Source organism: Enterobacter cloacae complex sp. P16RS2 (assembly GCF_014982155.1).
GTDB lineage: Bacteria > Pseudomonadota > Gammaproteobacteria > Enterobacterales > Enterobacteriaceae > Enterobacter > Enterobacter cloacae_M.
This window is the reverse complement of record NZ_JADCKW010000009.1, coordinates 113,316-168,457: the sequence shown is the minus strand read 5'-3', so window position 1 is coordinate 168,457 and position 55,142 is coordinate 113,316. Positions and strand designations below refer to the sequence as shown.

The 55,142-nt window shown below is 57.1% G+C and carries 61 protein-coding genes and 1 other annotated feature (2 of these 62 cut by a window edge); of the genes, 26 read left to right on the top strand and 35 right to left on the bottom strand.

What is annotated here, in order from left to right:
- Both INF68_RS05835 and INF68_RS05830 read left to right on the top strand, forming a co-directional pair.
- Positions 1 to 687, top strand: the 3' portion of a protein-coding gene (locus tag INF68_RS05835; protein WP_126786169.1) for an iron ABC transporter permease. It extends 306 nt beyond the left edge of the window; the window shows 687 of its 993 coding nt (coding positions 307-993); its start codon lies beyond the left edge, outside the window; its stop codon occupies positions 685 to 687.
- A complete protein-coding gene (locus tag INF68_RS05830; RefSeq protein WP_126786170.1) occupies positions 680 to 1,459 on the top strand; it encodes a heme ABC transporter ATP-binding protein in 780 nt (259 codons plus the stop codon). Before INF68_RS05835 ends, INF68_RS05830 begins: the two co-directional genes overlap by 8 nt.
- Here the strand turns inward: INF68_RS05830 and INF68_RS05825 are convergent.
- Positions 1,426 to 2,349: a LysR family transcriptional regulator gene (locus tag INF68_RS05825; protein WP_045353748.1), complete on the bottom strand. Its 924-nt coding sequence runs from the start codon at positions 2,347 to 2,349 to the stop codon at positions 1,426 to 1,428. The two genes, INF68_RS05830 and INF68_RS05825, sit on opposite strands and share 34 nt — an antisense overlap.
- Before the next feature lie 140 nt (positions 2,350 to 2,489).
- Here INF68_RS05825 and INF68_RS05820 point away from each other — a divergent pair, with 140 nt between their 5' ends.
- Genes INF68_RS05820 through INF68_RS05800 form a run of 5 tightly spaced genes read left to right on the top strand, consistent with a single transcriptional unit; the run spans position 2,490 to position 7,264 of the window.
- Positions 2,490 to 3,197 (top strand): CoA transferase subunit A, encoded by a 708-nt coding sequence (locus INF68_RS05820; RefSeq protein WP_059445202.1) that lies wholly within the window; start codon positions 2,490 to 2,492, stop codon positions 3,195 to 3,197.
- 2 nt (positions 3,198 to 3,199) lie between these two features.
- Positions 3,200 to 3,856: a CoA transferase subunit B gene (locus INF68_RS05815; protein WP_045353744.1), complete on the top strand. Its 657-nt coding sequence runs from the start codon at positions 3,200 to 3,202 to the stop codon at positions 3,854 to 3,856.
- Positions 3,857 to 3,865: 9 nt separating this feature from the next.
- Entirely contained in the window at positions 3,866 to 5,047 is a 1,182-nt protein-coding gene (locus INF68_RS05810; protein ID WP_126786172.1) for an acetyl-CoA C-acetyltransferase, read from the top strand.
- Positions 5,048 to 5,091: 44 nt separating this feature from the next.
- On the top strand, positions 5,092 to 6,483 hold the full coding sequence (locus INF68_RS05805) for a GntP family permease (protein ID WP_126786173.1): 1,392 nt from the start codon (positions 5,092 to 5,094) through the stop codon (positions 6,481 to 6,483).
- Between the two features lie 10 nt (positions 6,484 to 6,493).
- On the top strand, positions 6,494 to 7,264 hold the full coding sequence (locus INF68_RS05800; RefSeq protein WP_126786174.1) for a 3-hydroxybutyrate dehydrogenase: 771 nt from the start codon (positions 6,494 to 6,496) through the stop codon (positions 7,262 to 7,264).
- Positions 7,265 to 7,304: 40 nt separating this feature from the next.
- Here the strand turns inward: INF68_RS05800 and selO are convergent, their stop codons facing one another.
- The 14 genes from selO to thrS all read right to left on the bottom strand — a co-directional run bounded on the left by selO (position 7,305) and on the right by thrS (position 19,956).
- Entirely contained in the window at positions 7,305 to 8,747 is a 1,443-nt protein-coding gene (gene selO, locus INF68_RS05795) for a protein adenylyltransferase SelO (protein ID WP_126786175.1), read from the bottom strand.
- A gap of 61 nt (positions 8,748 to 8,808) precedes the next feature.
- Positions 8,809 to 9,525 (bottom strand): EAL domain-containing protein, encoded by a 717-nt coding sequence (locus INF68_RS05790; RefSeq protein WP_032657851.1) that lies wholly within the window; start codon positions 9,523 to 9,525, stop codon positions 8,809 to 8,811.
- A 294-nt stretch (positions 9,526 to 9,819) separates the two neighbouring features.
- Entirely contained in the window at positions 9,820 to 10,284 is a 465-nt protein-coding gene (locus INF68_RS05785; RefSeq protein WP_008500650.1) for an NlpC/P60 family protein, read from the bottom strand.
- Between the two features lie 74 nt (positions 10,285 to 10,358).
- Positions 10,359 to 11,114 (bottom strand): vitamin B12 ABC transporter ATP-binding protein BtuD, encoded by a 756-nt coding sequence (btuD, locus tag INF68_RS05780; RefSeq protein WP_121931307.1) that lies wholly within the window; start codon positions 11,112 to 11,114, stop codon positions 10,359 to 10,361.
- Positions 11,114 to 11,665, bottom strand: coding sequence for a glutathione peroxidase (locus INF68_RS05775; RefSeq protein WP_023311298.1), 552 nt, complete (start codon positions 11,663 to 11,665; stop codon positions 11,114 to 11,116). The genes btuD and INF68_RS05775 overlap by 1 nt, the downstream gene beginning before the upstream one ends.
- A 34-nt stretch (positions 11,666 to 11,699) precedes the next feature.
- The gene (gene btuC / locus INF68_RS05770) at positions 11,700 to 12,680 is read right to left on the bottom strand and encodes a vitamin B12 ABC transporter permease BtuC (protein ID WP_126786176.1); all 981 of its coding nucleotides are present in this window, start codon (positions 12,678 to 12,680) and stop codon (positions 11,700 to 11,702) included.
- 103 nt (positions 12,681 to 12,783) lie between these two features.
- Positions 12,784 to 13,083: an integration host factor subunit alpha gene (gene ihfA / locus INF68_RS05765; RefSeq protein WP_003857805.1), complete on the bottom strand. Its 300-nt coding sequence runs from the start codon at positions 13,081 to 13,083 to the stop codon at positions 12,784 to 12,786.
- Positions 13,084 to 13,087: 4 nt separating this feature from the next.
- On the bottom strand, positions 13,088 to 15,475 hold the full coding sequence (gene pheT, locus INF68_RS05760; protein ID WP_193525278.1) for a phenylalanine--tRNA ligase subunit beta: 2,388 nt from the start codon (positions 15,473 to 15,475) through the stop codon (positions 13,088 to 13,090).
- Between the two features lie 15 nt (positions 15,476 to 15,490).
- The gene (pheS, locus tag INF68_RS05755; RefSeq protein WP_033145275.1) at positions 15,491 to 16,474 is read right to left on the bottom strand and encodes a phenylalanine--tRNA ligase subunit alpha; all 984 of its coding nucleotides are present in this window, start codon (positions 16,472 to 16,474) and stop codon (positions 15,491 to 15,493) included.
- A gap of 62 nt (positions 16,475 to 16,536) precedes the next feature.
- Positions 16,537 to 16,661: a sequence feature (Phe leader region), on the bottom strand.
- Positions 16,612 to 16,656 carry a pheST operon leader peptide PheM gene (gene pheM, locus INF68_RS05750; protein ID WP_001386830.1) on the bottom strand — a complete coding sequence of 15 codons (45 nt, stop codon included), beginning with the start codon at positions 16,654 to 16,656 and terminating at the stop codon, positions 16,612 to 16,614. Its footprint overlaps the feature before it by 45 nt.
- Before the next feature lie 117 nt (positions 16,662 to 16,778).
- Positions 16,779 to 17,135 carry a 50S ribosomal protein L20 gene (gene rplT, locus INF68_RS05745; RefSeq protein ID WP_000124850.1) on the bottom strand — a complete coding sequence of 119 codons (357 nt, stop codon included), beginning with the start codon at positions 17,133 to 17,135 and terminating at the stop codon, positions 16,779 to 16,781.
- Between the two features lie 51 nt (positions 17,136 to 17,186).
- The gene (gene rpmI / locus INF68_RS05740) at positions 17,187 to 17,384 is read right to left on the bottom strand and encodes a 50S ribosomal protein L35 (RefSeq protein WP_003030583.1); all 198 of its coding nucleotides are present in this window, start codon (positions 17,382 to 17,384) and stop codon (positions 17,187 to 17,189) included.
- Between the two features lie 97 nt (positions 17,385 to 17,481).
- On the bottom strand, positions 17,482 to 18,024 hold the full coding sequence (infC, locus tag INF68_RS05735) for a translation initiation factor IF-3 (protein ID WP_014069901.1): 543 nt from the start codon (positions 18,022 to 18,024) through the stop codon (positions 17,482 to 17,484).
- A gap of 3 nt (positions 18,025 to 18,027) precedes the next feature.
- Complete coding sequence (thrS, locus tag INF68_RS05730) at positions 18,028 to 19,956, bottom strand: threonine--tRNA ligase (RefSeq protein WP_008500657.1); 1,929 nt, start codon at positions 19,954 to 19,956, stop codon at positions 18,028 to 18,030.
- A 142-nt stretch (positions 19,957 to 20,098) separates the two neighbouring features.
- Between thrS and yncL the strand changes: the two genes are divergently transcribed.
- Both yncL and yniD read left to right on the top strand, forming a co-directional pair.
- Entirely contained in the window at positions 20,099 to 20,371 is a 273-nt protein-coding gene (gene yncL / locus INF68_RS23475) for a stress response membrane protein YncL (RefSeq protein ID WP_080298627.1), read from the top strand.
- A gap of 98 nt (positions 20,372 to 20,469) precedes the next feature.
- Complete coding sequence (gene yniD, locus INF68_RS05720; RefSeq protein ID WP_008500658.1) at positions 20,470 to 20,577, top strand: small membrane protein YniD; 108 nt, start codon at positions 20,470 to 20,472, stop codon at positions 20,575 to 20,577.
- A 79-nt stretch (positions 20,578 to 20,656) separates the two neighbouring features.
- Here yniD and INF68_RS05715 read toward each other — a convergent pair whose 3' ends face one another.
- Positions 20,657 to 21,415 (bottom strand): YdiY family protein, encoded by a 759-nt coding sequence (locus INF68_RS05715; RefSeq protein ID WP_029740435.1) that lies wholly within the window; start codon positions 21,413 to 21,415, stop codon positions 20,657 to 20,659.
- 295 nt (positions 21,416 to 21,710) lie between these two features.
- On the opposite strand from INF68_RS05715, the gene pfkB reads away from it, so the two are divergent.
- From pfkB to INF68_RS05700, 3 genes are all read left to right on the top strand, one after another.
- Positions 21,711 to 22,643 (top strand): 6-phosphofructokinase II, encoded by a 933-nt coding sequence (gene pfkB / locus INF68_RS05710; protein WP_126786231.1) that lies wholly within the window; start codon positions 21,711 to 21,713, stop codon positions 22,641 to 22,643.
- Between the two features lie 106 nt (positions 22,644 to 22,749).
- The gene (gene ghoS / locus INF68_RS05705; protein ID WP_126786177.1) at positions 22,750 to 23,040 is read left to right on the top strand and encodes a type V toxin-antitoxin system endoribonuclease antitoxin GhoS; all 291 of its coding nucleotides are present in this window, start codon (positions 22,750 to 22,752) and stop codon (positions 23,038 to 23,040) included.
- Between the two features lie 105 nt (positions 23,041 to 23,145).
- Positions 23,146 to 24,006 (top strand): fructosamine kinase family protein, encoded by an 861-nt coding sequence (locus INF68_RS05700; protein ID WP_029740438.1) that lies wholly within the window; start codon positions 23,146 to 23,148, stop codon positions 24,004 to 24,006.
- Between the two features lie 36 nt (positions 24,007 to 24,042).
- Here INF68_RS05700 and INF68_RS05695 read toward each other — a convergent pair whose 3' ends face one another.
- Positions 24,043 to 24,579, bottom strand: a complete 537-nt coding sequence (locus INF68_RS05695) for a YniB family protein (RefSeq protein ID WP_023311291.1) — start codon at positions 24,577 to 24,579, stop codon at positions 24,043 to 24,045.
- Positions 24,580 to 24,727: 148 nt separating this feature from the next.
- On the opposite strand from INF68_RS05695, the gene hxpB reads away from it, so the two are divergent.
- The 3 genes from hxpB to INF68_RS05680 all read left to right on the top strand — a co-directional run bounded on the left by hxpB (position 24,728) and on the right by INF68_RS05680 (position 27,610).
- On the top strand, positions 24,728 to 25,399 hold the full coding sequence (hxpB, locus tag INF68_RS05690; protein WP_126786179.1) for a hexitol phosphatase HxpB: 672 nt from the start codon (positions 24,728 to 24,730) through the stop codon (positions 25,397 to 25,399).
- Between the two features lie 101 nt (positions 25,400 to 25,500).
- Complete coding sequence (locus tag INF68_RS05685) at positions 25,501 to 26,091, top strand: metal-dependent hydrolase (protein WP_014883483.1); 591 nt, start codon at positions 25,501 to 25,503, stop codon at positions 26,089 to 26,091.
- 127 nt (positions 26,092 to 26,218) lie between these two features.
- Positions 26,219 to 27,610: an L-cystine transporter gene (locus tag INF68_RS05680; protein WP_045336125.1), complete on the top strand. Its 1,392-nt coding sequence runs from the start codon at positions 26,219 to 26,221 to the stop codon at positions 27,608 to 27,610.
- A gap of 48 nt (positions 27,611 to 27,658) precedes the next feature.
- Here INF68_RS05680 and cedA read toward each other — a convergent pair whose 3' ends face one another.
- A complete protein-coding gene (cedA, locus tag INF68_RS05675) occupies positions 27,659 to 27,913 on the bottom strand; it encodes a cell division activator CedA (RefSeq protein ID WP_071786526.1) in 255 nt (84 codons plus the stop codon).
- 188 nt (positions 27,914 to 28,101) lie between these two features.
- On the opposite strand from cedA, the gene katE reads away from it, so the two are divergent.
- The gene (gene katE / locus INF68_RS05670; protein WP_126786180.1) at positions 28,102 to 30,351 is read left to right on the top strand and encodes a catalase HPII; all 2,250 of its coding nucleotides are present in this window, start codon (positions 28,102 to 28,104) and stop codon (positions 30,349 to 30,351) included.
- A 102-nt stretch (positions 30,352 to 30,453) separates the two neighbouring features.
- On the opposite strand, the gene chbG is transcribed toward katE, so the two are convergent.
- The 7 genes from chbG to osmE all read right to left on the bottom strand — a co-directional run bounded on the left by chbG (position 30,454) and on the right by osmE (position 36,304).
- Entirely contained in the window at positions 30,454 to 31,203 is a 750-nt protein-coding gene (chbG, locus tag INF68_RS05665; protein ID WP_126786181.1) for a chitin disaccharide deacetylase, read from the bottom strand.
- An 11-nt stretch (positions 31,204 to 31,214) separates the two neighbouring features.
- A complete protein-coding gene (locus tag INF68_RS05660; RefSeq protein WP_047174052.1) occupies positions 31,215 to 32,570 on the bottom strand; it encodes a 6-phospho-beta-glucosidase in 1,356 nt (451 codons plus the stop codon).
- Between the two features lie 109 nt (positions 32,571 to 32,679).
- Complete coding sequence (gene chbR / locus INF68_RS05655) at positions 32,680 to 33,522, bottom strand: transcriptional regulator ChbR (protein WP_071789366.1); 843 nt, start codon at positions 33,520 to 33,522, stop codon at positions 32,680 to 32,682.
- A 5-nt stretch (positions 33,523 to 33,527) separates the two neighbouring features.
- Positions 33,528 to 33,875, bottom strand: coding sequence for a PTS N,N'-diacetylchitobiose transporter subunit IIA (gene chbA / locus INF68_RS05650; RefSeq protein ID WP_023311284.1), 348 nt, complete (start codon positions 33,873 to 33,875; stop codon positions 33,528 to 33,530).
- A 47-nt stretch (positions 33,876 to 33,922) separates the two neighbouring features.
- Positions 33,923 to 35,281, bottom strand: coding sequence for a PTS N,N'-diacetylchitobiose transporter subunit IIC (chbC, locus tag INF68_RS05645; protein ID WP_023311283.1), 1,359 nt, complete (start codon positions 35,279 to 35,281; stop codon positions 33,923 to 33,925).
- A gap of 79 nt (positions 35,282 to 35,360) precedes the next feature.
- The gene (gene chbB, locus INF68_RS05640) at positions 35,361 to 35,678 is read right to left on the bottom strand and encodes a PTS N,N'-diacetylchitobiose transporter subunit IIB (protein WP_008500676.1); all 318 of its coding nucleotides are present in this window, start codon (positions 35,676 to 35,678) and stop codon (positions 35,361 to 35,363) included.
- A gap of 281 nt (positions 35,679 to 35,959) precedes the next feature.
- Positions 35,960 to 36,304 (bottom strand): osmotically-inducible lipoprotein OsmE, encoded by a 345-nt coding sequence (gene osmE / locus INF68_RS05635; protein WP_010430142.1) that lies wholly within the window; start codon positions 36,302 to 36,304, stop codon positions 35,960 to 35,962.
- Between the two features lie 232 nt (positions 36,305 to 36,536).
- Here osmE and nadE point away from each other — a divergent pair, with 232 nt between their 5' ends.
- Positions 36,537 to 37,364 (top strand): ammonia-dependent NAD(+) synthetase, encoded by an 828-nt coding sequence (nadE, locus tag INF68_RS05630; RefSeq protein ID WP_023311282.1) that lies wholly within the window; start codon positions 36,537 to 36,539, stop codon positions 37,362 to 37,364.
- Between the two features lie 178 nt (positions 37,365 to 37,542).
- Positions 37,543 to 38,421, top strand: a complete 879-nt coding sequence (gene cho / locus INF68_RS05625) for an excinuclease Cho (protein ID WP_121931787.1) — start codon at positions 37,543 to 37,545, stop codon at positions 38,419 to 38,421.
- Here cho and ves read toward each other — a convergent pair.
- The 7 genes from ves to INF68_RS05590 all read right to left on the bottom strand — a co-directional run bounded on the left by ves (position 38,399) and on the right by INF68_RS05590 (position 46,107).
- The gene (ves, locus tag INF68_RS05620) at positions 38,399 to 38,956 is read right to left on the bottom strand and encodes an environmental stress-induced protein Ves (RefSeq protein ID WP_023311280.1); all 558 of its coding nucleotides are present in this window, start codon (positions 38,954 to 38,956) and stop codon (positions 38,399 to 38,401) included. The genes cho and ves overlap by 23 nt on opposite strands.
- A gap of 297 nt (positions 38,957 to 39,253) precedes the next feature.
- Entirely contained in the window at positions 39,254 to 39,748 is a 495-nt protein-coding gene (gene spy / locus INF68_RS05615; protein WP_023311279.1) for an ATP-independent periplasmic protein-refolding chaperone Spy, read from the bottom strand.
- Between the two features lie 335 nt (positions 39,749 to 40,083).
- Entirely contained in the window at positions 40,084 to 41,049 is a 966-nt protein-coding gene (gene astE, locus INF68_RS05610; RefSeq protein WP_126786182.1) for a succinylglutamate desuccinylase, read from the bottom strand.
- Between the two features lie 10 nt (positions 41,050 to 41,059).
- Positions 41,060 to 42,385, bottom strand: coding sequence for an N-succinylarginine dihydrolase (astB, locus tag INF68_RS05605; RefSeq protein ID WP_126786183.1), 1,326 nt, complete (start codon positions 42,383 to 42,385; stop codon positions 41,060 to 41,062).
- Positions 42,372 to 43,859 (bottom strand): succinylglutamate-semialdehyde dehydrogenase, encoded by a 1,488-nt coding sequence (gene astD / locus INF68_RS05600; RefSeq protein ID WP_126786184.1) that lies wholly within the window; start codon positions 43,857 to 43,859, stop codon positions 42,372 to 42,374. Before astD ends, astB begins: the two co-directional genes overlap by 14 nt.
- Positions 43,856 to 44,890: an arginine N-succinyltransferase gene (gene astA / locus INF68_RS05595; protein ID WP_023311275.1), complete on the bottom strand. Its 1,035-nt coding sequence runs from the start codon at positions 44,888 to 44,890 to the stop codon at positions 43,856 to 43,858. The genes astD and astA overlap by 4 nt, the downstream gene beginning before the upstream one ends.
- Positions 44,887 to 46,107, bottom strand: coding sequence for an aspartate aminotransferase family protein (locus tag INF68_RS05590; RefSeq protein ID WP_193525277.1), 1,221 nt, complete (start codon positions 46,105 to 46,107; stop codon positions 44,887 to 44,889). Before INF68_RS05590 ends, astA begins: the two co-directional genes overlap by 4 nt.
- 433 nt (positions 46,108 to 46,540) lie before the next feature.
- On the opposite strand from INF68_RS05590, the gene xthA reads away from it, so the two are divergent.
- The 6 genes from xthA (at position 46,541) to INF68_RS05560 (ending at position 52,716) form a co-directional block, all read left to right on the top strand.
- Positions 46,541 to 47,347, top strand: coding sequence for an exodeoxyribonuclease III (xthA, locus tag INF68_RS05585; protein ID WP_126786185.1), 807 nt, complete (start codon positions 46,541 to 46,543; stop codon positions 47,345 to 47,347).
- 6 nt (positions 47,348 to 47,353) lie between these two features.
- On the top strand, positions 47,354 to 48,037 hold the full coding sequence (locus tag INF68_RS05580) for a TVP38/TMEM64 family protein (RefSeq protein ID WP_126786186.1): 684 nt from the start codon (positions 47,354 to 47,356) through the stop codon (positions 48,035 to 48,037).
- Positions 48,038 to 48,052: 15 nt separating this feature from the next.
- Positions 48,053 to 49,213, top strand: a complete 1,161-nt coding sequence (locus INF68_RS05575; protein ID WP_370552433.1) for an ABC transporter substrate-binding protein — start codon at positions 48,053 to 48,055, stop codon at positions 49,211 to 49,213.
- Positions 49,186 to 50,715 (top strand): thiamine ABC transporter permease, encoded by a 1,530-nt coding sequence (locus INF68_RS05570; RefSeq protein ID WP_126786188.1) that lies wholly within the window; start codon positions 49,186 to 49,188, stop codon positions 50,713 to 50,715. Before INF68_RS05575 ends, INF68_RS05570 begins: the two co-directional genes overlap by 28 nt.
- Complete coding sequence (locus tag INF68_RS05565) at positions 50,715 to 51,335, top strand: ATP-binding cassette domain-containing protein (RefSeq protein ID WP_126786189.1); 621 nt, start codon at positions 50,715 to 50,717, stop codon at positions 51,333 to 51,335. The genes INF68_RS05570 and INF68_RS05565 overlap by 1 nt, the downstream gene beginning before the upstream one ends.
- Positions 51,336 to 51,408: 73 nt before the next feature.
- On the top strand, positions 51,409 to 52,716 hold the full coding sequence (locus INF68_RS05560) for a sulfurtransferase (protein WP_126786190.1): 1,308 nt from the start codon (positions 51,409 to 51,411) through the stop codon (positions 52,714 to 52,716).
- Here INF68_RS05560 and INF68_RS05555 read toward each other — a convergent pair.
- Both INF68_RS05555 and INF68_RS05550 read right to left on the bottom strand, forming a co-directional pair.
- Entirely contained in the window at positions 52,713 to 53,330 is a 618-nt protein-coding gene (locus INF68_RS05555) for a CDP-alcohol phosphatidyltransferase family protein (RefSeq protein WP_126786191.1), read from the bottom strand. The two genes, INF68_RS05560 and INF68_RS05555, sit on opposite strands and share 4 nt — an antisense overlap.
- Positions 53,323 to 53,892 (bottom strand): carboxymuconolactone decarboxylase family protein, encoded by a 570-nt coding sequence (locus INF68_RS05550; RefSeq protein ID WP_126786192.1) that lies wholly within the window; start codon positions 53,890 to 53,892, stop codon positions 53,323 to 53,325. The genes INF68_RS05555 and INF68_RS05550 overlap by 8 nt, the downstream gene beginning before the upstream one ends.
- Positions 53,893 to 53,967: 75 nt before the next feature.
- Here INF68_RS05550 and INF68_RS05545 point away from each other — a divergent pair, with 75 nt between their 5' ends.
- Positions 53,968 to 54,384: a pyrimidine (deoxy)nucleoside triphosphate diphosphatase gene (locus tag INF68_RS05545; RefSeq protein WP_109844429.1), complete on the top strand. Its 417-nt coding sequence runs from the start codon at positions 53,968 to 53,970 to the stop codon at positions 54,382 to 54,384.
- Here INF68_RS05545 and INF68_RS05540 read toward each other — a convergent pair.
- A complete protein-coding gene (locus tag INF68_RS05540; RefSeq protein WP_047651934.1) occupies positions 54,344 to 54,622 on the bottom strand; it encodes a DUF1496 domain-containing protein in 279 nt (92 codons plus the stop codon). The genes INF68_RS05545 and INF68_RS05540 overlap by 41 nt on opposite strands.
- A 228-nt stretch (positions 54,623 to 54,850) precedes the next feature.
- Here INF68_RS05540 and gdhA point away from each other — a divergent pair, with 228 nt between their 5' ends.
- On the top strand, positions 54,851 to 55,142 hold the beginning of the coding sequence (gene gdhA / locus INF68_RS05535; protein WP_023311263.1) for an NADP-specific glutamate dehydrogenase. It continues 1,052 nt past the right edge of the window; only the first 292 of its 1,344 coding nucleotides appear in the window; its start codon is at positions 54,851 to 54,853; its stop codon lies beyond the right edge, outside the window.

The following is a 55,142-nucleotide window of genomic DNA, read 5'->3' as shown; positions in this document are numbered from 1 at the left end:
CTTCCGCTCTCGCTGCCTGCACTGGTGATGCTGTATGCCCCGATGCTGGCGGCGTTTCTCGGCGCGCTGGCCGCCACCTTCGTGATTTTCCTGCTCAGCCGACAGCGTGACGCTTCCCTGTCGCGCCTGCTGCTGGTGGGAATTGCCATCAACGCCCTGTGCGGCGCGGCCGTCGGGGTGCTGTCATGGCTCAGCAATGATGCCCAGCTTCGCCAGCTTTCGCTCTGGGGAATGGGCAGCCTCGGCCAGGCGCAGTGGTCAACGCTGCTGGCCGTCGCGTCGCTGATGGTTCCCACCGCGCTCGCGATCTGGCGTCTGGCAGGCGCCCTCAACCTTCTCCAGCTGGGCGACGAAGAGGCACATTACCTCGGCGTGGAGGTTGCCGCCGTGCAGCGGATCCTGCTGTTGTGCAGCGCCCTGCTGGTGGCCGCCGCCGTTGCGGTCAGCGGCGTGATCGGCTTTGTCGGCCTGGTGGTGCCGCACCTGGTGCGCATGTGGCTGGGAGCCGACCACCGGGCCGTGCTCCCCGGCTCGGTGCTGGCCGGCGCGTTGCTCCTGCTGGTTGCCGATACGCTGGCGCGCAGCCTGGTCGCCCCGGCGGAAATGCCGGTCGGCTTACTGACCAGCCTTCTCGGCGCGCCGTGGTTTCTGTGGCTTATCTTTCGTCGCGGAGGTGCGCATGGCTGAACGCTATTGTGCTGAAAACCTTGTTTTTCGCGCCGGGCAACGCACGCTGATTAACGACGTGTCGCTGACCTTATCTCAGGGCGAGCTGGTGGCGCTGATTGGCCCCAACGGCGCCGGGAAATCAACGCTGTTGCGGCTGCTGACCGGCTACCTTAAACCTACGGGCGGACGGTGCAGCCTGGCGAGCACACCGCTTGCGGTCTGGCAGCCGCACAGGCTCTCCCGCTACCGGGCGGTAATGCGCCAGAACACGCAGCTCGGATTTGACTGGCCGGTTGAGGCGGTCGTCGGTATGGGGCGAGCGCCCTGGACCCGCACGCCCGAAGCGTCGGTTATTGAGGAGGTCATGGACGTCACCGGCTGTTTACCGCTGGCGGGCAGGCAGTTTGCCGCGCTCTCCGGCGGCGAGCAGCAGCGCGTTCAGCTCGCCCGCGCGCTGGCTCAGCTCTGGTGCGAAGGCGCGCCGCGCGGCTGGCTGTTCCTTGATGAACCGACGTCTGCGCTGGATCTCTACCACCAGCAACATCTGCTGCGCCTGCTGAAATCCCTGACCCGTCGGGGTCATCTGCACGTGTGCGCGGTGCTGCACGACCTTAATCTGGCGGCGCTATGGGCGGACCGCATCCTGCTGCTGCATGGCGGCAGAATCGTGTCCCAGGGAGCACCGGAAGCCGTTTTGCAGGCCGACGCGCTGGCACGCTGGTACGGCGCGCAGGTTATCGTCGGCAGGCATCCGGCTCACGCCGCGCCGCAGGTGTTTCTTGCCCCCTGATTGGGCTGGTAAAAATCCTTCAGCGTTTCCAGCAGGGCATGCGCCGCCTTAGAGAGCTGCGTATGCCCTGGATGGATCGCCCCGATGCACTTTTCAATAGGCGGGTTATCCAGCGGGATACAGACCGCGCCCAGCGCCGTCATCTGCGCCTCGCAGAGCGCCGGGACGGCACTGCCGCCCAGCCCGCTCGCGACCATTCGCCCGACCGTCACCAGCTGATGACTCTCCAGCGCCACGTCCAGCTTTCTGCCGCTTCGCGCTAACTCCTCCTCCATCATCAGACGTACCGCCGACGGGCGCTGCAGGGTGATGAAATCCAGCGTCAGCAGATCTTCCCATGACAGGCGCTTCTTGCCTGCCAGCGAGGAATCTTTCGGCACAATGGCAACAAACCTGTCGAGGCCCAGCGGAGTAAACAGCAGGTTGTGCGTTGGCGCGGGCTCAAAGGCGATGCCCATCTCGACCCGCCCTTCCCGCACCATCTCTATCACCTGCTCGTTAATGACATCATGCACGGTGACGTTGATCCCGGCATGACGATCGCGAAACGCTTTTAGCACCTCGGGCAGGACATTCGCGGCAAACGACGGCATGGCCGCGACCGAGATTTTACCGCGCTGCAGGGTAAAGCACTGGTGCATCGCCTCTTCGACGTTATCCCAGTCGGCAAGCAGCTGGCGCGCCATCGGCAAAAACGTCTCTCCCTCCTGCGTCAGCGCGACCTTGCGCGTGCTCCGCTGCAGCAGCGGCCCGCCGAGCGCATCCTCCAGCGCTTTAATCGTCAGGCTCAGGGCCGGCTGGGAAAGATTTAAGCGTTCGCTGGCGTGCGCGAAATTGAGAGTGTGAGCTACCGCTAAAAACGCGCGTAACTGTTTGACACTCATTCTCATTTTTCATCCTGTTAACCAATTGAAAAGAATTAGTTAACAGGAAATTAATAAGAAAACCAAATGAGTGGGTCACAAATTCAAAATTAACAAATGAGTCGCCGCCCCTAATGATACCGGCACGGTTAACGGGAGGGATGACTATGGCAGGACTGGATAAGCGTGTCGGCAGCTATGCGCAGGCGCTGGACGGGCTGACGGACGGAATGACCTTGCTGGCGGGCGGCTTCGGCCTGTGCGGGATTCCGGAGAACCTGATTGCAGAGGTCAGACGCCGTCGGGTGAAAGATCTGACGGTGGTATCAAACAACTGCGGCGTGGACGGTTTCGGTCTCGGGATACTGCTCGAAACGCGGCAGGTTCGCAAAGTGGTGGCCTCTTACGTCGGCGAGAACGCCCTGTTCGAGCGGCAGGTGCTGAGCGGCGAACTGGAGATTGAACTCACGCCGCAGGGCACGCTGGCGGAAAAGGTGCGCGCGGGCGGCGCGGGCATTCCGGCATTTTACACGGCCACCGGCTACGGCACGCCCGTGGCTGTCGGCAAAGACGTGCGCCAGTTTGCGGGAAAGCACTACATCCTCGAGGAGGCGATTACCGGTGATTTCGCGCTCATTAAGGGTTGGAAAGCGGACTGGTACGGCAACGTTGTCTATCGCCATACCGCGCAAAATTTCAATCCGCTGATGGCAACGGCGGGCCGGATAACGGTCGTCGAGGTGGAAGAGATAGTTCCCCCGGGTGAGCTGCCCCCGTCGGCCATTCATACCCCGGGAATTTACGTCGACAGGCTGATTGTCGGCCAGTTTGAAAAACGCATTGAACAGCGCACCCTGCGCGCGGAAGGAGTCTGACGATGTTAACCCGTGAACAGATGGCCATGCGCGTCGCCCGCGAGCTGCGCGACGGGTATTACGTCAACCTGGGGATCGGCATCCCTACTCTGGTGGCGAACTACATTCCGGACGGGATGGACGTGATGCTTCAGTCCGAAAACGGGCTGCTGGGGATGGGGGCTTTTCCTGACGAGCGGAGCCTTGACGCCGACATGATCAACGCCGGTAAACAGACCGTAACCGCGCGCACCGGCGCGGCCATTTTCGACTCGGCCCAGTCGTTTGCCATGATCCGCGGCGGTCATGTGGATCTGACCGTGCTGGGCGCGTTTGAAGTGGACGTCGAGGGCAATATCGCCTCGTGGATGATCCCCGGAAAGATGGTGAAGGGCATGGGCGGCGCGATGGATCTCGTCGCCGGGGCGCGGAACATCATTGTGGTGATGACCCACGCGTCTAAAAGCGGTGAATCAAAGCTGCTGCCGCGCTGCACGCTGCCGCTCACGGGCGCGGGCTGTATCCGTCGGGTCTTAACCGACCTCGCACTACTGGAGATCGAGGACGGCGCGTTCATCCTGCGGGAATACGCCCCCGGCGTCAGCATCGACGAAATTGCGGCTAAGACGGCCGGGAAAATGATTGTGGCGGACGACGTTCGCGAGATGCGCTTCAACTGAGGACTCACGATGAAAGAGGTCATGATTGTCGGGGCAACGCGAACCCCCATTGGCAGTTTTCGCGGATCGCTCGCCCCCCTCTCTGCGGCTGATCTGGGTGCCGTCGCGGTACGTCGTCTGCTTGAAAAAAGCGGTCTTCCTGCTGAAGCGGTCGATGAGGTGATTTTCGGACAGGTGCTGACGGCGGGATGCGGGCAAAACCCGGCGCGTCAGACGGCCATCAACGCCGGATTACCCGTCAGCACGCCGGCGACAACGGTCAATCTGGTGTGCGGCGCGGGCCTAAAAGCGGTGCAGCTCGCCGCGCAGGCGATCCGCTGCGGCGACGCGGACGTGGCTATCGCTGGCGGTCAGGAGAGCATGAGCAACGCCCCCTATCTGCTGGACGGCGCGCGTTCAGGGCTGCGTTTTGGCCATACGGGCCTTCAGGACAGCATGATTACCGACGGCCTGTGGGACGCGTTCCACGATTACCACATGGGGATCACCGCTGAAAACGTCGCACGGGAGAATGCCATTTCCCGCGAGCAGCAGGACGCCTTCGCCGCCCGGTCGCAGCACAAAGCGGCCTTTGCCATCGAAGCGGGTCGGTTTGACGCCGAGATAGCGCCGGTGACGGTAAAACAGGGCAAAAAACCGCCGCTTATCGTCAGCCGTGACGAACAGCCCCGGCCTGGCACCACCGCTGAGCAGCTGGCGCAGCTGCGCCCCGCCTTTCTGCAGGCGGAAGGCACGGTCACGGCCGGAAATGCGTCAACGCTCAACGACGGTGCCGCCGCGGTGCTGCTGATGAGCGGCGAAAAGGCGCGGGAGAGCGGTTTGCCGATCCTCGGTCGCATCGTGAGCTACGCCGTGACGGGCGTTGACCCGTCGGTGATGGGCATCGGACCGGTCAGCGCCTGCCGGACGGCGCTGGCGCGGGCGGGCTGGACGCTCGATGACGTGGACCTCATTGAAGCCAATGAAGCCTTTGCCGCCCAGGCGCTGGCGGTGGGCAAGCAGCTCGGCTGGGATGAGCGTAGGGTGAACGTTAACGGCGGCGCCATCGCCCTGGGTCATCCGATTGGCGCCTCCGGCTGCCGCATCCTCGTGACGCTGCTGTACGAAATGCAGCGCCGTGACGTCAAAAAAGGGCTCGTCACCCTGTGCGTGGGCGGCGGGCAAGGCATTGCTCTGACCGTCGAGCGTTAAGCATCTCGTTGATACCCGAATAATAATTAAAGTGAGGAGTCGTAATGAGTGTGTTAATTGCCCTGGCGGCGCTGGCGCTGCTGATGCTGGCGGCCTATCGCGGATACAGCGTTATTTTGTTTGCGCCGATTGCGGCGCTCGGCGCCGTGCTGCTGACCGATCCGGGTGCCGTCGGCCCGACGTTTACCGGTCTGTTTATGGAAAAGATGGTCGGCTTTGTTAAGCTCTACTTCCCGGTGTTCCTGCTGGGGGCCGTTTTCGGCAAGCTGATTGAGCTTTCCGGTTTCTCACGCTCCATCGTCGCCGCCGCGATTCAGATCCTCGGTCGTCGCCACGCTATTCCGGTGATCGTCCTGGTGTGCGCGCTGTTAACCTACGGCGGCGTGTCGCTGTTCGTGGTGGCGTTTGCGGTTTACCCTTTTGCCGCGGAGCTGTTCCGCCAGAGCAGCATCCCTAAGCGGCTGATCCCGGCCACCGTGGCGCTGGGGGCGTTTTCGTTTACCATGGACGCCCTGCCCGGCACGCCGCAGATCCAGAATATCATCCCCACCAGCTTCTTTGGCACGAACGCCTGGGCAGCGCCGTGGCTGGGGCTTATCGGCTCTCTCTTTATTATCATCTTTGGCCTGCTCTGGCTGGAGCGCCAGCGTCGTAAGGCGTTCAATAACAACGAGGGCTACGGCACGGATCTGAAAAATGAACCCGAGACGCCGGATAACATTAACCTTCCGCACCCGCTGATTGCTATCTCCCCGCTGCTTGTGGTGGGCATACTGAACCTGATGTTTACCCGCTGGATCCCCGGCTGGTACGGCACGACCCACGAGCTGACTCTGCCAGGCCTGGCGAAACCCATTGTGACCGAGGTGGGCAAGATCACCGCCATCTGGGCCGTCGAGGCGGCGCTGATCTCCGGCATCGTGCTGGTGCTGATTTTTGGCTTTCGCAATATCCGGGGGCGTCTGGCTGAAGGCAGCCGGACCGCGGTGAGCGGTGCCATTCTGGCGGCGATGAATACCGCCTCGGAATACGGTTTCGGCGCAGTTATCGCCGCCCTGCCCGGGTTCCTGGTGTTATCCAAAGCGCTGGCGGCTATCCCGAATCCGCTGCTGAATGAAGCCATCAGCGTGACGGTGCTTGCGGGGATCACCGGCTCGGCGTCCGGCGGGATGAGTATTGCCCTCGCCGCCATGTCCGACTCGTTTGTCGCCGCCGCCCACGCCGCCAATATCCCTCTTGAGGTGCTGCACCGCGTGGCCTCGATGGCGAGCGGCGGGATGGATACGCTGCCCCATAACGGCGCGGTGATTACCCTGCTGGCGATTACCGGCCTGAGCCATCGTCAGGCCTACGGCGGCATTTTCGCTATCACCCTCATTAAAAGTCTGGCAGTGCTTTTTGTCATTGCCGTGTTCTATCTGACCGGCATTGTGTAAGGAGAGAAAGATGAATCTGAACGGTAAGAACGCGCTGGTGACGGGCTCGACCAGCGGCATTGGACTTGGGATCGCCCGCGTGCTGGCGAAGGCCGGGGCGCAGCTGATCCTCAACGGTTTCGGCGACAGCGAATCAGCAAGAGAAGAGATTGCGCAGCTGGGCAAAAAGCCGGGCTATCACGATGCGGACCTGCGTGACGTGCTGCAAATTGAAGCCATGATGCGCTACGCCGAATCGCAGTTTGGCGGCGTGGACATTCTTGTCAACAACGCCGGGATACAGCACGTGGCGCCGGTTGATGCGTTTCCGGTGGAGAAATGGAACGACATTATCGCCATTAATCTCTCGTCGGTGTTTCACACCAGCCGGCTGGCGCTGCCCGCCATGCGCGAGAAAAACTGGGGGCGCATCATTAATATCGCCTCCGTTCACGGGCTGGTCGCGTCAAAAGAGAAGTCAGCCTACGTGGCCGCCAAGCATGGCGTAGTGGGCTTTACGAAATCGCTGGCGCTGGAAACCGCGCGCACCGGTATTACCGCCAACACCATCTGCCCCGGCTGGGTACTGACGCCGCTGGTGCAACAGCAAATCGACAAACGTATCGCTGAGGGCGTGCCGCCGGAGCAGGCTCGCGATCGGCTTCTGGCAGAGAAACAGCCTTCGGGCGAGTTTGTCACTCCGGAGCATCTGGGTGAACTGGCGCTGTTTTTGTGCAGCGATGGCGCCGTGAACGTTCGTGGCGCCGCGTGGAATATGGATGGCGGCTGGGTTGCGCAGTAATTTTTGCCGGGTAAAGCGACGCGGCCACCCGGCAAAATCTCTAACTTGAGCAGCTGACCTCCAGCCGCTTGCCCCAGTCAGGCGGGCGGCTGACGTAGTCATCATCCCGGTCGGCAAACGGCGTGCGCAGCGCCACATGCAGGCGGTGTAGCTCGTCGTATTCACCCTGCTCTGCCTGTTCAATCGCCCGCTGCGCCAGCCAGTTGCGCAACACCATTGCGGGGTTCGTCGCGTTCATCTGCGTCTGGCGAGTCGCGTCATCCACATGTTCCTGCCGCAGCCGCGCGCGGTACGATGCAAACCAGTCGTCAAACGCCTGTCTGTCAATAAACTCATCGCGCAGCGGCGAGGCGGCGCTGTGCTGCTCCGTCTGTCCTAGCATCCGGAAGGTGCGCGTGTAATCGCTGCCCTCGCGCGCCATGAGGGCAAACAGGCTATTGAGGATGTCGTTATCGCCCCTCTCCTGCGTCATCAGCCCCAGCTTGTTGCGCATCAGCGAGCCGTATTCTCGCAGCAATATATCCTGATAGCTGTCGAGCGCATCATTGAGGGCATCTACGTCGATGAACGGCGACAGGGTTTGCGCAAGCCGCTGAAGGTTCCAGAGGCCAACCGCTGGCTGATTATCAAAGCTGTAACGTCCCTGATAGTCGGAGTGGTTGCAGATATAGCCAGGCTGATAATCGTCCAGGAAACCAAACGGACCGTAATCAAAGGTCAGCCCGAGGATCGACATGTTGTCCGTATTCATGACGCCATGGGCAAAGCCCACCGTTTGCCAGCGGGCAATCAGGCTTGCGGTACGGGCAACCACATCCCTGAACCAGAGAACGTATTTGTCCGCTTCGTCCTGCAAATGCGCCCAGTGGTGACGAATGGCAAAGTCTGCCAGCTGGCGCACCTTTTCCGGCTCGCGGCGATAGTAAAAGTGCTCAAAATGGCCAAAGCGCAAATGGCTTTGCGCAATACGCATCAGCATTGCCCCTTTTTCCACCGTTTCGCGCGCTACCGGCGTATCGCTGGTCACGATCGACAGCGCTCGGGTAGTGGGGATCCCCAGGGCATGCATCGCTTCGGACGCCAGGCACTCGCGAATCGTTGAACGCAGCACCGCGCGCCCGTCGCCCATTCGCGAATAGGGAGTAAGGCCCGCGCCTTTCAGGTGCCAGTCAACCGTCTCCCCGTTGGGAAGCCGTTGTTCGCCGAGTAGGATCCCCCTGCCGTCGCCCAGCTGCCCCGCCCAGACGCCAAACTGATGTCCGCTATAAACCTGGGCCAGAGGCTGCATACCGGCGAGAAGCGTTTCACCGCCCCAGACGCCTGCGCCTTCTGAAGGCTGAAACAGCTCAGGCGGAATGGCCAGCTCTTCTGCCAGCAAATCGTTATGCCAGATAAGGCGTGAATTTTGTAACGGTGTTGGTTTGAGTGCGGTGTAAAAGCCAGGCAACTCGTCATGCCAGTGAGCAGTAAAAGACAGGGTCATAAGTCCTCCTGCTTTTAGTGTAGAGGGTTTACCCGGACTTAAACACGGGCGAAAGCAAGGGTTATCGCTGCTGAACCAGCGATGTAACGTGCTCCGCAGAGACGGCTGGCCAGAGTGCGCCCTGCATGGCGCCAAAATTGAAGGATAAAACGCGTTGCAACAGGCCGTGGTCGTCAATGCCCGAGACGATCACTGACTGGCAGTGCGGTGTGATTTGCCAGAGGATGGCGCGCATAAAAGGCTCAAAAGAGAGCTCCGGTGCGCGCTGCTGAATGAATCCTTTATCGAGGATAACCCGTTTAAATAATCCATCATAGACCGCTTTGAGCGAGGCGGCGCCTGCGCCAAAGTTTGCCAGCACCAACGGGAAATGGATTGCCATTCTCGCCAGCTGCAGATCGTCCTTGCCGTTATTTAAACCTGGATAATTCTCATTAACAGTAAACTCAAGAAACGGATAACGCTCAAGAATTGAAACAGCGTTTCCATTACTTAATAAAAATTCAACTATTGCAGGTGTAATATTGATCCATGCAATTAACTGATGCTGAATAAAAAACAGTTTACAGGTATCAAGCAATTGCAATTTTTCGTTAAACAGCACTAACTCTTCAGCTGCTGAAAGCCGAGGGATAACGAGCTCAGTGGGGATCCGCACATCGCTGCCGACGCCAGTAAAGTTAACCAGAACCTCTAAACCTTTAAGCTCCCCTGCGCTATTACGAGCGGGCAGAAGCAGCAGTTCAGACTGGTAAGCATTATCTAGCGTAATAATCATTGCACTCGCTCCACATTAAAGATGAGAGAGGACATCCTGGAGCAATTGCCGACACAATTCCACTGTCTTGATTTTAATAAGATTAATTTCATTAGTTCCGTATTTATTTTCAGATTTATCCCTGAATCTAAAATAATTTTATCCTGGTTGCCGAATAATAGCCAGTTTTAGATAAAACAGACACATGCAGGATTCGCTAATTTTAGATAAATTTAACTTTAAGCATCTTATTTGAGAAAAAACGGCATGATTTATTAGATACCATGCCGTCATAAGAGAAGTGTCTGACAAAGACTATATACGTCGAGCCTGCCAGAAATTTTTACGCCAGTAAACATTATCTAGAGAAGAGCGCATCACGCCGCGGCTTGTCGAGGCGTGAATGAACTGATTGTCTGTATCATATATCCCCACATGAAGACCGCTTTCACCCGATCCGGTTTTGAAGAAAACCAGGTCCCCGGGCAGAAGATCGTCTTTATCAATTTCAGTGCCAATTTCGGCCTGCTTGCGCGTTTCGCGCGGAAGCTGTAAATCAAACTTGTCGCGGAACGTCATCAGAACGAAGCCGGAGCAATCCACGCCGCCGCGGCTCATGCCGCCGTAGCGATAAGGCGTACCGCGCCAGTTGCTCAGCTGATCGTTAAGGCTGGCAATGACGGTGATCGAATCTGAAAGCCGTGGGTTAGGCGGCGGCGCACGATGGCTACTGCATCCCGCAAGAAAAAGTGCGGCCATCAGGAGAAACCAGAATCGCATTTTCAGACGAATCCTCTGCTTTTTTTGTTCTTTTCGTAATTTAGCGTGCAATTGTGCTAAGAGGCAAGAAACGGTTACGTCTGCCCGGTAGAAATCAGCATCTTATGTCCCTCAATATCCAGCCTGCGGAACGACATGTTGTACGCGCGGGCAAGATGGGGCGGCGTAAGCACCCGATCCCGCGCGCCGCTGGCTATCATCTTTCCCTGCGACAGCAGCCACACCCGGTGGGCATGACGCAGGGTGTGATTGAGGTCATGACTACTCATCACCACGGCGATACCTTTTCGGCTCAGGGTGCTTAACAGCGTATCCAGTGCCGCCTGCTGCGCCACGTCCAGACCGCTCATGGGTTCATCGAGAAGCAGCATTCGCCCGTGAGGATTACCTGCAGGGTGGATCTGAAGAATGACTGCCGCCAGACGTACCCGCTGCCACTCTCCGCCGGAAAGCTGGCTGGCGTGCCGGGACAGTTTATCTTCCAGCCCCAGGGCCGCGGCAACGTCCGTCAGCAGTGCCGTCTGTTGTTTGTCGTGCAAATGCAGCATCAGATAGTGCCAGACCGGCATCGCAAAGGGCGGCACCTGCTGCTGCACGAGGTAGCTGCGCCGATGCGCCAGCGAGACCGGCGACCAGTCGGCGAGCGTATGCTCCAGCAGCGTTATCTGCCCTTCTCCGTCGGTCATGCCTGCCATCCGTGCCAGCAGCGTGCTCTTCCCTGCACCGTTTGGCCCGACAAGATGCAGGATTTCTCCCGCATTGATGGTACCGGTTATCGGCTCCAGACGTCCCCGCTCGGCAACGTCCGTGAGCTGCATCAGCAGCGACATTATTTCGCCAGCGCCAGCTTGATCGATTCCATAACGATCGGATCCTCAGGGGTCATATCCGGCGAAAAACGCTGAACGACCTGGCCGTCGCGGCCAATCAGGAATTTTTCAAAATTCCACAGGATATCGTCCGGGTAAAGCGGCGCGCGGCCTTTGCTGGCCATGCGTTCATAAAAACCGCTTCCTTCCGGCGCAACGGCCTTCGGCGCGGCAGCGATCAGCTTCGCATACAGCGGATGGCGGTCTTCGCCGTTGACATCGATTTTGCTGAACATCGGGAACGTCACGCCATAGGTAGTGCTGCAGAAGGTTTTAATCTCCTCTTCGCTGCCCGGCTCCTGCCCCAGGAACTGGTTGCACGGGAAGCCCAGCACGGTGAAACCGTCTTTCTCCCAGGCCTTCTGAATGTTTTCCAGCTGCTCGTACTGCGGCGTCAGGCCACATTTCGATGCCACGTTGACGATAAGCAGCACGTTGCCTTTGTAGCCTTCCAGCGTGGTGTTATCGCCATCAATGGTGGTCACTTCAGTATTCAGGATGTCTGACTGCATAGCATTCCCTCAGGTTGTCTTACGGCTTGTTGATTTAACGTCCAGCTTTTAATAGTAGCCAGATAAATACCGGCGCGCCCAGCGTAGCGGTCACCACGCCAATCGGCAGCTCTGCGGCCGTCAGGGCAAGTCGGGCGATGATATCGGCCACCAGCAGCGTGACGGCCCCGGCAACCGCCGCGGCCGGAAGCAGGGTCCGATGGTCCGTGAGGCCACACAGGCGCAGCATGTGCGGAATAACCAGCCCGATGAAGCCGATCGCGCCCGCCAGAGCCACGCTGACGCCGACCAGCCAGCCAATGACTATTACCAGCACATTACGCCAGAACCCAATCGGCATGCCGAGCTGACGGGCAGAGGTTTCACCCAGCGCGAGCATATTCAGCGGCTGCGCCTGCAGGGCAGCCCACACGATAACCGGTACCAGCAGCGCCATCAGCCAGCCCTGGTGCCAGTCAACGCCTCCAAAGCCGCCCATCATCCAGTACATCAGCTGACGCAAGTCAAAGGATGTTGAGAAGTAGACCGCCCAGGTCATCAGCGCGCTGCAGATTATCCCCAGCGCCACGCCGGCAAGCAGCAGACGGCTGGTCGATAAGTGCCGTCTGGCGAAACGAAGAAGGATCGCGGTGATTAGCAGCGCGCCGAGGATAGCGCTCAGGCTAATACTCCATCCGGAGAGTTCTCCTCCGCCGAGCATTACCGCCGCAATCAGGCCTACGCCTGCGCCGTTTGACACGCCGAGCAGCCCGGGCTCCGCCAGAGGGTTATCAAACAACGCCTGCATTATGGTGCCGCACAGCGCCAGCGCGGCGCCGACCAGAACCACCGCGACGGTGCGCGGCAGGCGAATTTGCCAGACGAAGAGCTGCCCGTCCGGCCCCCACCAGCTTTCAGGCCCGATCCATCTGTCGCCCGCGCAGAGGCTCACGCCTGCGGCGACAATGAGCAACAGCACCAGCAAAAACAGGCGACGCTTATCGGAACGGTGCTGGCGATGGGCATAATCAAGCATGTGTACGGTTTTAGTAGCGTGAGATGTAATTGATTTTACGGCGGGTTTGCCGGAGAGCGCAAAGAAAAAAGGCCGCGTGGGCGGCCTTTTTAGTTAGTTCATATTACTCTGCTTTGGGCGTTGCGTTTTCGACACGGCTTTTTAACTTCTGGCCGGGTCTGAAGGTCACCACGCGGCGGGCTGTAATGGGAATATCTTCCCCCGTCTTCGGGTTGCGGCCCGGACGTTGGTTTTTGTCTCGCAAATCAAAATTGCCAAAACCGGAGAGTTTTACCTGCTCACCATTTTCCAGAGCACGACGGATCTCTTCGAAAAACAGCTCTACCAGCTCTTTGGCATCCCGTTTGCTAAGCCCAAGCTTATCAAACAGATATTCTGACATTTCAGCTTTTGTAAGCGCCATAGGTTCAATCCCTCAATGATGCCTGGAATCGCTCTTTTAATGCCTCTACACATTTGGCGACGGTAGCGGCAATCTCCTCTTCTTCGAGTGTACGGCTGGTATCCTGAAGGATAAGGCTAATAGCGAGGCTCTTGAAACCTTCTGCTACGCCCTTGCCGCGGTACACGTCAAATAAGTTTACGCCAACTACCTGATTTACGCCAACTTTCTTACATTCGGCCAAAATATCTGCTGCAGGCACATTTTCCGCGACCACAACCGCGATATCACGGCGGTTTGCCGGGAAGCGGGAGACGTCCTGAGCCTGAGGAATAACGCGGTCAGCCACCGGGTTCCATTCCAGCTCGAACACGATGGTACGGCCGTTCAGGTCCAGCTTACGCTCCAGCTCAGGGTGAACAACCCCAATAAAACCAACGCGTTTACCGTCTAAATAGATGGCTGCGCTCTGGCCCGGATGCAGGGCCGGAATGGCTTCGGCGCGGAATTCAATTTCAGATAATTTACCGGTCAGATCCAGAATCGCTTCCAGATCGCCCTTCATATCGTAGAAATCAACCGTGCCTTTTGCCAGGTCCCAGTGCTCTTCATAGCGGTTGCCGCTGATGGCACCAGCCAGCATGAGATCCTGACGGATGCCTAAATTTGCCTGATTATCCGGTACAAAGCGCAAACCGCTTTCGAAAATTCGCACGCGGTTTTGCTGGCGATTCTGGTTATAAACGACAGTGCCCAGCAGGCCCGTCCACAGAGACAGACGCATCGCGGACATTTCGCTGGAGATTGGGCTTGGCAGGATCAGCGCCTCCTGACCCGGGTGGATCAGCTGCTGCAGCTTTGGATCAACAAAGCTGTAGGTGATCACTTCCTGGTAGCCTTTGTCGTTCAGCATGGTTTTCACACGCTTCAGGGACAGGTCGGCTTCACGGTGGGTGCCCATTACCAGACCCGCCTGGACAGGCTCGTCAGGGATGTTGTTGTAGCCGTAAACGCGGGCCGCTTCTTCCACCAGATCTTCTTCAATTTCCATGTCGAAACGCCATGATGGCGCAACGGCTTTCCACTCGTCCTGCCCTTCAGTTACTTCACAGCCCAGACGTTTCAGGATGTCGGTTACCTGCGCATCGGCAACGTGGTGACCAATCAAGCGATCCAGCTTGCTGCGGCGCAGGGTGATGGTCGCACGCTTCGGCAGCGTCGCTTCGTTGGTGACGTCGATAACCGGGCCCGCTTCACCGCCGCAGATGTCGATCAGCAGGCGGGTCGCACGTTCCATCGCTTTATACTGCAGAGCAGGGTCAACGCCGCGCTCGTAGCGGTGAGAGGCATCAGTATGCAGGCCGTGACGGCGTGCGCGACCGGTGATGGAGAGCGGGCTGAAGAACGCGCATTCCAGCAGGACGTTTTGCGTCTCGTCGTTGACGCCTGAGTGCTCGCCACCGAAGATACCGCCCATTGCCAGCGCTTTGCTGTGGTCAGCAATCACCAGGGTGTCGGCGTTCAGTTTCGCTTCGCTGCCGTCAAGCAGAACCAGGGTTTCGCCCTCTTTCGCCATGCGCACAACGATGCCGCCGTCGATACGGTCTTTATCAAACGCGTGCATTGGCTGGCCCAGCTCCAGCAGAACGTAGTTGGTCACGTCGACCACTGCGTCGATTGAGCGAATACCGCAGCGGCGCAGCTTCTCTTTCATCCACAGCGGGGTTGGCGCTTTCACGTTGATGCCTTTCACGACGCGACCGAGGTAGCGCGGGCAAGCATCCGCAGCGTCAACCTGAATAGGCAGCACGTCACTGATGGTCGCTTCAACCGGCGCGATTTCCGGCGCGTTCAGTTCTGTCTGGTTGAGCACGGCCACGTCGCGCGCCACGCCGATGATACCTAAGCAGTCGGCACGGTTTGGCGTGACGCTGATTTCAATGGTGTTGTCATCAAGCTTCAGGTATTCACGGATATCGGTGCCGATTGGCGCATCCAGCGGCAGCTCAATGATACCGTTGTGGTCGTCGGAAATGCCCAGCTCGGAGAAGGAGCACAGCATGCCTTCAGACGGCTCGCCGCGCAGCTTAGCCGCTTTAATTTTGAAATCGCCCGGCAGCACTGCACCGACGGTCGCCACGGCCACCTTCAGGCCCTGACGGCAGTTTGGCGCACCGCAGACGATATCCAGCAGACGGTCACCGCCCACGTTTACTTTTGTTACGCGCAGTTTGTCAGCGTTAGGGTGCTGACCGCATTCGACTACTTCGCCGACGACCACGCCGTTGAAGGCTCCGGAAACCGGCTCAACACCGTCCACTTCCAGACCCGCCATGGTGATCTGGTTAGAAAGCGCGTCGCTGTCCAGCGTGGTGTTCACCCACTCGCGTAACCACAGTTCACTGAATTTCATTGTTCTGTCCTGCCCTTATTTAAACTGTTTGAGGAAACGCAGATCGTTTTCGAAGAATGCACGTAAGTCGGTCACGCCGTAGCGCAGCATAGTCAGACGCTCCATGCCCATGCCGAAGGCAAAGCCGGAGTAAACTTCTGGATCGATACCCACGTTGCGCAGCACGTTTGGATGCACCATGCCGCAGCCCAGCACTTCCAGCCATTTGCCGTTTTTACCCATCACGTCAACTTCCGCAGACGGTTCGGTGAACGGGAAGTAGGACGGGCGGAAACGAACCTGCAGATCTTCCTCAAAGAAGTTGTTCAGGAAATCGTGCAGCGTGCCCTTCAGGTTGGTGAAGCTAATGTTTTTATCAACAATCAGACCTTCCATCTGGTGGAACATTGGAGTGTGGGTCTGATCGTAGTCGTTACGATAGACGCGGCCCGGCGCGATAATGCGGATTGGCGGCTCCTGATCCTTCATGGTACGGATCTGAACGCCGGAGGTCTGAGTACGCAGCAGACGCGTAGCGTCGAACCAGAAAGTGTCGTGGTCAGCGCGTGCCGGATGATGGCCAGGAATATTCAGGGCGTCGAAGTTATGGTAATCATCTTCGATTTCCGGGCCAGTCGCCACGGTAAAGCCGAGCTCACCGAAGAAACTTTCAATGCGATCGATGGTGCGGGTAACCGGATGCAGACCACCGTTTTCGATACGGCGACCCGGCAGAGAAACGTCGATCGTCTCTGCGGCCAGACGCGCATTCAGCACCGCGCTTTCCAGCTCGGCTTTGCGCGCGTTCAGCGCCTGCTGTACCTGCTCTTTGGCTTCGTTAATCACCGCACCCGCTGCCGGGCGTTCTTCTGCCGGCAGCTCACGCAGGGTTGTCATCTGAAGGGTCAGGTGCCCTTTCTTCCCAAGATATTCGACGCGGACATTGTCTAACGCGGCAACATCTGAGGCCTGATTAATGGCGGCTGTTGCACTGGCAACCAGCTCTGCGAGATGTGACATGATTTTCCTCATTATGTCGGTGCAGACACCGATTTGGTGGAGTTATTCTCTCAAATTCAGGCACAAAAAAAGCCTCCATCGGGAGGCTTATCTGGCGCTGTTTTTCGTTTCATCTTTCACGCGCTAGCCTCCTGAAATCAGGTGCTAAAGTAAAAGAAGAAGCGGAAAATAGCAGCATTCATGCTTGCGTTACCTTGTCTGGTAAAAACCGTTAAGACCTTATTGAAAAGCCTGGACGGATAAATGTCAATCTTCTGATGGTGTTAAATGAAAAGAGGGAGCAAAGCCCCCTCTTTCAACTGGCTTATGCCAGTGCTGCTTTCGCTTTTTCGACCAGAGCGGTGAACGCTACTTTGTCGAATACTGCGATGTCAGCCAGGATCTTACGGTCGATTTCAACAGAAGCTTTTTTCAGGCCGTTGATGAATTTGCTGTAAGAAATACCGTTCTGACGTGCTGCTGCGTTGATACGCGCAATCCACAGTTGACGGAACTGACGCTTACGCTGACGACGGTCACGGTAAGCGTACTGACCTGCTTTGATAACAGCCTGGAAGGCAACGCGGTAAACGCGTGAACGCGCACCGTAGTAGCCTTTAGCTTGTTTCAAAATTTTCTTGTGACGTGCACGTGCAATTACACCACGTTTTACGCGAGCCATATGTGCTCTCCTGTATCTATATTCTTAGTAAAAAAATTAAACGTTAACGGCTTATGCGTACGGCAGGCACGCGATAACCAGACCCAGATCGCCTTTAGAAACGAGGCCTTTTGGACGCAGGTGACGTTTACGCTTAGTAGATTTTTTGGTCAGAATATGACGCAGGTTTGCGTGCTTACGCTTAAATCCACCACCACCGGTTTTTTTGAAGCGCTTAGCAGCACCGCGTACGGTCTTAATTTTTGGCATCTTAATAACTTCCACTTCGCATTGTTAAATAAACGAAACATAGGCGAACAAAACCTATGAAACCCGAAGGCTCCACAGGTTTTGCTGCTTGAAGGCCTTACTGTTTCTTCTTAGGAGCGAGCACCATGATCATCTGGCGGCCTTCGATCTTCGTAGGGAAGGATTCGACTACTGCCAGTTCACTCAGATCGTCACGGACGCGGTTAAGCACTTCCATACCAATCTGTTGGTGGGCCATCTCACGACCGCGGAAACGCAGTGTGATCTTGGCCTTATCGCCATCTTCCAGAAAGCGAATCAGGCTGCGGAGTTTTACCTGATAATCGCCATCGTCGGTACCAGGACGGAATTTGATTTCCTTAACCTGGATAACTTTTTGCTTTTTCTTCTGTTCCTTAGAAGACTTACTCTTTTCATAAAGGAACTTGCCGTAGTCCATGATACGACAAACTGGCGGTTCGGCGTTAGGGCTGATTTCAACTAAATCTACTCCAGCTTCTTCAGCTTTTTCGATCGCTTCTCTCAGACTCACAATCCCCAGTGGTTCACCTTCAAGATCTGTTAAGCGAACTTCCTGGGCGCGAATCTCGCCATTGATACGATTCGGACGTGCCGTTTGAACTCGTTTTCCGCCTTTAATACCTTATTCCTCCAGTTGTTGAAGACTGCGGCTGCGAATCTCTTGTTGCAGCTTCTCAATCACTTCACTTACGTCCAGGCTGCCCAGGTCTTTACCACGGCGGGTGCGAACGGCAACTTTGCCTGCTTCCACCTCTTTATCACCACAGACCAACATATACGGGACACGACGTAAAGTGTGCTCGCGGATTTTAAAGCCAATCTTCTCATTTCTCAAGTCTGCTTTTACGCGAATGCCCGCATTTTGTAGTTTCTGCGTCAATTCTTTAACGTAATCTGCCTGAGAATCGGTAATGTTCATCACCACGACCTGCACTGGCGCAAGCCAGGTTGGGAAGAAGCCTGCGAACTCTTCGGTCAGGATGCCGATGAAGCGCTCCAGAGAACCGAGAATTGCACGGTGAATCATTACCGGTACCTGACGCTCGTTGTCTTCGCCAACATAAGAGGCGCTTAAACGCTGCGGCAGGGAGAAGTCCAGCTGTACAGTACCGCACTGCCATGCGCGATCGAGGCAGTCATACAGGGTAAATTCAATTTTCGGACCGTAGAATGCACCCTCGCCCAGCTGGTATTCGAACGGAATGCCGTTCTCTTCCAGCGCCACGGCGAGATCCGCTTCTGCGCGATCCCATGTCTCATCGCTACCGATACGTTTTTCCGGACGCGTTGAGAGTTTGACGACGATCTTCTCGAAGCCAAAGGTGCTGTACATATCGTAGACCATACGAATACAGGCGTTAACTTCGTCACGAACCTGATCTTCAGTACAGAAGATATGCGCGTCATCCTGAGTAAAGCCACGAACACGCATCAGACCGTGCAGCGCACCTGATGGCTCGTTACGGTGGCAGCTACCGAACTCCGCCATACGCAGCGGCAGGTCGCGGTAGGATTTCAGACCCTGGTTGAAGATCTGAACGTGGCCCGGGCAGTTCATTGGCTTGATGCAGTATTCACGGTTCTCAGACGAGGTGGTGAACATCGCATCTTTGTAGTTGTCCCAGTGGCCGGTTTTTTCCCACAGCACACGGTCCATCATGAACGGGCCTTTCACTTCCTGATACTGGTACTCTTTCAGCTTAGAGCGTACGAAAGTTTCCAGTTCACGGAAGATAGTCCAGCCGTCGTTATGCCAGAACACCATACCCGGCGCTTCTTCCTGCATGTGGTACAGGTCAAGCTGCTTACCGATTTTACGGTGGTCACGCTTCGCCGCCTCTTCCAGGCGCAGCAAGTATGCGTTCAGGGCTTTTTTATCAGCCCACGCGGTACCATAAATACGCTGCAACATTTTGTTGTTGCTGTCGCCACGCCAGTAGGCGCCCGCGATCTTCATCAGCTTAAAGTGATGACAGAAGCGCATGTTCGGCACGTGCGGTCCACGGCACATGTCGACGTATTCTTCGTGATGGTACAAGCCAGGCTTGTCATCATGCGAAATGTTTTCGTCAAGAATAGAGACCTTGTAGCTCTCGCCGCGCTTCACGAAGGTTTCACGCGCTTCGTGCCAGCTGACTTTCTTCTTGATGACGTCATAGTTCGTTTCGGCGAGCTCATGCATGCGTTTTTCGAGCGCATCGATATCTTCCTGAGTCAGGGTGTGGTCAAGGTCAACGTCATAGTAGAAACCGTTGTCGATAACCGGACCGATCGCCATTTTGGTGTTTGGCCACAGCTGTTTGATGGCATGGCCTAACAGGTGCGCGCAGGAGTGACGAATGATCTCCAGACCTTCTTCGTCTTTCGCAGTGATGATTGCAAGCGTCGCATCGTTTTCGATCAGATCGGAAGCATCCACCAGCTCACCGTTAACGCGGCCAGCGATAGTCGCTTTCGCGAGACCAGGACCAATGTCCAGGGCTACATCCATTGGGCTAACAGCACGGTCGAAATGGCGTTGGCTGCCATCAGGAAGAGTAATTACAGGCATTTTATATCCTTATTTGCAGTGATGCCCCACACATAAGAGCATATACAAAGAAAATAATCGTGATTTGACAATAGATTACGACACCATCTGACCAACAATCGTCAAATTGGTTCGTCATCATTCACCAGCCGAATTCAGATTAATGTGGATTTACGGCAAGCGACGTAATGTTAACACTAACGGAAAGGAGATTGCACCCTCTGCGGCCAGATTGATGGGCTGGCGCTTTCGCACGAATTTGCAGGTTGCTTCTCCCCTGCGCTCGCATTTCGAAGATGCTGGGCTACTCTTGAACAGGTCTTTAAACCCAAAGGTGCATACCATGAACGTATCCAGCAGAACGGTTGTGATATTGAATGTCCTTTCCGCCACAGGTTTATTGTTGATTCTCGCCGAACGATTCCACTGGTTCTGAGCCGAACCCTGCGCTGGCATAACCCAATCGAACCTGAGAAGGGGCATATTTCGGCCCTGTTTGGTAGACTGTGGGTATCAACCAATAAGGATTAGGTTATGCCAACTAAACGATTTGCCGTAAAACACTGGAAAATGGTGCTGGTGCTGATTGCCATCTGCGGCGCAATGCTGCTACTCCGTTGGGCGGCAATGATTTGGGGCTAGGGCGAAGACAGGTCATCAGAAGGGACGTCAAAAAACCGCAGACAATAAACGGGCCGACATTATCATCGGCCCGCTTTTATTACATTCTATAACCCAGTGAAACCGTGGTTCTGCGGTCGGTATGATCCGGCGCAGATTCTGGTGGTGAAGAGTTCCAGGTCACGTTGTAGGCGACTTTCAGGCCAAAGTGTTCGTTGATAGCCACGTTCAGCGCCGTCTCAGAGTTCAGCGTCGTGTCGTCGGCACCAAATACAGAAACACCCTGGGTAAATTTGGTGTTGTCAGTCATCTGCCAGGCATAGGTACCGGAAGCGTAACCGAGCGGTTGGGTTTTGGTATCGCCATTGGTGTACTCGTCATAACGCACACCAGGACCGAATTCAAAACGGAGGCTGTGTACCGGACCGTTCAGGAACTGGCGACCATAACCGGCGGTGAACACATCGCGCTGGCGATAACCGTTGTAACGGTCAGTTAACCAGCTTGCCTGTCCAAACAGGTAGTCATAGTCGGTCATGTTGTAACGGCTACGTCCGCCTACCGCATATTTCTCGGAAGAACGTTCGTCATTAGCGGAAGTGTTGCTGGCATTACCCCACAGAGACCAGGCGGTGGTGTTGCCGTACCAGGTAAGCGTACTGTCCGCCGTCAGAGAAGAGCTTTTCGTGTTACCGGATTGTGCCAGGTACCCGGCGTTCAGGTTACCTTCAAAAGGTTTTTTCGCGGTGGAAGGATCGTCCATGACAGTAAAAACGGTATCATCAGCGGTCGCGTTCATAGCCGCAAACACGCCACCCGCCAGCATCAGTGCAGCGGGCACTGTCTTTAAAAGCTTCATTTTATTAAGGAGTCCGTACAACAAAAAAAGAGACCACACGGTCCCGGAATCTTTCTTGAGGATCAATGACAAGGCGTCCAGAGAAAGGTAACAAATTATAAAAAGCCGCAAATAACATAGCAATGTTTTCTTATTTCATTTTTTGAATAAGAACGATCTCAAAAAGCGTTTTATTTTATATATCCCCCGCCTCAATTTTTGTCAGTATTCATATTTAAAATCATACTGTTATTTACATTGCCTTCCTGACAAATGGTGCCAGGCTAATAAGAGCCCATGCTAAAAGGAGGTAATGATGGTTTCTATTTATACTCTGACGCTCTCCCCTTCCCTGGATTCCGCCACCCTGACGCCGCAGATTTACCCGGAAGGTAAATTGCGCTGTAGCGCCCCGGTCTTTGAGCCCGGCGGCGGCGGGATCAACGTGGCGCGCGCCATTACACATCTCGGCGGCAAAGCCACGGCAATTTTTCCCGCAGGCGGTGCCACCGGTGAACACCTGGTCTCTCTGCTGGCCGATGAACAGGTGGCCGTTGAAACCGTTGAGGCCAAAGACTGGACGCGGCAAAACCTGCATGTCCACGTGGGATCCAGCGGCGAGCAGTACCGTTTTGTCATGCCGGGCGCGAAACTCAGCGATGACGAGTTTCGTCAGCTTGAAGAGAAAGTGCTGACGATAGAGAGCGGCGCGCTGCTGGTGATAAGCGGCAGCCTGCCGCCCGGCGTAAGCGCGGAAAAATTGACGGCGCTGATTCAGGCCGCGCAGCAGCGCGGCATCCGCTGCATTGTCGACAGCAGCGGCGAGGCCCTGCAGGCGGCCCTGGTACCGGGCAATCTGGAGCTGGTCAAACCCAACCAGAAAGAGTTAAGCGCGCTGGTCAACCGCGAGCTGACGCAGCCTGACGATGTGCGCACCGCCGCGCAGGAGCTGGTGCGCAGCGGAAAAGCGCGGCGCGTAGTCGTCTCCCTTGGCCCTCAGGGGGCGCTGGCAGTCGATGAATCGTCGTCCGTTCAGGTTGTCCCACCGCCGATGAAGAGCAAGAGCACGGTTGGCGCGGGCGATAGCATGGTGGGCGCGATGACGCTAAAACTGGCGCAGGGTGCGTCCCTGCTCGAAATGACACGCTACGGCGTGGCGGCGGGTAGCGCCGCCACCATCAACCAGGGCACGCGTCTCTGTTCGCTTGCCGATACGCAAAAAATCGTCGATTACCTGTCCCGAAATTAACCCCTGTTCCCCTTCGTCTTTACGGAGGGGAATGTCCTCGCTGAGTCGCCAAACGCAAGCTATCGACTATGCTAAGAAAACTTTCATGATAACAATGAGGTGAATTATGAGCAGTGGTGACATCACACGCTACGTCGTGACCATCAACCTTCATGAAGCATCGCTAACCGAGCTGAATGAGCTCAACAATGCTTTCACCCGGGCTAATTTTCTCCTCACCCTGACGGATGACGAGGGCAATATTCATGATTTAGGCACCCTGACATTTGGTCTGATCGGCGCCCTGAGCCAGGAAGAGATTCATGCGCTGGCCGCCAGTCTGGTGGAGAGCGTGACCGACAAGCCTGCCGAAATTGACGTGGATACCTGGGAAAGCTGGCGGAAAAAAGAACAATAAGTGCGCTGTATGAATTTAAACCGCTCAGGTGTGCGTTAGTTCGTATTTTTTTACCGCAGTTATGCGCTAACTTTATGATCTGGCAGACAACATGGGAGAGACAACATGTGGCAGGCTATCAGTCATCTTTTACGTGAGCAGCTGGGTGAAGGTGAAATTGAACTGCGTAACGAACTGCCAGGCGGTGAGATCCACGCCGCGTGGCATTTACGCTACGCAGGGCGCGATCTTTTCGTTAAATGCGATGAGCGAGAGCTGCTTCCAATATTTACTGCCGAAGCCGACCAGCTGGAGCTGTTGTCCCGCAGTAAAACGGTCACAGTCCCGCAGGTTCTGGCCGTGGGGAGCGACCGCGACTACAGCTTCCTGGTGATGGAGTATCTCCCCGCCCGGCCGCTGGATGCCCATAATGCGTTCATCCTCGGCCAACAGCTAGCGCGCCTGCATCAATGGAGTGACCAGCCGCAGTTTGGTCTCGACTTTGACAACGATCTCTCCACCACGCCACAGCCCAATGCCTGGCAGCGTCGCTGGTCGACATTTTTTGCCGAGCAGCGCATTGGCTGGCAGCTTGAGCTGGCCGCCGAAAAAGGACTGGAATTTGGCAATATCGACGCCATCGTCGAGCACGTTCAACAGCGTCTGGCATCCCACCAGCCTCAGGCGTCGCTGCTTCACGGCGATTTGTGGTCCAATAACTGCGCGCTGGGTCCCAACGGCCCGTACATCTTTGACCCGGCCTGCTACTGGGGTGACAGAGAGTGCGATCTTGCCATGCTGCCGCTTCATCCTGAGCAGCCGCCGCAAATATACGACGGATACCAGTCTGTTTCCCCCCTGCCGCCCGGTTTCCTCGACCGCCAGCCGGTGTATCAGCTTTATACGCTGATGAACCGTGCCATTCTTTTTGGCGGAGAACACCTTGTTAACGCGCAGCGGGCACTCGAGCGTATGCTTGCCGCCTGAGTAGAGAACGGGTGGCCTTGCCGCCACCCTTATCGCTTACAGAAAACCGAGCAGTGAGAAGAAGAAGTATCCCGCCACAATGATGATGACGGGAAGGATATAGAGCGGGAAGATTTGCAGGAAAATGGTGTGACGCGGCACAACGATGCGGGATTCAATCTGCTCACGACTCATTCCTTCCGGGCCCTTGGCCTGCTCCAGAATCAACTGATCCTCAACGCCTTCGCGTAAAAAGCGCGTCTGGCGACTCATTCTCGCACCAGAGGCCTGCAGTGCCAGCGCGACAAAGATCAGGGCATATATCACCCAAAAGCCGATATTCAGCTGTTGATGAAAATCCGGAGTGGGTGAGTTAAACCAGAAGACATTCAAAAATGGCGTATTAAAACGCATCATCTCAATCATGACATGAGCGAAATCAAGCATTACCGCATTGATACCCGGCTGTTTTTCGCTGTGATCGTACATAAATTTGAGTACAGAAATCAGCGTAGAAATGACGGCAGGAATAAAAATCACCCAGCCAGCAATACGTTTTAAGACCGCAATGCGTCCAGCTTGTTGATACGTCATCAGTTCCTCTTCATAAAGACGCGTTATTTGTGCCTAAGTCTACCTGCTGACCATCAATTTCGCCCGCTCTTTAAAAGCAATATGCTAAATTGCAGATTGTGCTTAGCACGTATCGTCTGTCGAACACCCTGGATAAGGAGACGTTGTGATGTCGACACCGCGCCAAATTCTTGCCGCAATTTTTGACATGGATGGATTACTGATCGATTCCGAACCGCTGTGGGATCGCGCCGAACTGGACGTTATGGCCAGCCTCGGCGTGGATATCAGCCGCCGTAATGAACTTCCCGATACCCTGGGCCTGCGCATCGATATGGTGGTTGACCTGTGGTCTGCCCAACAGCCTTGGGTAGGTCCCAATCGCGATGAGGTGACCGCACGCATTATCAGCCGCGCCATTTCTCTGGTGGAAGAGAACCGGCCGCTGCTGCCCGGCGTACGTGAGGCCGTCGCGCTGTGTAAAGCCCAGGGGCTGAAGGTCGGACTGGCCTCGGCTTCACCGCTGCACATGCTGGAAAAAGTGCTGACGATGTTTGAACTGCGCGACAGTTTCGACGCGCTGGCGTCCGCTGAAAAATTGCCTTACAGCAAGCCGCACCCGCAGGTCTATCTGGACTGCGCCGCTAAGCTCGGCCTGGATCCCCTCAACTGCGTTGCGCTGGAAGATTCCGTTAACGGTATGGTGGCGTCGAAGGCTGCACGGATGCGCTCCATTGTGGTGCCCGCAGAAGAAGGCCGTCACGACCCCCGGTTTGCCCTTGCCGATGTGAAGCTTAATTCACTGGCAGAACTGACGGCGCATCACCTGCAGGGCGGTTAACGCCCTTCTCTGGTTTGTGACAAACAGTTACACCGTCACCTCTTCCGCCTACTGTATAAAAACCCTATACTGTATGAATTGACAGTTTTGTGGGTTTTATCATGACGGCGGAAGGCCACCTGCTTTTTTCTATTGCGTGCGCGGTATTTGCCAAAAACGCTGAACTCACCCCCGTGCTGGCACAGGGGGACTGGTGGCATATTGTCCCTTCCGCCGTATTGACCTGTCTGCTGCCCGACATTGACCATCCCAAATCTTTCCTCGGACAGCGCCTGAAGTGGGTGTCGAAACCCATCGCCCGCGCGTTCGGCCACCGGGGGTTTACGCACAGCCTGCTGGCCGTGTTTGGCCTGCTGACGTTGTTCTATTTAAAAGTGCCCGAAAGCTGGATAGTCCCCGCCGATGCCATCCAGGGGATGGTGCTGGGATATTTAAGCCATATTCTGGCCGATATGCTGACACCCGCGGGCGTACCGCTGCTGTGGCCCTGCCGCTGGCGCTTCCGTTTTCCCATCCTCGCACCGCAGAAAGGGAACCAGCTGGAGCGCGTCTTGTGCATGGCGCTGTTTGCTTACGCCGTCTGGATGCCGCAAACCTTGCCCGAAAATAGTGCAGTTCGCTGGTCATCCCAGATGATTAATTCGCTGCAATTTCAGTTCAATCGCTTTATTCATCACCAGATTGAACAGTAAACCGACAAAATTATCCCATTTGTCATAAACCATTCCATTTGGATATAAGCGCTACATCACACTTCTGCTAACCTTCCGCCAACAGGATCGGTAAAAACCGACCCAATAATAAATCAGGAGAACGGGGATGAATTTTCCACTCATCGCGAACGTCGTTGTGTTCGCTGTATTGCTATTGCTTCTCGCGCAGGCGCGCCACAAACAGTGGAGCCTGGCGAAAAAGGTGCTGGTTGGTCTGGCCATGGGTGTCGTATTTGGTCTGGCATTACAGGCAATTTATGGCTCCGATAATCCAGTTCTGAAAGATTCCATTCAGTGGTTCAACATCGTCGGTAACGGCTATGTTCAGCTGCTGCAGATGATCGTTATGCCGCTGGTGTTCGCCTCTATTCTGAGCGCCGTTGCTCGCCTGCATAACGCGACTCAACTGGGAAAAATCAGCTTCCTGACCATTGGTACGCTGCTGTTCACCACGCTGATTGCCGCGCTGGTGGGTGTGCTGGTCACCAACCTGTTTGGCCTGACCGCAGAAGGTCTGGTTCAGGGTACCGCTGAAACGGCGCGTCTGACCGCGATTCAGACCAACTACGTTGGGAAAGTGGCTGACCTGACCGTGCCGCAGATGGTGCTCTCCTTCATTCCGAAGAACCCGTTTGCTGACCTGACCGGTGCGAGCCCAACCTCGATCATCAGCGTGGTTATTTTCGCCGCGTTCCTGGGCGTAGCGGCGCTGAAGCTTCTGAAAGACGATGCGCCAAAAGGCGAACGCGTGCTGACCGCAATTGACACCCTGCAAAGCTGGGTGATGAAGCTGGTCCGTCTGGTCATGCAGCTCACTCCTTACGGCGTGCTGGCGCTGATGACCAAAGTGGTTGCCGGTTCTAACCTGCAGGACATCATTAAGCTGGGCAGCTTCGTTGTCGCCTCTTATCTGGGCCTGGGCATTATGTTCGTGGTGCACGGCATCCTGCTGGGCGTGAACGGCGTCAGCCCGCTGAAATACTTCCGTAAGGTCTGGCCGGTGCTGACCTTTGCCTTCACCAGCCGTTCCAGCGCCGCGTCTATTCCGCTGAACGTGGAAGCGCAAACCCGTCGTCTGGGCGTGCCTGAATCCATCGCCAGCTTCTCTGCCTCCTTTGGTGCCACCATTGGTCAGAACGGCTGTGCGGGTCTGTACCCGGCGATGCTGGCCGTGATGGTTGCCCCTACCGTTGGGATTAACCCGCTGGATCCGGTCTGGATCGCCACGCTGGTCGGGATTGTTACCGTAAGCTCCGCAGGCGTTGCGGGCGTTGGCGGTGGCGCAACCTTCGCCGCGCTGATTGTGCTGCCCGCGCTGGGCCTGCCCGTGACGCTGGTCGCGCTGCTGATCTCCGTTGAGCCGCTGATCGACATGGGCCGTACCGCGCTGAACGTAAGCGGCTCCATGACAGCCGGTACGCTGACCAGCCAGTGGCTGAAGCAGACCGACAAAGCGATTCTGGAAAGTGAAGACGACGCCGAGCTGGCGCACCGTTAATCTCGGTAGAAATAAAAAAACCGCCTGATGGCGGTTTTTTTATGGCTGTTATTCTTCGACCTCTTCATCCTGGCGGATCTGCATCGCCCACCGCTGCGCTGACTCCGGCACCGTAAACGTGGGCGAGCGGCGGAAATGTTCGCCGATCAGCACGAAGGCCACGTATTTCCCCCGAAGCTGCCAGACATCGCGAAAACCCTCCACTTTCAGGGCATGGTCAGGCGGCGCGGGCTCAACGCGGGGCACATAGCTAATAACCTGGCGGTTTTGTTGACGAAGAGGTTTCATAAGCGACTGGTTCACTAAAGCAAATTCTTGAAGCAGGAAAATTTTATGATAGCCGATCCTGCTGCCTTCCGTCGCGCTCCGAGTGGGTGAGATGGCTCCTTTCGCTAATCACGGCATATGAAAACTCTTAGTTCGCGAACCATGTCGCGACATTGTTCTATCCTTAATAGGGTTTTTAGCAATGGATAAAGGAGAAGCGTGCAATGTCGAACAAAGATAAAACTCATCAATCACCGATTCATGGCACTGAGGAATCTCAACCGGGTATGGACTCTCTCGCCCCTGCTGACGGCTCTCACCGCCCCTCACCTGGCCCTTCAGCACCGGGCGAACAGCCTACCGCACCGGGAAGCATGAAATTGCCGGAGACGGGAAACGAGAAGCTGAAATCGCTTGAGCCGCACCGCAAAGGCGGCGAAGGTTTTGCACTGACCACCAATCAGGGCGTGCGCATTGCTGACGATCAGAACTCCCTTCGCGCAGGCGCGCGCGGGCCAACCCTGCTGGAAGATTTTATCCTGCGGGAAAAAATCACCCATTTCGACCACGAACGGATACCGGAACGCATCGTCCACGCGCGCGGTTCCGCTGCGCACGGCTACTTCCAGCCCTACAAGAGTCTGAAAGACATCACCAAAGCGGACTTCCTCTCTGACCCGGATAAAATTACCCCGGTGTTTGTGCGCTTCTCCACCGTGCAGGGCGGCGCCGGTTCGGCAGATACGGTTCGGGATATCCGCGGCTTTGCCACCAAGTTTTATACCGAAGAGGGTATTTTCGATCTGGTGGGCAATAACACCCCGGTGTTCTTCATTCAGGATGCGCATAAATTTCCTGACTTTGTCCATGCGGTAAAACCGGAGCCCCACTGGGCCATACCGCAGGGACAAAGTGCGCACGACACCTTCTGGGACTATGTTTCCCTGCAGCCTGAAACCTTACACAACGTGATGTGGGCGATGTCAGACCGCGGCATCCCGCGCAGCTACCGCACCATGGAAGGGTTTGGTATCCATACCTTCCGCCTGATCAATGCCGAGGGGAAAGCCACGTTTGTGCGCTTCCACTGGAAGCCGGTGGCGGGCAAAGCCTCGCTGGTGTGGGACGAGGCGCAGAAGCTGACCGGACGCGATCCGGACTTCCATCGCCGCGAGCTGTGGGAGTCAATTGAAGCGGGCGACTTCCCGGAGTACGAGCTGGGTCTGCAGCTCATTCCGGAAGAGGACGAATTTAAGTTCGATTTCGACCTGCTTGACCCGACGAAGCTGATCCCGGAAGAGCTGGTGCCGGTACAGCTGGTGGGTAAAATGGTGCTCAACCGCAACCCGGATAACTTCTTCGCCGAAAACGAACAGGCCGCATTCCACCCGGGGCATATCGTGCCGGGGCTGGACTTCACCAACGATCCGCTCCTGCAGGGACGGTTGTTCTCGTACACCGATACGCAGATCAGCCGTCTTGGCGGGCCGAACTTCCACGAAATCCCGATTAACCGCCCAACCTGCCCGTACCACAATTTCCAGCGCGACGGGATGCACCGTCAGGATATTGATACCAACCCGGCTAACTATGAGCCGAACTCGATCAACGATAACTGGCCGCGCGAAACGCCGCCGGCGCCGAAACGCGGTGGATTCGAATCGTACCAGGAGCGTATCGACGGCAATAAAATTCGCGAGCGCAGCCCGTCGTTCGGCGATTATTACGCCCACCCTCGCCTGTTCTGGAACAGCCAGACGCCGATTGAGCAGCAGCACATCATCGGCGGCTTCAGCTTTGAGCTGAGCAAAGTGGTGCGCACCTACATCCGCGAGCGCGTGGTCGATCAGCTGGCGCGCATTGATATTCAGCTCGCCCAGAGCGTTGCGGATAACCTGGGCATTACGCTGACCGACGAGCAGCGCAACCTTGCCCCGCCGAAAGAGGTTAACGGCGTGAAGAAAGATCCGTCGCTGAGTCTGTATGCCGTGCCGGGTGGCTCGATTAAAGGCCGCGTGGTCGCCATCCTGCTGAACGACAAAACCCGCGCCAGCGACGTGCTGGGGATCATGCAGGCGCTGAAGACCCAGGGCGTGCATGCGAAACTGCTTTATTCCCGCATGGGGGAAGTGACCGCCGATGACGGCTCCGTGCTGCCGGTGGCGGCGACCTTTGCCGGGGCGCCATCGCTGACCGTTGACGCGGTGATTGTGCCGTGCGGGGATATAGACAGCCTGCTGACCAACGGTGACGCGGTGTATTATCTGCTGGAAGCCTACAAGCACCTGAAACCGATCGCGCTGTCCGGCGACGCGCGACGGTTTAAGGCGCAGCTGAAGGTGGCCGATCAGGGTGAGGACGGCATTGTCGAGGGAGACAACGTTGACGACGCCTTTATGACGAAGCTGTTTGATTTGCTCGCCGCGCACCGCGTCTGGTCGCGCAGCAGTAAGATTGACCAGATCCCGGCGTAAAAAATACCCTCACCCCGGCCCTCTCCCACGGGAGAGGGAGAAAACAATAAAAACGGTAACCCTGGTTACCGTTTTGCTTTTACCTCGCCACCGGGCTTTGTCTTAAAGATCCCCGAACGTCCCCAACCGATACCCACGCTCGGCAATAGCATACTTCAGCGACGCCGACGTCAGCACGTCCAGCTCCGCCAGGCGCGGCCAGCAGTAGGCGCTCTTACGTACGGTGTTATCGACAAAAGCAGGATGCGCCATGACCTCCAGCGATCGTTCCCCCCGCGCGGCGGAATCATCCAGCACCTTCAGGAACAGCGCTTCGTCGATCTCGTCGCCGTAAAATGCGCTGCTGAACCCCTCAGTGGTGGTCACGGCGCAGTCGGGCACGCCGTGCGCCTCCCTGTCCACGCGCATCGCCACGCCTTTACGCTGCGCAAACTCCGCGACAATCGGGAAAATCGCCGGGATCATATGCACGTGGTGATGGCTGTCGATGTGCGTCGGCGCCTTACCAAACGCGTCAATAAAGCGGTTGAACTGACGCTCCAGCTCGCGGGCAATCTCTTCGAGCGGCAGAGCGCCCTGCTCCGCCTGTTCCCAAATCCATTTGCCCAGCTGGCCGTCGCGCGTCAGGCCCGGCATTGGCGAAAGCGGCATCCCGAGCGTCAGCACAAAATGCATGCCGACGCCCAGCTCCGGCACCTCGCAGCTCAGCTGCGCCGCGTGTTCAACCGCCTCACCATTCACCAGTGCCGTGGTCGAGGTCACAACACCCCGGCGACAGGCTTCAATAATGCCGTAGTTCTGACCTTTCGAGAGGCCAAAATCATCAGCATTAACGATCAGCAGGTTTTCCATTGTGCGTCCTCTCAGTGGTGTTTGAACTTCAGCTTCTCGATCGTGGCGGCAAAGTTCGGCAACCATTTTTCATGCGCCAGGATCATCTCGCCGGCCAGCTGCTCCGCATCGCGGTCGGAATGTACCAGCGGGCTGAGGTTCAGCGCCAGCAGCACGTCATTGAGCTCGCCGCTCAGCGCCGCGTTGCTTGCCGCCACTTCAAAGCCTTTGATGGTGTGGATCAGGCCCATGACCTTATCATCGAAGTGGGTGATGCGTGGATGCGGTTTAGCGCCATCGCGTCCCAGGATGCAGGTCATCTCAACCGCCCAGTCCGCCGGGATATTGTCGATATGGCCGTGGTGCGGCACGTTGACATAGTGCTCCGCCTGCTTGTCGTTGTAGATGGCGTTAATCACCTCGCACGCCGCATCGGAGTAGTAGGCCCCGCCGCGCTGCTCCAGCTCTTTCGGTTTGACGTTCAGGTTCGGATCTTTATACAAATCGAACAGCTGCTTCTCGACTTTCTGAACGATCTGCGCGCGCGCGCCGCCCTTATAGTACTCTCCCATTTCGATGGCCAGCATCTCTTTCTGCTTGAAGTAGTAAAGCAGGTACGAGCACGGCAGCAGGTTCAGCGAGCGGATCAACCCTTCGCTGAACGGCAGGTCAAAGATGTTTTTCACCGATGCCGCCGTCAGGCGACCGGAAGCCACGCCGTCGAGCAGTTCGGCAAACCGTGATTTACCGTTCACGATCACGTCTTTAATGAATACCATGTGGTTCAGGCCGAACAGGTCGATGGAGAGATCGTCGCTGTCGGTCAGCGCCAGCACGTCGCGGATAAACATCTTCATGCCGATCGGAATGTTACAGACGCCGATAAAGCGTTTGAAACCGGTATGACGATAGACCGCCTCGGTCACCATCCCGGCCGGGTTGGTGAAGTTAATCACCCACGCGTTCGGGCAGATCTCCTGCACGTCTTTGACGATGTCGAAAATCACCGGGATGGTACGCAGGCCTTTGAACAGACCGCCCGCGCCGTTGGTCTCCTGCCCGAGATAGCCGTGGCTCAGCGGGATACGTTCGTCCAGCTCGCGCGCCTTCAGCTGGCCCACGCGCAGCTGGGTGGTGACGAAATCCGCATCTTTCAGCGCCAGACGGCGATCGAGGGTTTTATGCACGGTCAGAGGCACGCCCGCTTTCTCCACCATGCGCTGGCACAGGTCGAAAATAATATTCAGCTTTTCCTGACCTTCCTCAACGTCAACCAGCCATAATTCGCTGACCGGTAATTCATGATAACGTTTCAGAAAACCTTCAAGTAATTCCGGGGTATAGCTGCTGCCGCCACCAATGGTTACGACTTTTAATTTCTTCTGCATAATATCTCCCTTAGCGTATCAGGTTAATCGCCTGCAAGGTATAGCGTACTCTTCCCGCTATTTTGGCAAGCCATTAAAGCAATATTTGTGGCGGGTAATCCGCCGAAAGTTAATTAATTACCGTTAAATTCTTCCGGTAACTGTTCGGTGTGAATGAAGTCAATTTTTTAAAGGTCTTAATAAACAGGCTTGGACTACTGTATCCTGACTCGTAAGCAATATCGGTGACAGAGTAGTTGGTAATTTCCAGCTGTTTCTTGGCAAAATTAATGCGGATTTCATTAATAATTTGCACGGGTGTTTTACGATAATAGCGCTGCGTCGCGCGGGTCAGATATTCCTGGGATTTCCCCGACAGTGACACCATATTTTCCAGCGCATTTTCGCTGAACTGGCCTTTATCGTGCATCAGCTCAACGGTGCTGCGCAGCCACTGTGGAATATCATCCGTCACCTGCTGCTCCTCACGATGATGGCGCAGCCTGTTCATCACGTAGAAGGTCACCGTTTCAATAAACTCATCAAATTCATTGTCGCGGAAGTTAAGCGAGGCGATAACCGTTTCAATCCAGGTCATAAACTCGTTTTTGACCCGATAGACCTGGGAGGCCACAAAGCAGAACGGCACCAGCGGCAGATAGTGCTTCTCAAAGAAGCGTCTGCTGACGCCCACGTTCAGAATACGGGTGGCACCAAATTCGTAAAAGCTCTGGTGATAAGACCCCATCGGCAGGAAGACAAAATCTCCTCGCTCAAGCAGGACGCGCTTACCGTTGATCTCCTGGTAGTAGCGGCCGGTCAGAACAATCGTGAACTCGTAGTAGTCATGCTGGTGCAGACCGCTGGCGCTCTCCGTCTTGTTGTAGATAACCACGTGAAAATTTTTGCCATTAAACAGCTGCTGTTCAAGTGCGGTTTTAATTTCCATCGTGCTGACCTCCTGCTGCGAAATCCGACTCAGTGCATTTTCTCGTGAAGCTCGATGAGCTCCGCCACCAGCTCACGCGCCAGCATCGAGGTCATCAGGTGATCCTGCGCGTGGACCAGCACCAGGCTGACCTTCATCTTCCCTTCGCCCTGATCGCCTTCAATCAGCTTTGTCTGCACCAGGTGCGCTTCGTTGAGCGCCGTGCGGGACTGGTCCATCATGGTTTTCGCGGCGGCGAAATCCCCCTGTTTAGCCTGCTTCAGTGCGGCATAGGCCAGGCTGCGGGCCTGTCCGGAGTTGATGATAAGCCCCATCACCACTTCTTCGAGATCGTTCTCGACGGCTTCGTCTGCGACAATACTATCCAAATCTAACATGTTTAAGCTCCTTGTGGCTGGCGCGGGCTTCCCCGCGCCGGTCAATCTTAGAATTTCAGTGAGAGGGCAATATCCTCTTCGCTCTCTTCTTCATCAATAATGGTGGCGGCTTTGTTGGCAATCGCCACGAAAGGCATGTACAGCAGGGTGGCAATCCCAAGGTTGAATATCGCCAGCAGGAAGGCTGCGACACTGCCGTTAGTGTTGAAGAAGGCGCCCAGACCCGCCGGCATGGTCCACGGTGCAATGTTGGTGACCGGTGGAATGATGCCCATGTAATACGCCGTCAGGGTGATCGCGGCCAGCAGCGGCTGAATCAGGATGAACGGAATGAACATTACCGGGTTCATGATGATTGGCAGACCGAACAGAATCGGTTCGTTAATCTGGAAGATGCCTGATGGCAGCGCCAGCTTCGCGACCTGACGATAGTCAGCACGACGAGAGACAATAAAGACCGCGATGATCAGACCCAAGGTCGCCCCGGTACCGCCCAGGAAGATATAGGAGTCAAGCATCGGCTTCGCCCACACATGGAAGGTTTTACCCGCTGCCAGCGCCGCGTCAACGGAGCCGTACTGCTGGTAAAGCGCAACGTTTTCCAGTGCCCAGGGGGTCATAATCCCGCTGTCCAGCGCGGCCAATGCCAGTGAACCATGCACGCCAAAGAACCACAGCAGAGAAGTGAAAATCACATACGCCCAACCGACCACGCCACCCATCGACGCCAGCGGCGTAGAGATAGAGTCCATGATGATCTGGTGGAAGTTTGTGCCCCAGTGGGAGAGCGCCCAGGCGATAATCCCCATGATGGAGAGAATAATGAAGCCTGGAATCAACGCGGAAAATGAACGAGAAACGGAAGCCGGTACGCTATCCGGCAGGCGGATAACCCAGTTGCGGCGGATAATAAAGGTGAACATTTCTGCCACCACCAGGCCGATAACAATACCGGAGATGATGTTGGCCCCGCCCAGCCAGTTGGCACCAACGGCATAGGCTTCACCCACGCTGTAAGGCGTCACGGTCATAAAAGCGGCGACGGATAATAACCCGGCAGCCAGCGGATCCACTTTACGCTCTTCTGCCAGTGCCATCCCAATAAAGAAAGGCGCCATCAGCGACATAATCCCTAACGTACCGTTATAGACGTTGCCGCCAATGGCTTTAAAACCATTAAGGGTTTCAATAGTGGAAGCGTCTAACCGAATTCCTAATGAATAAAAGAAGGAACCTTCACCAAAGCTCAGAAAAACGTTGTTAATTAAAACGAACATGGCCCCGGCCAGCGTCAACGGCATTAATTTAATAAAGCCGTTTTTGATGGCATTAACGTGAGGCTGCTTTCCTATTTTAACAGCAAAAGGAAGGAGTACCTTTTCAAGTGAAGCGATGACTTTACTCATAGGAAAATACCCTTAAATGCCGTAACGCATGTTACGGCGTATTGTGTGTGAAATAACTCTTTGACGGGAAAAATAAAAATTAATTAGCAGCTTTTTTAATGGCTGCCACAGCAGCTTTAAGAACACCTAAACCATCAATCTTGCCGTACAGCCCCGAGTCGATCACTTCGACCGGTTTATTGGGTAAAAGTCGTTGAATTTCGGGCAACATATAGGCAATTTGTGGCCCCAGTAAAACAACATCGGCTGTCTGGCCTTTTTCGCCCGCCAGCGTCTCTGGAAACGCTTCAATCACCACAGGGACTTCATACTTTTCAGCCTGCGCACGCATCTTTGACACCAGAAGCGACGTTGACATGCCCGCTGAGCAGAACAGGTAGATATGTTTCTTTTCCATCGTGATTTCCCTCTTATATAACTACCTGCCATCGCGCTATCACTCGACTCGCTGTCCCGGCAGACAGGTAGCTTGCGTACTGTTGTTTATCGTTGGAGTGAGTATACGCAATGGTACAGACAGGGGATAATTCTGGATACACTAAAATTGTCTCTCATTGACCTGGCTTGTTGACTCCCTTCACATTTCGGGCAAATAATTCGCGCAAAGAAATAAGATTTTCTGATGCATAAAAAAACCGGCCCATGGGCCGGTTTGTTAACATCCTCAGGCAAGCAGGGTTACTGCGCCTTAGGTGCCTGCGGATCGGTGTCGTATTCAGCACAGGTCTGATAGCCGGAGTTGATCACATGACCGGTATCATCCAGGGCGACGAAGTAGGTTTCTGCCTTACCATCACGTTGACCCAGGATATAGGTCTGGCAGGTCCCCTTCGCATGAATCATGGTCACTTCAGAAGAAGGTTTACCGGCAATCGCAGCTACCTGCGAACGGGTCATGCCTTTTTTAACGTCTTTTACTACGGGCTGCGTAAACTGATCCTTGGTGCGATCGTAAGCCGTACACCCTGCCAGCATAGTCAGTACCGCCGCTGCGCTAAGAATTCCTGCTACGTTCTTGTTCATATTCCGTCCTCTTGTTTATCAGCGTGTTATCTAAGCATGGGATAAAAAGTACTATTGTTCAACTTTGTGGATTACGCCAGACGAATTTCGGAAAATTCTAATAAAACAACGATAACCTGCTAAATCGGCGCAAATTAGCGCACTCGAAACTGTGATCCTTGTCGTTTCTCGCCCAAAGGGTTAGTTTTAACAGCTAACACATTCTGTTTATGTACTGCATATGGAGGGCGTGATGGCTCTGCAACAAGAGATTATTCAGGCACTGGGCGCGAAGCCTACGGTAGATGCACATGAAGAGATCCGCCGCAGCGTGGATTTTTTAAAATCGTACTTAAAAAAGAACGCGTTCCTGAAATCCCTGGTGCTGGGCATCAGCGGCGGCCAGGACTCTACCCTGACCGGTAAACTCTGCCAGATGGCGATTTCAGAGCTTCGCGAAGAGACGGGTGATGAGAAACTGCAGTTTATCGCGGTGCGTCTTCCTTATGGCGTACAGGCGGACGAGCAGGATTGCCAGGATGCCATTGCCTTCATTCAGCCTGACCGCGTGCTGACCGTGAATATTAAAGGCTCGGTGCTGGCAAGCGAGCAGGCGCTTCGCGAAGCGGGCATTGAGCTGAGCGATTTTGTTCGCGGCAACGAGAAAGCCCGCGAGCGCATGAAAGCGCAGTACAGCATCGCAGGGATGACCAAAGGCGTTGTCGTCGGCACCGACCATGCGGCAGAAGCGATCACCGGTTTCTTCACCAAATACGGCGACGGCGGCACCGACATTAACCCGATCTTCCGTCTCAACAAGCGTCAGGGTAAGCAGCTGCTGGCCGCGCTGGGCTGTCCTGAGCATCTGTATAAGAAAGCGCCGACAGCGGACCTTGAAGACGATCGCCCTTCCCTGCCGGATGAAGCGGCCCTTGGCGTCACCTATGACAACATTGATGATTATCTGGAAGGCAAAAAGCTGGATGAAGGTACCGCGAAAATCATCGAAGGCTGGTATCTGAAAACCGAGCACAAGCGCCATACGCCAATTACGGTGTTTGACGACTTCTGGAAAAAATAAAGCAAAGCGGTAACCAGGTTACCGCTTTTAATGTTTGCGCCCTCTCCCGTGGGAGAGGGTTGGGGTGAGGGCATCAGGCCGCACGTCCTGGCCGGGTAAGGCGTAGCCGCCACCCGGCTCTTTTTTAACCACCACACTCCTGCTACACTGTATACCTGAACAGTATATGGAGCAGTATGTGAGCAGGCGTCAATCCGCCCCGCGTCTTGAGTTTGAAGCGGCGGCTATCTACGAATATCCCGAACACCTTCGCCCCTGGCTTGAGGCGCTGCCTAAACAGCCGGGCGTGTATATCTTTCACGGTGAAAGTGACACCCTGCCGCTCTATATCGGCAAGAGCGTTAACATTCGCAGTCGGGTGTTATCCCATCTGCGTACGCCGGACGAGGCCGCCATGCTGCGTCAGTCGCGACGCATTACCTGGTTCCAGACGGCGGGAGAAATGGGGGCGCTGCTGCTGGAGGCGCGGTTGATCAAAGAACAACAGCCGTTGTTCAATAAGCGCCTGCGCCGCAACCGTCAGCTCTGCTCCCTGCAGATAAACGATGGCAAGCCGCAGGTCGTCTACGCGCGCGACGTCGATTTTTCTCATGCCCCAAATCTCTATGGGCTGTTTGCCAATAAACGCGCCGCGCTCCAGGCGCTGCAGACGCTGGCGGACGATTTACAGCTTTGCTACAGCCTTTTAGGTCTGGAGGCAACCACCCGCGGACGCGCCTGTTTTCGATCAGCGCTGAAGCGCTGCGCCGGTGCCTGCTGCGGGAAAGAGAGCGTTGAGGCGCATCACGCCCGGCTCCTCACCGGTCTGGCGGCCATCAGCGTAAACTGCTGGCCCTGGGAAAGCGCCGTTGCGCTAAAAGAAGTGGGCGAGGCAATGACCCAGTATCACATCGTCAACAACTGGCTCTGGCTGGGCGCTGTCGACGACATCAACGACGCGGCAACCCTGCTGCGCACGCCCGCCGGATTTGACCACGATGGCTATAAAATTCTCTGTAAACCGGTCCTGGCAGGAAAGTTTGAGATCATTGTGCTCAATGACCCGGCAGCCACGTGATTTCGCTGAACAATAAGGTACCCTGAGCCTCCAGCAGACGCAGCGTATGGGTACCCTCCTCCCAGCTGGCACCCTGATCGGCCGTCAGCAATTTATCGCCCAGCTGCCACGCCCCGCTTAGCACAAACACCACGCCCCCGCGTGAGCCAAAGGTGGTAAAGGTTCGGTCAGCAACGCGCACCTTCGCCCGGCAGCAGTCGCGCCGGGTCATGATATTAAAGTCCATCGCCATCCGCCCGTCTGAAAGCAGCGCTTTCACCGGCAAATCGCCGGCAAAACTGTAGGGCTGATGATGCTTGAGGGTATGGGAGAACGCCTGACCCGCGTCCAGCGTCACCTCTCCCCCTTCCAGCAAGGTAATCACCCGGTCAACACCGGGAAACGAGGAGAATTCGCCGTTGCTGGCAATCGTCGCGATACTGGCGCGCCAGTGAAAATCGCGCGTCGCGGGAGGGAAGCAGCAAATCTCACGCGTTTCGCCAGCACCATTGCGCCAGAGGCTGACCGGCATCTTACGGATATCAAAGAACTCCATCACCACTCCTGAATGGCACAACCCGTGCCAGGGCAAGGATATCGCTATCGTTGCTGTCTTGTTTGTTATCGTTGGGTATTCACAGAAACAGTATCGGCAGCAGAGCGGGCAGGCCTTAACGGAACGTTAATAAAAATTCTAACGCCATGACTCTGCAAACATTCTCTGAAGCGACTACAGGAGGATACCGCGCTGGCGGCGGCAGGCAAGAGGGCAGGAAAGAAAAACCGCCGGTCCTGTCCACAGCGGTTGCGCTTTTGTGGACAGGATCCCGGCGGTCTTAAGAGTGTGAACCGATTATTCGGTTGGTGCTGGCATTTTACCTTCCATCGCCGGACGTTCTGTCAGACGCTTCTCAAAATTCGCATTAAATTGTTTTTTCTGTTCCGGGGTCAGAATGTTGTAGATCTTGTTCTGGGTTTCCATGTGAGCCAGCATGCGGGCTTTGTGCTGCTCGGCCATTTTGTCGATCTGCGCTTCGGCTTTCGCCTTATCGAAGCTGTCGCTGGCGATGATGTCATGCATTGCACGACGCTCTTCAAGCGGAGGACGTTTCATCTGGTCGCGTTCCCCTTTTCTGATGTCGCGGATCTGCTGCTTCTGCGCATCCGTCAGGTTGAGATCCTTAAACATCATCATCTCGTTGTGCATACCCGGACCTTTATGATGCATCATCATTTTGCCTTCAGCAGGCGCGGCAGTCGTAGTGGTCGCAGTATCTGCGGCGAACGCCATGCTGGTAGCGCCCAGAGCCAGGGTAGAAGCAACAAACAGTGCAGTAAACTTACGCATAATTTATTTCCTTTCTTTCAGTTATTCTTCGGCGCTATGCCGTGTTGACGAGATTAACTTTACGGGGTTTATCGTCAATTAGTCAGAGCAACGGTAAAACAATGAAAGTGTAAAAAACAAATTTTCGCCAAATGTGGAGGAAATAAGGATAAAGCGTGGAGAGTTGCAACAAAAATATTCAATTCTATGATTTTAAAGAGATTTATCAGAAGTATAGCGAAGTGCAGATCAATAATAAAGCAATTCACCAGGAATATTCTGCAAAATAATCGCAAGCGATTTAATCGTTAAGAAAAGTTTTTTACCCCCCTCCCGGATGATGAGAGGGGAAAGGTTCAGGATATTTTTTCCAGCATCAGCCCGGCCCGCAGGCCAAACGCGACGGTGGGGTTAGGGAACAAGACATACTCGGTGGTGTTCTGCACCTCGTAACGTTCCTCGCCATCCTCAGCCAGCAGCGCCCCTTTGCGGAACGGGGTGAAGTTCAGGGTGTGCGCGGCCATGTGGAGCTGGAAAGCATCGCTGCGGCGCGTGATCTGCTGCACGACCCGATACCGCTCAACGGGCTGATGCGCGTGCTCGGGAGCCGTTCCTCCCAGCAGCGCCCGAAGGGCGAGATGCGTAGGCGCAAAGCGGGTCAGATCGTTCTGGCCGAACGGCAGCGCTTTTCCCAGCTCCAGCGTGCAGGCCAGCGCAGAGAAACGTTCACAGGTGAAATGGGTAAAGGTTCCGCCCGGCGACTGATGAAATACCAGCGCCTCCAGCCCGGCGTCACCCAGCCAGCTCAGGAACGCTTCATCCCACGGCTGATTGCGCTGCGGCAGAACGCCGAAGCGAACGTGGTAAGACGCGCGGATTGCCGTGTGCAGATCCAGATGCCAGCGCGCCGGCCCCGCGGCGGCAAAAAACGCGGTCACGACGTTCTCCAGCCACTCGGCCCGCGCCGTTTCATCGCTCTGGGGAAACTGCGACCAGCGGCCGCCGAACATGCGGTTAATGTCGCTCACCAGATACCGTTTGTTTTGCGCCAGCGCAGGGGGATTGCCGAGCACCACCAGCACGCGGCACTTTAGTTCGATCTCATTGCGATACAGCGCACGCAGCAGCAGATCAACAATCTCAACGGGCGCGGTTTCATTCCCGTGGATACCCGTTGAAAGCAGCAGCGAGAGATCGCTTTTTACGGTCGGCGTCAGCTCAAGCACCCCGCGCCCCAGCCACCGCCAGCGAAATGAGGGGCCGTCCCCCTCTTTCTGTTCCGGCGTCTCATCGGCCAGGGTCAGCGCCAGTAAATTTTCCATATCCACTCCTTTAGCGCTGGAACGGGTAAACCGATCCCAGCTGCAGGATTGTCGATAACGCGTCCAGCGCCTCGCGTCCTTCACGCAGAAGCTGCGGGTCAACCAGATCCGCCTGCGTCAGACGATCGCGATAGTAGCGATCGACCCAGTCATTCAGCCGCGTAAAGAGCGTATCGTTCATCATGACCGCGGGGTTCACCGCCTGCATTTCGTCCTGAGTCAAGACCACACGCAGACGTAAACAGGCTGGCCCGCCGCCGTTGGCCATGCTTTCGCGCAGGTCAAACACGCGCAGTTCGTCAATCGGGTTATCGGCCTTCACCAGATCCGTCAGGTAGCGCCACACGCCTTTATGATCCCGGGACTCCTGCGGCAGGACCAGCATCATGCTGCCATCGTCACGGCTCAGCAGTTGGCTGTTGAACAGATAGGTTTCTACCGCGTCCTGCACGCTCACCGCCTCCGTTGGCACCTGGATTGGCGTGAAGCCGCGCACGCGCTCATGCAGCGTGGCGAGCAGCTTCTCCTGATGGGCAAACGCCTGCTCGTGGCAGAACAGCACCTGGCGGTTAGAAACGGCAATCACGTCGTTATGGAACACGCCCTGGTCAATCACATGCGGGTTTTGCTGGGCAAAAACCACCTGGGAAGGATTGACCTGGTTCAGGCGGGCAACCGCCTGGCTGGCCGCCAGCGTCTGACGAGCAGGATAACGGGTTGGCGCGGCGTGGCCCCCCTCTTCTCGCCCATAGATAAACAGCTGCAGGCCCGGGTCGCCATAGTCGCCTCCCAGGCGGTTATGGTTAGCCGCGCCTTCGTCGCCAAACATCGCCACCTGCGGCAGAGCCTGATGCACCTCAAAATGGGCGTCATGGTTGAAAATGGCGCGCAGCACGCGCTCGGTGGTTTCCGCTTCGGTGGCGCGGTGGAATTTATTGTTCAGGTTCGCCACCGTCAGATGAACTTTGCCATCCAGCGTGTCGGCTGACGGTGCGACGGTCGCGGCGTTTGCCACCCACATCGAGGAGGCGGAGCTTGCCGCGGAGAGCAGATGCGGCGTCTGCGTACCCGCTTTTTCGACGACCTGCTCATCGGTACCGCTAAAGCCGAGCTGACGAAGGACAGCCACGTTCGGGCGTTCCTGCGGCGGGATCACCGCCTGCGGGAAACCGGCATCCGCCAGCGCCTTCATCTTCAGCAGCCCCTGCTTCGCCGCCAGCTTCGGGTTCGACACCTGAAAACGGTGCTTCGTCGAGGCTTCATTACCAAAAGAGAGACCGGCATAGTGGTGCGTCAGCCCCACCAGCCCGTCAAAGTTAACCTCACGCGCTTTCATGACGATCCCCTCCGGTAAAATCCAGCCCCGGGTTAAGCGTCTCCGGCAGCGTCAGCGCCGGGGTTTCCAGGCTCGCCATCGGCCACGCGCAGTAATCGGCGGCATACCACGCGCTGGCGCGATGGTTGCCCGACGCGCCTACACCACCGAACGGCGCGGTGCTCGCGGCCCCGGTCAGCGGTTTATTCCAGTTCACAATCCCGGCACGCGCTTCCAGCAGCAGTTGGTCAAACTTCTCGCGATGCGGCGAAATCAGCCCGCTCGACAGGCCGTAGCGGGTGTTGTTCGCCATCGCAATCGCCGCATCGAAATCGTCGTAACGCCAGACGCACAGCAACGGGCCAAAGACCTCTTCATCCGGCACGTTGCTTGCGCCGCTCATCTCTACGATGCCCGGCGTCAGCAGCGAAGCCCCCGGCTGAACCTGCTTCGGCTCCAGCAGGGTTTTCGCGCCGCGCGCGACGTGGTCCTGCCAGGCCATAAGCACGTTCAGCGCGGCCTGTTCGGAAATCAGCCCGCCGATAAACGGCTGCGGGTCGGCATCCCATGCGGCAGGCACCAGACGCGCGCTCACTTCAACCAGACGCTTCAGGAAGGCATCCCCCTGTGCGCCCCGTTTCACAAGCAGGCGGCGGGAGCAGGTACAGCGCTGTCCGGCGGTAATAAAGGCAGACTGAATCGTCAGGTGCACCGCGGCGTCGATATCATCAGGGTCTTCCACAATCAGCGGGTTGTTGCCGCCCATCTCCAGCGCCAGGATTTTCTCCGGCTGCCCTGCCAGCTGGCGGTGCAGCTGATAGCCCGTACCGGCGCTGCCGGTAAACAGCAGACCGTCGATATCGCTCAGCGCGCTCAGCGCCTGACCGGTTTCCCGCGCGCCCTGAACCAGGTTCAGCACGCCCGGCGGCAGGCCGGCCTGTTCCCAGAGTTTGACCACCGCCTCGCCGGTGAATGGCGTGAGCTCGCTCGGTTTGAAGATGACGGTATTGCCCGCCAGCAGCGCAGGCACAATATGGCCATTCGGCAGGTGTCCCGGGAAGTTATACGGGCCAAACACCGCCAGCACGCCGTGCGGACGGTGACGCAGCGTGGCCGCGCCGTCCGGCATGTCGGTGTGCTGTTCGCCGGTGCGGGTGTGGTACGCCTTGACCGAAATGGCGATTTTGTTGATCATCGCCGTCACTTCGGTTGTCGCTTCCCAGCGCGGTTTACTGGTTTCAGACGCGATGATGCGCGTCAGTTCGGCCTTGTTTGCCTCCAGCAGCCCGGCAAACTTTTCAACAATTTCCTGGCGCACGGCGAAAGGCTGTTTTGCCCACGCCGGAAACGCGCGGCGCGCGGCACGGCAGGCTTGTTCCACCTGCGCGGCGCTGGCGTCATGCCCCTTCCAGAGCACCTCTTTTCCAACCGGATTGGTCTTTACGCGCTCTTCGCCTTCGCCCGTGACCCAGTCACCGTTAATCCATAATGTCATGCTGTTTTCTCCTCAGGGCAGAGACGCACCAGGCGAACCGTATCGCCGGCGTTACATTTCAGGGCATCCAGTTCTGCAGCCGTCAGCACCAGACGTTCACATTTCGGGTTGGTACGCACCAGCATGGCGCGGAAATTGGCGTAATTTTCGTTCGATACCAGACAGGCGGGCCAGTCACCCGGCGCGGGCTGACCTTCAGAGACCTCAACCAGACGGCTTTTACGGATCGCGCGCACGCGGTCGATATCGCACTCAAGCGTTGGGCCGCCGTCAAAGATGTCGACATAGTTCCGGTAGCGAAACCCCTCTTTCTCCAGCACCGCGCGGGCAGGCGCGGTCTGCGGATGGACTTCGCCAATCACCGCCTGCGCTTCCGGGCTGAGGAAATGGGTATAGATAGGATGCTTCGGCATCAGTTCGGCGATAAAGGCTTTCTGGCCGGTGCCGCAGAGATAGTCCGCCCGGCTGAACTCCATCGAGAAGAAGCGCTCGCCCAGGCTCTCCCAGAATGGCGAGTAGCCGGTGTCGTCGATCACGCCGCGCATCTCCGCGACCACTTTTTCGTTAAAGCGATCGCGGAAGGCGGCCATAAACATAAAGCGCGATTTGGAGAGCAGATAGCCGTTGCCCTCTTTGCGCCACGCCGGGTCGAGGAACAGCGTGCATAGCTCGCTGGCGCCCGTGTGGTCATTGCAGAGAAACAGAGTGGGCAGCGCGTTATAGACGTTCAGCTCTTTCGAGGCGTGAACCATGGTGCCGACGCGGTAGTTGTACCAAGGGTCGTTAAGCCCGACGGCCACTTCAATGGCGCAGATCCCGGCCACGGTCCCCGTGTCGGTGTCTTCCAGCACGAACACATACCCCTGTTCGCTTTTTGGCAACGTCCCCTGCCAGGTTTGCAGGGCGCGCTCAATGCGCGCCGACAGCGTTTTTTCATCGGCAGGAAGCGAGGTCAGCCCGCCTCCCGTCTTACCGGCAAGCTGCATGAGCCCGGCGAGATCGCCGCGCTCAACGGGACGGATGACCATCATGATGACACCCCGGATTTCACTTTTTCACACGCCAGCGCAAAACGGTCCAGACCGGTTTGCACCTCTTCCTCGCTGACGATCAGCGCGGGCGCAAAACGCACCACGTTGGCACCGGCAATCAGCACCATCACGCCCACTTTTGCCGCTTCCTGTGAAATAAGTTTAGCTTTACCGGCAAACTCAGCGGTGAGCTCGCAGCCGATTAACAGCCCCAGGCCGCGAATTTCTTTAAACAGCCCCGTTTTGCCGTTGATGGCATTCAGGCGCTCGACAAACCAGTCGTGACGCTGCTTAACGCCTTTCAGCACCTCAGGCGTGTTAATGATGTCGAGAACCTGCCCGGCAACGGCGGTGGCCAGCGGGTTGCCGCCGTAGGTGGTGCCATGGGTGCCGACGGTCATCACGCTGGCGAATTTATCGGTGGTCAGCGTCGCGCCAATCGGGAAGCCGCCGCCGAGCGCTTTGGCGGTCGAAAGCACGTCCGGCGTCACGCCGTAGTGCATATAGGCATACAGCTCGCCGGTGCGGCCCACGCCGGTCTGGACTTCGTCGAAAATCAGGACCGCGTTGTGGCGATCGCACAGCTCGCGCAGCCCCTGCAGGAAGGCTTTTTGCGCCGGAAGCACGCCGCCCTCGCCCTGCATCGGCTCGACGATCACCGCGCAGGTGGTGTCGTTAATCAGCTCGCTGGCGGACTGCAGATCGTTATAGATACCGTGGCGAATATCCGGCGGCAGCGGGGCAAAATCCTGCGAGTAGGAAGGCTGGCCGCCCGCGCTGACGGTAAAGAGCGTGCGCCCGTGGAAGGCGTTTTTAAACGCCACGATGCCGCTCTTGTGGGTACCAAATTTATCGTGCGCATATTTGCGCGCCAGCTTCAGCGCCGCTTCGTTGGCTTCCGCCCCCGAGTTACAGAAAAAGACCTTTTCGGCAAACGTCGCGTCGATCAGTTTTTTGGCCAGGCGCAGCGCGGGCTCGTTGGTAAAGCCGTTGCCGGTATGCCAGAACTTCGCCGCCTGGTCATTCAGCGCCTGACGCAGCGCAGGGTGCGCATGCCCCAGCGCGTTGACCGCAATCCCACTTGCAAAGTCGATATACTCTTTACCCTGCTGATCCCACAGGCGCGAGCCTTCCCCACGAACCGGAATAAAAGCCGCCGGAGCGTAAACCGGCATCATCCATTCATCGAAATTTTCACGCGTAATTGACAGAGACATAGCGACCTCATCCGGTAAATAAAAAGTTATTTGAATGTTAAATAATTGAGTGTTTGCACTGTGAATGTAGATTGCAGCCTTCGTGCCAGCCAGCGATAAAATTGCATAAACGGGTTGAGGTAACAGAATATCAATAAGTTACAATATGGAGTTATTCACTTTTAGTGCATAAAAAGTGAATATTTTTACGACAAGCGGCGCTTTGCCGCATGAAAATCAGAAAGAGTATGCACAAGCCAAATATAATTCTGGAATTGTGATCGCTCGCGAAATTTATCGGTCATTTACGCCCTGTTTGAGGGCGATGCGCGTCAGAATGGTGCAAATATTGCACCACCGGCATTATCTGTCGCAGTTATTGGCCGAACCCGGTAACAGTTGACGCAAATTCTGCTACCATCCATGCACTATTCACCTTGCACTGGCAGCGACTATGAAATTTGTCTCTTTTAATATCAACGGCCTGCGCGCCCGCCCTCATCAGCTTGAAGCTATCGTTGAACAACATCAGCCAGATGTGATCGGCCTGCAGGAGACCAAGGTTCACGACGACATGTTCCCCCTCGAAGAGGTGGCTAAGCTCGGCTACAACGTCTTCTATCATGGGCAGAAAGGCCATTACGGCGTTGCGCTGTTGACCAAAGAGACGCCAGTTTCAGTCCGCCGCGGGTTTCCCGGCGATGACGAAGAAGCACAGCGCCGCATCATCATGGCGGAACTGCCTTCCCCGCTGGGGAACATCACCGTGATTAATGGTTACTTTCCCCAGGGCGAGAGCCGCGACCATCCGACCAAATTCCCGGCTAAGGACAAGTTTTATCAGGATCTGCAGAACTACCTGACCACCGAACTGAACAAAGACAATCCGGTGCTGATCATGGGTGATGTGAATATCAGCCCGACCGATCTGGATATTGGCATCGGTGAAGACAGCCGCAAACGCTGGCTGCGTACCGGCAAATGCTCCTTCCTGCCGGAAGAGCGCGAGTGGATGCAACGCCTGCTGGACTGGGGGCTGGTGGATACCTTCCGTACCGCCAACCCGGACACGCAGGATCGTTTCTCGTGGTTTGACTACCGCTCAAAAGGCTTTGACGACAACCGTGGCCTGCGTATCGACCTGCTGCTCGCCAGTTCACCGCTGGCAGAGCGCTGCATCGAAACTGGGATCGACTACGAGATCCGCAGCATGGAAAAACCGTCTGACCACGCGCCGGTGTGGGCTAAATTCAAGCTGTAATGACGCGTGAACATTCGAAAACTCGCTTTCCTGTGCGCCCTTCTGGGCGCATTTATTCTGACGTTTGTCATGCTTCCCCCAGGCACACTCTCCCTGGAAGGGATTAAAACCCACCAGCAGGCACTCCTCTCCCATGTTGACCACGCGCCGCTGCGAAGCGCGCTGATCTTTTTTGCCCTCTACGTGGCGGTTTCCGCCCTGTCGATCCCCGGCGCGGCTATCCTCACCCTGCTGGGCGGGGCGTTATTTCCCCTGTGGGAAGGCACCCTTCTGGTCTCGTTTGCCTCCACGCTCGGGGCGACGCTTGCGATGATCGCCAGCCGTTATCTGCTGCGCGAATGGGTCCAGCGGCGGTTTGCTCAGCAGATGAAAACGGTGAACGCCGGTATGGCGCATGACGGCGCGGGCTATCTTTTTGCCCTGCGCCTGATGCCGCTGTTCCCGTTTTTCCTGGTGAATTTGCTCATGGGGCTGACCCGCATTGGCGTATATCGCTACTGGTGGGTCAGCCAGGTCGCCATGCTGCCCGCGACGGTGGTCTTTCTGAACGCCGGACGCGAGCTGGGGAAAGTGGCGTCGCTGCGCGATATTTTGTCGCCGGGCATGCTAATCGCCTTTACACTACTGGGGTTATTGCCGCTGGCGACACGCCGGCTGTTTTCCCGTTATCTCCCGTCTGTTAAAAAGTGAGGCATTATGCGCCGTGTGCGTTTTTGCGCGTTCCTGACCGGTCTGCTGCTGGCAGCCCCCCTCTGTGCCGCCGAAAGCTGGCACGCTATCCAACAGCAGGCCAAAGGCCAGACCGTCTGGTTTAACGCCTGGGGCGGCGATCCGGCGGTCAACCGCTACCTTGAGTGGGTCAGCGGTGAGATGCAAACGCACTACGCCATTACCTTAAAAATTGTCCCGCTGGCGGACGCCGCCGATGCGGTAAAACGGATCCAGACGGAAGCCGCCGCGGGGCATAAGGCCAACGGCTCGGTTGACCTGCTGTGGGTCAACGGCGAAAACTTCCGCACGTTAAAAGAGGCGAACCTGCTGCAAACCGGATGGGCGCAGACGTTGCCAAACTGGCGCTATGTCGATACCCGTAAACCCGTCACGGAAGATTTTGCGATTCCAACCGACGGGGCGGAATCCCCGTGGGGCGGCGCGCAGCTAACCTTTATCGCCCGCAAAGCCAGCATGCCGACGCCGCCGGTGGATCCGCAGGCGCTGCAGGCCTACGCGCAGCAGCACCCGGGTAAGATCAGCTATCCCCGCCCACCCGATTTTACCGGCACGGCATTTCTTGAGCAGCTGCTGCTGACGCTCACCGATCGCCCTGAGGCTTTACAAAAAGCGCCAGATGCAACGTTTGCTGAGGTTACGGCGCCGCTCTGGGCCTACCTCGATAAGCTGCACCCACTGCTGTGGCGCGAAGGAAAAGATTTCCCTCCCTCGCCTGCCCGAATGGATACCCTGCTTGCCAGCGGCAGTCTGAACCTGTCGCTGACCTTTAACCCGGCGCATGCGCAGCAGAAAGTGGCGAGCGGCGAACTGCCCGCCGACAGCTACAGCTTTGGTTTCCAGAGCGGGATGCTCGGCAACGTCCATTTTGTGGCGATTCCGGCCAATGCCGGCGCGAGCGCGGGTGCAAAGGTGATTGCTAATTTCCTGCTGTCACCGCTGGCGCAAATCCGCAAGGCCGACCCGGCCATCTGGGGAGACCCGAGCGTACTGGATGCGAAAACGCTGCCCGAAGAGGAAGCGAAACAGCTGCTGGCCCATACGCCTCAGGGGCTGCCGCAGGTGCTTGCAGAGCCGCAGTCCGCCTGGGTGAACGCGCTGGAGCAGGAATGGCTGCGTCGTTACGGCACCCGCTGAGCGGGCTCGTCTGGCTGGCGATGGCGGTGATTTATCTGCCGATCCTGCCCGCCGGCGTGATGCTGTTCGCGCCGGCGCTTTCTGCGACAAACTGGCAGCTTCTGCTGGACGATCCGCAGCTGCCGCAGGCGACCGTCGCCACGCTGGTCTCAACCTTCATCGCCACGCTGGGGGCGTTGCTGATTGCCCTTTTCTTCGTCTGCCTTTTGTGGCCCGGTCAACGCTGGCGACGCCTCACGACCCGGCTGCCCTGGCTGCTGGCGATCCCCCATGTGGCGTTCGCCACCAGCGCGTTGCTGCTGTTTGCCGAGGGCGGTCTGTTTTATCAGCTCTGTACCGTCTGTACGGCTCCGTTTGACCGCTACGGCGTCGGGCTGGGCGTGACGCTCGCGGTCAAAGAGAGCGCGTTCGTGCTGTGGGCCATTTACGCCGTACTGCCGGAACAACGGCTCGCACAGCAGAAGATCGTCCTGCAGACCTTTGGCTACGGGCGTTATCAGACGCTCAGCTGGCTGATCCTCCCGGCGATCGCGCCTGTCCTCGGCGCGGTGATGCTGGCGGTGCTGGCATGGTCGCTCTCGGTCGTGGACGTGGCGATCGTTCTCGGGCCCGGCAACCCGCCCACCCTGGCCGTGCTGGCCTGGCAGTGGCTAAGCCAGGGCGACGCGCAGCAGCAGGCAAAAGGAATGCTGCTGTGCCTGTTTCTTCTTATGCTGCTGGCCGCGCTTGCCGCCCTCGGATACGGCCTCTGGAGGGTATGGCGTCGCACAATTCCGGAACTCGCGGGAACGCGCCGAAGGTCTCAGCGCATCCTGCCTGAGCGGGCATTCAGCGGGTTACTGCCCGCGTGCGGCATCCTGTGCGCTGCGGTACTGCTGATGCTGGCGCAAGGGGGCGACGTGGGTTCCGTGGGGACCAGCCTCTCCTTCGGCCTGCTGTCGAGCCTGATCGCCCTCATCGTCATTTTTCTCTGGCTGGAATGGGGACCGCAGCGCGGCGCAGCGTGGGTGTGGTCACCGCTCGCCCTTCCGGCGCTGCCGCTCGTCACCGGGCAATACTTTATTGCATTGCGTCTGGGGCTCGACGGGCGCTATGCCGCCGTGCTCTGGAGCCATCTGCTGTGGGTGTTGCCGTGGATGCTGCTGGTTCTGCAGCCCGCCTGGCGGCGGATCGACCCCCGGCTTATCCTTACCGCCAGAACGCTCGGCTGGCGACGGGCAAAAATATTCTTACTGCTGAAATGCCCCCTGCTGGTGCGCCCGGCGCTGCTGGCCTTTGCTATTGGTTTTTCCGTCAGCATGGCGCAATACATGCCGACGCTCTGGCTGGGCGCGGGGCGCTTCGCCACGCTGACCACCGAAACCGTCGCGCTCAGCAGCGGGGGCAGCATCCCTGTTCTCGCCAGCAGGGCGCTGGGATTACTGCTGGTCACGGGCACGGTGTTCGGTCTTGCCGCACTGTTATCCCGGCTCGCGGGCCGCTACCGTCAAGGATTACGTTAATGCTGAAGGTTAAAGATCTCACCATCGAACCGCTTTTCCGCGAGGTCAATTTTTGCGTTCCTCGCGGGGAGATCGTTACCCTGATGGGGCCGTCCGGCAGCGGCAAATCGACCCTTTTTGCGTGGATGGTCGGCGCGCTGTCAGACGATTTCCAGGCGCGGGGCGAACTGTGGCTCGACGCGCGTCGCTGCGATAGCCTCCCTGTTGAAGCCCGCGGGCTGGGCATTCTCTTTCAGGATGCGCTGCTGTTTGAACAGTTCAGCGTCGGGCAAAATTTGCTGCTGGCCTTGCCTGAGCGGATCGTCGGGAGAGCGCGTCGGGAAGCGGTCGAGCAGGCGCTGGATTCCGCCGGCCTGAGCGGTCATTACGCCAGCGATCCGGCCACCCTCTCCGGCGGGGAGCGTGCCCGTGTCAGCCTGCTGCGGGCCCTGCTCGCAGAGCCGCAGGCGCTGCTGCTGGACGAACCGTTCAGCCACCTCGATAAAACGCTGCGCACAACGTTTCGGGAATGGGTTTTTGACGCCGTCCGCGCACGCAATATCCCGGTGGTGCTGGTCACGCACGATGAGGACGATATTCCGCCCGGCGGCGAGCTGATTGAGATTTCTCGCTGGCAATAATGTGCTAACGCAATGTTTTCCGTTTCGGGAGAGACGACAATGCCCCCCTCTTTTACTGACGTCAGGTTATTCGATGAAACGTGTTTCTCAACTGACCGCGCTGGCCCTGCTCTGCGGCCTCGCTTCCTTTTCCTCTCTGGCGGCTGATATGGCCAACGCGATGACGCTCTCCCAGCTTCAGGCGCAGCACGGCACGCCTGTCGACACCCGTCCCAGCGCGTTTTACAACGGCTGGCCGCAGACCCTCAGCGGCCCCTCCGGGCACGAACCCGCCGCCCTCAACCTGGCTGCCGCCTGGTTGGGCGCAATGAGCGACGAGCAGATTGCGAGCTGGGCAAAACAGCATCAGCTTACGCCCGCGACGGCCATCGCCCTCTACGGCGACGAGAACGATAACCTGGCGGTGAAATCCCGCCTGGAGAAAGCCGGATACCGCAACGTCTCGCTGCTCAGCGACGCTCTGCAGACGCCCGACCGCCTTCAGCGCCTGCCTCACTTTGAACAGCTGGTTTACCCACAGTGGATCCACCGCCTCCAGCAGGGTAAACCCGTGACCGCCGCGCCGGCGGGTAACTGGAAAGTGATTGAAGCCGCCTGGGGCGCACCAAAGTTTTACCTGCTGAACCACATTCCCGGCGCGGGCTACATCGACACCAACGAGGTGGAAAGCGAGCCGCTGTGGAATAAAGTCTCCGACGACACGCTGAAAGCGATGCTGGCGAAGCACGGGATCCGTCACGACACCACCGTCATTCTGTATGGCCGTGACGTTTACGCCGCCGCGCGCGTGGCGCAGATCATGCTGTATGCGGGCGTGAAGGATGTGCGTATTCTCGACGGCGGCTGGAAGGCGTGGTCCGATGCAGGCCTGCCGGTTGAACGCGGCACGCCCGGCAAAGTGACGCCAGCCCCCGATTTCGGCGCGCCGATCCCCGGCCAACCGCAGCTGATGGTTGATATGGAACAGGCGCGCGGGATGCTGCACCGTCAGGATGCCTCCCTGGTCAGCATTCGTTCCTGGCCGGAGTTCATCGGCGAAACCAGCGGCTACAGCTACATCAAGCCAAAAGGTGAAATAGCCGGTGCCCGCTGGGGTCATGCGGGCAGCGACGCGACCCATATGGAAGATTTCCATAACCCGGATGGCACCATGCGCAGCGCGGACGATATCGCCGCCCAGTGGAAGCGCTGGAATATTCTGCCGGAACAGCACGTCGCGTTTTACTGCGGCACCGGGTGGCGCGCGTCAGAAACCTTTATGTACGCCCGGGCGATGGGCTGGAAGAATGTCGCCCTCTATGACGGCGGCTGGTACGAATGGAGCAGTCACCCGCAGAACCCGGTCACCACCGGAGAGCGCGGGCCAGAGAGCGCTCTCTAAGGGCTGAGTGACTTCAGCGTCACATAGCCGCTCCAGACGCGCGTTGTGGTGGTCAGCCAGCACAGCGCGCCGAATACCCATGCGAACAGCGTAAAGTGCGCCGGGAGCAGGCAGCACAGCACGAACAGCGCGATGGTCTCCGTCCCTTCCGTTAACCCACCGATGTAATAAAACGACTTGTGCGCATAGCCGGGGTTGTCGATGTCGTGCTTCGCCGCCAGCGCCGCAAACGCCAGAAAGCTGCTGCCGGTACCGATAAACGCAAACAACAGCCAGGCGGCCGCAAGCGCATTCTCTGCGGGAGCCGCGAGCGCAAAGCCAAACGGCACCAGGGCGTAGAACAGAAAATCGAGCGCGATGTCGAGAAATCCCCCCGCATCGGTCAGCCCTCTCCGGCGCGCCAGCGCGCCGTCCAGACCATCCAGCAGGCGGTTAAGCACGATGGCGGCCAGCGCCGCCGGATACCAGCCGAGGGCCAGAAACGGCAGCGTCAGCACGCCGATGGCAAACCCGGTCAGGGTCAATCCGTCGGGCGTGATGCCCGGCTTATCCAGCACGGAAACCAGACGATTCAGAACGGGCTTTACACGCGGGTGCAGGTGACGGTCAAGCATGGGGAGTCTCGTTAAACGTGGCGCACAGCCCCTGCGCCGGAATATCCAGCGCGGCATTAAAGCGGGCGGAGAGATTCTGAAACGCAATCAGCGCCGTCATCTCGGTAATGGCATCATCCGTGAAGTTGCGTTTCAGCGCCGTTCTCACTGCCTCATCTGCCCGGGGCGGCGTGGCGGTTATCGCCTCGGCGTAGGCCAGGGCCGCGCGCTCTTGCTCGGTGAACAAGGCGGAATCCTGCCAGTCGCTCACGGCCTGAACCTTATCCAGCGCGCCGCAGCGCTCGGCCAGACGCAGGCTGTTGGCATCAATACAGAAAGCGCAGTGACAGAGCTGGGATACCCGCGTCATGAGCAGCGAACGCAGCGCGGGCGTCAGGCGCGCGTGACGACGCTCCAGAAAGCCGACGAACAGCGCCACCAGCCAGAAAAGACGCGGCATTCGCCCCCACCAGCGGGTGGGATTCAGCACCGCGCCAAAATGCTTTTTCTGCATGGCGGCTATCGGTTTTAGGCTGGCGGGAAGGGTTTCGAGGGGGGCAACCCAGGCGGTGGTCTCTTTCACCTGATTCTCCTGATTACTGGACTCTGAGAAAGGGCACGATAATATGTCTTTTTTCGCTATTAATTATTGACGACCATGCTGAAAACACTCGATGTCGTTGCCGCCATCATCGAAAAAGACGGCAACATTTTACTGGCGCAGCGCCCTGCCCACGCCGACCAGCCGGGAATGTGGGAATTTGCAGGCGGTAAAGTCGAGGCCGGAGAAACCCAGCCAGAAGCGCTTATCCGCGAGCTGCGTGAAGAGTTGGGCATTGACGCCCTGCCGGGACAATACGTGGCAAGCCACCAGCGGGAAGTCTCCCAGCGGTTGATTAACCTGCATGCCTGGCACGTTCCTGCTTTCCGCGGCGATATCACGGCGCACTACCACAGCGCGCTCGCGTGGTGTACGCCGGAAGAGGCGTTTGGCTACGCCTTAGCCCCCGCGGATATTCCGCTGCTGGAAGCGTTTATTGTTTTACGCGACGCCAGACCAGCGGGTTCGTGCTGATGGCGCGCTCGTCGCGCTGGCACTGCAGCAGAATGCCGTCCGCTTTCACAACGGCCCCTTCCGAGTAGTTCTGATTCTGATAGATACAGCACTGATTGCAGGGCTGCACCGTTTGATTCTGGCCGCTGGAGCTAAACACTTCCGGCGGCACATTCACTTCCACATCTGGACGAATGCGGTCAGCCTGAGCGCCAGCGGTAAACATCAAACATAACGCGGTCATCACATAACGGTTCATCGACTTGTCTTCCTGTTGTGTCCTGATATTGACTATAACGGTAAACCAGAGCCGAACCTTTAATTTATCTCTTCATCGCTTTTCGTTATGACGCCCGCCCTCTCATTAATTTCCCTTTCGTTATAAATTTCTGCTTGCCTCACAAAGCGGTACGGGTGGTATAGTCAAAAAAACAACACAAATCGCATAAGTAATAAACATAAAATACGATAAGAGGTTCTTATATCTATGGATCAGACACGCTCTCTGGAAAGTTTCCTTGCCCATGTTCAGCAGCGCGACCCGCACCAAAGCGAGTTCGCTCAGGCCGTGCGTGAAGTTATGACCACCCTGTGGCCCTTCCTTGAACAAAACCCGCGTTATCGCCAGATGTCTCTGCTTGAACGCCTGATCGAGCCAGAGCGCGTGATCCAGTTCCGCGTGACGTGGGTTGACGATCGCAACCAGGTACAGGTTAACCGCGCGTGGCGCGTTCAGTTTAACTCTGCCATTGGCCCGTTTAAGGGCGGCATGCGTTTTC

Excerpts from the sequence above, each read along its gene's own strand:
- INF68_RS05830 (WP_126786170.1), top strand. The coding sequence starts at position 680 with ATGGCTGAACGCTATTGTGCTGAAAACCTTGTTTTTCGCGCCGGGCAA.
- INF68_RS05825 (WP_045353748.1), bottom strand. The coding sequence starts at position 2,349 with ATGAGAATGAGTGTCAAACAGTTACGCGCGTTTTTAGCGGTAGCTCAC.
- INF68_RS05820 (WP_059445202.1), top strand. The coding sequence starts at position 2,490 with ATGGCAGGACTGGATAAGCGTGTCGGCAGCTATGCGCAGGCGCTGGAC.
- INF68_RS05815 (WP_045353744.1), top strand. The coding sequence starts at position 3,200 with ATGTTAACCCGTGAACAGATGGCCATGCGCGTCGCCCGCGAGCTGCGC.
- INF68_RS05810 (WP_126786172.1), top strand. The coding sequence starts at position 3,866 with ATGAAAGAGGTCATGATTGTCGGGGCAACGCGAACCCCCATTGGCAGT.
- INF68_RS05805 (WP_126786173.1), top strand. The coding sequence starts at position 5,092 with ATGAGTGTGTTAATTGCCCTGGCGGCGCTGGCGCTGCTGATGCTGGCG.
- INF68_RS05800 (WP_126786174.1), top strand. The coding sequence starts at position 6,494 with ATGAATCTGAACGGTAAGAACGCGCTGGTGACGGGCTCGACCAGCGGC.
- selO (WP_126786175.1), bottom strand. The coding sequence starts at position 8,747 with ATGACCCTGTCTTTTACTGCTCACTGGCATGACGAGTTGCCTGGCTTT.
- INF68_RS05790 (WP_032657851.1), bottom strand. The coding sequence starts at position 9,525 with ATGATTATTACGCTAGATAATGCTTACCAGTCTGAACTGCTGCTTCTG.
- INF68_RS05785 (WP_008500650.1), bottom strand. The coding sequence starts at position 10,284 with ATGCGATTCTGGTTTCTCCTGATGGCCGCACTTTTTCTTGCGGGATGC.
- btuD (WP_121931307.1), bottom strand. The coding sequence starts at position 11,114 with ATGTCGCTGCTGATGCAGCTCACGGACGTTGCCGAGCGGGGACGTCTG.
- INF68_RS05775 (WP_023311298.1), bottom strand. The coding sequence starts at position 11,665 with ATGCAGTCAGACATCCTGAATACTGAAGTGACCACCATTGATGGCGAT.
- btuC (WP_126786176.1), bottom strand. The coding sequence starts at position 12,680 with ATGCTTGATTATGCCCATCGCCAGCACCGTTCCGATAAGCGTCGCCTG.
- ihfA (WP_003857805.1), bottom strand. The coding sequence starts at position 13,083 with ATGGCGCTTACAAAAGCTGAAATGTCAGAATATCTGTTTGATAAGCTT.
- pheT (WP_193525278.1), bottom strand. The coding sequence starts at position 15,475 with ATGAAATTCAGTGAACTGTGGTTACGCGAGTGGGTGAACACCACGCTG.
- pheS (WP_033145275.1), bottom strand. The coding sequence starts at position 16,474 with ATGTCACATCTCGCAGAGCTGGTTGCCAGTGCAACAGCCGCCATTAAT.
- rplT (WP_000124850.1), bottom strand. The coding sequence starts at position 17,135 with ATGGCTCGCGTAAAACGTGGTGTAATTGCACGTGCACGTCACAAGAAA.
- rpmI (WP_003030583.1), bottom strand. The coding sequence starts at position 17,384 with ATGCCAAAAATTAAGACCGTACGCGGTGCTGCTAAGCGCTTCAAAAAA.
- thrS (WP_008500657.1), bottom strand. The coding sequence starts at position 19,956 with ATGCCTGTAATTACTCTTCCTGATGGCAGCCAACGCCATTTCGACCGT.
- yncL (WP_080298627.1), top strand. The coding sequence starts at position 20,099 with ATGTGGATTTACGGCAAGCGACGTAATGTTAACACTAACGGAAAGGAG.
- yniD (WP_008500658.1), top strand. The coding sequence starts at position 20,470 with ATGCCAACTAAACGATTTGCCGTAAAACACTGGAAAATGGTGCTGGTG.
- INF68_RS05715 (WP_029740435.1), bottom strand. The coding sequence starts at position 21,415 with ATGAAGCTTTTAAAGACAGTGCCCGCTGCACTGATGCTGGCGGGTGGC.
- pfkB (WP_126786231.1), top strand. The coding sequence starts at position 21,711 with ATGGTTTCTATTTATACTCTGACGCTCTCCCCTTCCCTGGATTCCGCC.
- ghoS (WP_126786177.1), top strand. The coding sequence starts at position 22,750 with ATGAGCAGTGGTGACATCACACGCTACGTCGTGACCATCAACCTTCAT.
- INF68_RS05700 (WP_029740438.1), top strand. The coding sequence starts at position 23,146 with ATGTGGCAGGCTATCAGTCATCTTTTACGTGAGCAGCTGGGTGAAGGT.
- INF68_RS05695 (WP_023311291.1), bottom strand. The coding sequence starts at position 24,579 with ATGACGTATCAACAAGCTGGACGCATTGCGGTCTTAAAACGTATTGCT.
- hxpB (WP_126786179.1), top strand. The coding sequence starts at position 24,728 with ATGTCGACACCGCGCCAAATTCTTGCCGCAATTTTTGACATGGATGGA.
- INF68_RS05685 (WP_014883483.1), top strand. The coding sequence starts at position 25,501 with ATGACGGCGGAAGGCCACCTGCTTTTTTCTATTGCGTGCGCGGTATTT.
- INF68_RS05680 (WP_045336125.1), top strand. The coding sequence starts at position 26,219 with ATGAATTTTCCACTCATCGCGAACGTCGTTGTGTTCGCTGTATTGCTA.
- katE (WP_126786180.1), top strand. The coding sequence starts at position 28,102 with ATGTCGAACAAAGATAAAACTCATCAATCACCGATTCATGGCACTGAG.
- chbG (WP_126786181.1), bottom strand. The coding sequence starts at position 31,203 with ATGGAAAACCTGCTGATCGTTAATGCTGATGATTTTGGCCTCTCGAAA.
- INF68_RS05660 (WP_047174052.1), bottom strand. The coding sequence starts at position 32,570 with ATGCAGAAGAAATTAAAAGTCGTAACCATTGGTGGCGGCAGCAGCTAT.
- chbA (WP_023311284.1), bottom strand. The coding sequence starts at position 33,875 with ATGTTAGATTTGGATAGTATTGTCGCAGACGAAGCCGTCGAGAACGAT.
- chbC (WP_023311283.1), bottom strand. The coding sequence starts at position 35,281 with ATGAGTAAAGTCATCGCTTCACTTGAAAAGGTACTCCTTCCTTTTGCT.
- chbB (WP_008500676.1), bottom strand. The coding sequence starts at position 35,678 with ATGGAAAAGAAACATATCTACCTGTTCTGCTCAGCGGGCATGTCAACG.
- osmE (WP_010430142.1), bottom strand. The coding sequence starts at position 36,304 with ATGAACAAGAACGTAGCAGGAATTCTTAGCGCAGCGGCGGTACTGACT.
- nadE (WP_023311282.1), top strand. The coding sequence starts at position 36,537 with ATGGCTCTGCAACAAGAGATTATTCAGGCACTGGGCGCGAAGCCTACG.
- ves (WP_023311280.1), bottom strand. The coding sequence starts at position 38,956 with ATGGAGTTCTTTGATATCCGTAAGATGCCGGTCAGCCTCTGGCGCAAT.
- spy (WP_023311279.1), bottom strand. The coding sequence starts at position 39,748 with ATGCGTAAGTTTACTGCACTGTTTGTTGCTTCTACCCTGGCTCTGGGC.
- astE (WP_126786182.1), bottom strand. The coding sequence starts at position 41,049 with ATGGAAAATTTACTGGCGCTGACCCTGGCCGATGAGACGCCGGAACAG.
- astB (WP_126786183.1), bottom strand. The coding sequence starts at position 42,385 with ATGAAAGCGCGTGAGGTTAACTTTGACGGGCTGGTGGGGCTGACGCAC.
- astD (WP_126786184.1), bottom strand. The coding sequence starts at position 43,859 with ATGACATTATGGATTAACGGTGACTGGGTCACGGGCGAAGGCGAAGAG.
- astA (WP_023311275.1), bottom strand. The coding sequence starts at position 44,890 with ATGATGGTCATCCGTCCCGTTGAGCGCGGCGATCTCGCCGGGCTCATG.
- INF68_RS05590 (WP_193525277.1), bottom strand. The coding sequence starts at position 46,107 with ATGTCTCTGTCAATTACGCGTGAAAATTTCGATGAATGGATGATGCCG.
- xthA (WP_126786185.1), top strand. The coding sequence starts at position 46,541 with ATGAAATTTGTCTCTTTTAATATCAACGGCCTGCGCGCCCGCCCTCAT.
- INF68_RS05570 (WP_126786188.1), top strand. The coding sequence starts at position 49,186 with ATGGCTGCGTCGTTACGGCACCCGCTGAGCGGGCTCGTCTGGCTGGCG.
- INF68_RS05565 (WP_126786189.1), top strand. The coding sequence starts at position 50,715 with ATGCTGAAGGTTAAAGATCTCACCATCGAACCGCTTTTCCGCGAGGTC.
- INF68_RS05560 (WP_126786190.1), top strand. The coding sequence starts at position 51,409 with ATGAAACGTGTTTCTCAACTGACCGCGCTGGCCCTGCTCTGCGGCCTC.
- INF68_RS05555 (WP_126786191.1), bottom strand. The coding sequence starts at position 53,330 with ATGCTTGACCGTCACCTGCACCCGCGTGTAAAGCCCGTTCTGAATCGT.
- INF68_RS05545 (WP_109844429.1), top strand. The coding sequence starts at position 53,968 with ATGCTGAAAACACTCGATGTCGTTGCCGCCATCATCGAAAAAGACGGC.
- INF68_RS05540 (WP_047651934.1), bottom strand. The coding sequence starts at position 54,622 with ATGAACCGTTATGTGATGACCGCGTTATGTTTGATGTTTACCGCTGGC.